Source organism: Tropicimonas sp. TH_r6 (assembly GCF_033101155.1).
Classification (GTDB): Bacteria; Pseudomonadota; Alphaproteobacteria; order Rhodobacterales; family Rhodobacteraceae; genus Tropicimonas.
Genome location: NZ_JAWMPX010000014.1, coordinates 56,608 through 111,574 on the forward strand (window position 1 = coordinate 56,608; position 54,967 = coordinate 111,574).

Annotated in this window: 55 protein-coding genes (2 of these 55 running past the window's edge); 27 read left to right on the forward strand and 28 right to left on the reverse strand. The window is 63.7% G+C overall.

Annotation, left to right across the window (positions count from 1 at the left end; translation table 11 throughout):
• From R3X27_RS14460 to R3X27_RS14470, 3 genes are all read left to right on the forward strand, one after another.
• A protein-coding gene (locus tag R3X27_RS14460; RefSeq protein WP_317709580.1) for a LysR family transcriptional regulator crosses the window boundary here: on the forward strand, window positions 1–243 show its 3' end. It extends 681 nt beyond the left edge of the window; the window shows 243 of its 924 coding nt (coding positions 682–924); its start codon lies off the left edge, out of view; the stop codon is at window positions 241–243.
• 241 nt (window positions 244–484) lie between these two features.
• Window positions 485–1,267, forward strand: a complete 783-nt coding sequence (locus R3X27_RS14465; RefSeq protein ID WP_317709581.1) for an alpha/beta fold hydrolase — start codon at window positions 485–487, stop codon at window positions 1,265–1,267.
• A gap of 354 nt (window positions 1,268–1,621) precedes the next feature.
• Window positions 1,622–2,101, forward strand: a complete 480-nt coding sequence (locus R3X27_RS14470) for a VPLPA-CTERM sorting domain-containing protein (protein WP_317709582.1) — start codon at window positions 1,622–1,624, stop codon at window positions 2,099–2,101.
• A 424-nt stretch (window positions 2,102–2,525) separates the two neighbouring features.
• Here the strand turns inward: R3X27_RS14470 and R3X27_RS14475 are convergent, their stop codons facing one another.
• Window positions 2,526–3,545 (reverse strand): Gfo/Idh/MocA family oxidoreductase, encoded by a 1,020-nt coding sequence (locus tag R3X27_RS14475; protein WP_317709583.1) that lies wholly within the window; start codon window positions 3,543–3,545, stop codon window positions 2,526–2,528.
• A 378-nt stretch (window positions 3,546–3,923) separates the two neighbouring features.
• Here R3X27_RS14475 and R3X27_RS14480 point away from each other — a divergent pair, with 378 nt between their 5' ends.
• From R3X27_RS14480 to R3X27_RS14505, 6 genes are all read left to right on the forward strand, one after another.
• Entirely contained in the window at window positions 3,924–4,394 is a 471-nt protein-coding gene (locus R3X27_RS14480) for an OsmC family protein (RefSeq protein ID WP_317709584.1), read from the forward strand.
• Between the two features lie 58 nt (window positions 4,395–4,452).
• Complete coding sequence (locus tag R3X27_RS14485; RefSeq protein ID WP_317709585.1) at window positions 4,453–5,436, forward strand: AEC family transporter; 984 nt, start codon at window positions 4,453–4,455, stop codon at window positions 5,434–5,436.
• Window positions 5,437–5,605: 169 nt separating this feature from the next.
• Window positions 5,606–6,559: a TRAP transporter substrate-binding protein gene (locus tag R3X27_RS14490; RefSeq protein WP_317709586.1), complete on the forward strand. Its 954-nt coding sequence runs from the start codon at window positions 5,606–5,608 to the stop codon at window positions 6,557–6,559.
• A gap of 83 nt (window positions 6,560–6,642) precedes the next feature.
• Window positions 6,643–7,212: a tripartite tricarboxylate transporter TctB family protein gene (locus tag R3X27_RS14495; RefSeq protein ID WP_317709587.1), complete on the forward strand. Its 570-nt coding sequence runs from the start codon at window positions 6,643–6,645 to the stop codon at window positions 7,210–7,212.
• 46 nt (window positions 7,213–7,258) lie between these two features.
• Entirely contained in the window at window positions 7,259–8,743 is a 1,485-nt protein-coding gene (locus R3X27_RS14500) for a tripartite tricarboxylate transporter permease (RefSeq protein WP_317709588.1), read from the forward strand.
• 63 nt (window positions 8,744–8,806) lie between these two features.
• Window positions 8,807–9,778, forward strand: coding sequence for a tripartite tricarboxylate transporter substrate binding protein (locus tag R3X27_RS14505; protein WP_317709589.1), 972 nt, complete (start codon window positions 8,807–8,809; stop codon window positions 9,776–9,778).
• 87 nt (window positions 9,779–9,865) lie between these two features.
• On the opposite strand, the gene R3X27_RS14510 is transcribed toward R3X27_RS14505, so the two are convergent.
• Complete coding sequence (locus R3X27_RS14510; RefSeq protein WP_317709590.1) at window positions 9,866–10,912, reverse strand: Ldh family oxidoreductase; 1,047 nt, start codon at window positions 10,910–10,912, stop codon at window positions 9,866–9,868.
• Window positions 10,913–10,950: 38 nt separating this feature from the next.
• Between R3X27_RS14510 and R3X27_RS14515 the strand changes: the two genes are divergently transcribed.
• From R3X27_RS14515 to R3X27_RS14530, 4 genes are all read left to right on the forward strand, one after another.
• Complete coding sequence (locus R3X27_RS14515; RefSeq protein WP_317709591.1) at window positions 10,951–11,370, forward strand: cupin domain-containing protein; 420 nt, start codon at window positions 10,951–10,953, stop codon at window positions 11,368–11,370.
• 159 nt (window positions 11,371–11,529) lie between these two features.
• A complete protein-coding gene (locus R3X27_RS14520) occupies window positions 11,530–12,252 on the forward strand; it encodes a FadR/GntR family transcriptional regulator (RefSeq protein ID WP_317709592.1) in 723 nt (240 codons plus the stop codon).
• 81 nt (window positions 12,253–12,333) lie between these two features.
• A complete protein-coding gene (locus R3X27_RS14525; protein ID WP_317709593.1) occupies window positions 12,334–13,419 on the forward strand; it encodes a Gfo/Idh/MocA family oxidoreductase in 1,086 nt (361 codons plus the stop codon).
• Window positions 13,416–14,267, forward strand: coding sequence for an NAD(P)-dependent oxidoreductase (locus R3X27_RS14530; protein ID WP_317709594.1), 852 nt, complete (start codon window positions 13,416–13,418; stop codon window positions 14,265–14,267). Before R3X27_RS14525 ends, R3X27_RS14530 begins: the two co-directional genes overlap by 4 nt.
• Window positions 14,268–14,276: 9 nt before the next feature.
• On the opposite strand, the gene R3X27_RS14535 is transcribed toward R3X27_RS14530, so the two are convergent.
• Together R3X27_RS14535 and R3X27_RS14540 are read right to left on the reverse strand one after the other, a co-directional pair.
• Window positions 14,277–14,744, reverse strand: a complete 468-nt coding sequence (locus tag R3X27_RS14535) for a cupin domain-containing protein (RefSeq protein ID WP_317709595.1) — start codon at window positions 14,742–14,744, stop codon at window positions 14,277–14,279.
• A gap of 74 nt (window positions 14,745–14,818) precedes the next feature.
• A complete protein-coding gene (locus R3X27_RS14540) occupies window positions 14,819–15,988 on the reverse strand; it encodes a zinc-dependent alcohol dehydrogenase (RefSeq protein WP_317709596.1) in 1,170 nt (389 codons plus the stop codon).
• 255 nt (window positions 15,989–16,243) lie between these two features.
• On the opposite strand from R3X27_RS14540, the gene R3X27_RS14545 reads away from it, so the two are divergent.
• Window positions 16,244–16,921 carry a carboxymuconolactone decarboxylase family protein gene (locus R3X27_RS14545; RefSeq protein ID WP_317709597.1) on the forward strand — a complete coding sequence of 226 codons (678 nt, stop codon included), beginning with the start codon at window positions 16,244–16,246 and terminating at the stop codon, window positions 16,919–16,921.
• Between the two features lie 14 nt (window positions 16,922–16,935).
• On the opposite strand, the gene R3X27_RS14550 is transcribed toward R3X27_RS14545, so the two are convergent.
• The 10 genes from R3X27_RS14550 to R3X27_RS14595 all read right to left on the reverse strand — a co-directional run bounded on the left by R3X27_RS14550 (window position 16,936) and on the right by R3X27_RS14595 (window position 28,338).
• Window positions 16,936–17,934 carry an aldose epimerase family protein gene (locus R3X27_RS14550; RefSeq protein WP_317709598.1) on the reverse strand — a complete coding sequence of 333 codons (999 nt, stop codon included), beginning with the start codon at window positions 17,932–17,934 and terminating at the stop codon, window positions 16,936–16,938.
• Complete coding sequence (locus R3X27_RS14555; RefSeq protein ID WP_317709599.1) at window positions 17,931–19,832, reverse strand: beta-galactosidase; 1,902 nt, start codon at window positions 19,830–19,832, stop codon at window positions 17,931–17,933. The genes R3X27_RS14550 and R3X27_RS14555 overlap by 4 nt, the downstream gene beginning before the upstream one ends.
• Window positions 19,829–20,689: an SMP-30/gluconolactonase/LRE family protein gene (locus tag R3X27_RS14560; RefSeq protein ID WP_317709600.1), complete on the reverse strand. Its 861-nt coding sequence runs from the start codon at window positions 20,687–20,689 to the stop codon at window positions 19,829–19,831. Before R3X27_RS14560 ends, R3X27_RS14555 begins: the two co-directional genes overlap by 4 nt.
• Window positions 20,686–21,291: a 2-dehydro-3-deoxy-6-phosphogalactonate aldolase gene (locus R3X27_RS14565; protein WP_317709601.1), complete on the reverse strand. Its 606-nt coding sequence runs from the start codon at window positions 21,289–21,291 to the stop codon at window positions 20,686–20,688. Before R3X27_RS14565 ends, R3X27_RS14560 begins: the two co-directional genes overlap by 4 nt.
• Entirely contained in the window at window positions 21,288–22,193 is a 906-nt protein-coding gene (locus R3X27_RS14570) for a 2-dehydro-3-deoxygalactonokinase (protein WP_317709602.1), read from the reverse strand. Before R3X27_RS14570 ends, R3X27_RS14565 begins: the two co-directional genes overlap by 4 nt.
• Window positions 22,190–22,960 (reverse strand): SDR family oxidoreductase, encoded by a 771-nt coding sequence (locus R3X27_RS14575; protein WP_317709603.1) that lies wholly within the window; start codon window positions 22,958–22,960, stop codon window positions 22,190–22,192. The genes R3X27_RS14570 and R3X27_RS14575 overlap by 4 nt, the downstream gene beginning before the upstream one ends.
• A gap of 159 nt (window positions 22,961–23,119) precedes the next feature.
• A complete protein-coding gene (locus tag R3X27_RS14580) occupies window positions 23,120–25,204 on the reverse strand; it encodes an alpha-galactosidase (RefSeq protein ID WP_317709604.1) in 2,085 nt (694 codons plus the stop codon).
• Window positions 25,201–26,046 carry a carbohydrate ABC transporter permease gene (locus tag R3X27_RS14585; protein WP_317709605.1) on the reverse strand — a complete coding sequence of 282 codons (846 nt, stop codon included), beginning with the start codon at window positions 26,044–26,046 and terminating at the stop codon, window positions 25,201–25,203. Before R3X27_RS14585 ends, R3X27_RS14580 begins: the two co-directional genes overlap by 4 nt.
• A gap of 3 nt (window positions 26,047–26,049) precedes the next feature.
• On the reverse strand, window positions 26,050–26,967 hold the full coding sequence (locus R3X27_RS14590; RefSeq protein ID WP_317709606.1) for a sugar ABC transporter permease: 918 nt from the start codon (window positions 26,965–26,967) through the stop codon (window positions 26,050–26,052).
• A gap of 114 nt (window positions 26,968–27,081) precedes the next feature.
• Entirely contained in the window at window positions 27,082–28,338 is a 1,257-nt protein-coding gene (locus tag R3X27_RS14595; RefSeq protein WP_317709607.1) for an ABC transporter substrate-binding protein, read from the reverse strand.
• Window positions 28,339–28,468: 130 nt separating this feature from the next.
• On the opposite strand from R3X27_RS14595, the gene R3X27_RS14600 reads away from it, so the two are divergent.
• Together R3X27_RS14600 and R3X27_RS14605 are read left to right on the forward strand one after the other, a co-directional pair.
• The gene (locus tag R3X27_RS14600) at window positions 28,469–29,269 is read left to right on the forward strand and encodes an IclR family transcriptional regulator (protein WP_317709608.1); all 801 of its coding nucleotides are present in this window, start codon (window positions 28,469–28,471) and stop codon (window positions 29,267–29,269) included.
• Complete coding sequence (locus R3X27_RS14605) at window positions 29,266–30,324, forward strand: sn-glycerol-3-phosphate ABC transporter ATP-binding protein UgpC (protein ID WP_317709609.1); 1,059 nt, start codon at window positions 29,266–29,268, stop codon at window positions 30,322–30,324. Before R3X27_RS14600 ends, R3X27_RS14605 begins: the two co-directional genes overlap by 4 nt.
• A 510-nt stretch (window positions 30,325–30,834) precedes the next feature.
• Here the strand turns inward: R3X27_RS14605 and R3X27_RS14610 are convergent.
• The 4 genes from R3X27_RS14610 to R3X27_RS14625 are packed head-to-tail and all read right to left on the reverse strand — an operon-like array spanning window position 30,835 to window position 34,209.
• Window positions 30,835–32,244 carry a TRAP transporter large permease gene (locus tag R3X27_RS14610; RefSeq protein WP_317709610.1) on the reverse strand — a complete coding sequence of 470 codons (1,410 nt, stop codon included), beginning with the start codon at window positions 32,242–32,244 and terminating at the stop codon, window positions 30,835–30,837.
• A complete protein-coding gene (locus R3X27_RS14615; RefSeq protein ID WP_317709611.1) occupies window positions 32,244–32,885 on the reverse strand; it encodes a TRAP transporter small permease in 642 nt (213 codons plus the stop codon). The genes R3X27_RS14610 and R3X27_RS14615 overlap by 1 nt, the downstream gene beginning before the upstream one ends.
• Before the next feature lie 54 nt (window positions 32,886–32,939).
• Window positions 32,940–33,944 carry a C4-dicarboxylate TRAP transporter substrate-binding protein gene (locus tag R3X27_RS14620; protein ID WP_317709612.1) on the reverse strand — a complete coding sequence of 335 codons (1,005 nt, stop codon included), beginning with the start codon at window positions 33,942–33,944 and terminating at the stop codon, window positions 32,940–32,942.
• A gap of 10 nt (window positions 33,945–33,954) precedes the next feature.
• Complete coding sequence (locus R3X27_RS14625) at window positions 33,955–34,209, reverse strand: hypothetical protein (protein ID WP_317709613.1); 255 nt, start codon at window positions 34,207–34,209, stop codon at window positions 33,955–33,957.
• 70 nt (window positions 34,210–34,279) lie between these two features.
• On the opposite strand from R3X27_RS14625, the gene R3X27_RS14630 reads away from it, so the two are divergent.
• Window positions 34,280–35,797 carry a malonyl-CoA synthase gene (locus tag R3X27_RS14630; RefSeq protein ID WP_317709614.1) on the forward strand — a complete coding sequence of 506 codons (1,518 nt, stop codon included), beginning with the start codon at window positions 34,280–34,282 and terminating at the stop codon, window positions 35,795–35,797.
• 125 nt (window positions 35,798–35,922) lie between these two features.
• Here the strand turns inward: R3X27_RS14630 and purB are convergent, their stop codons facing one another.
• Window positions 35,923–37,233 carry an adenylosuccinate lyase gene (purB, locus tag R3X27_RS14635; RefSeq protein WP_317709615.1) on the reverse strand — a complete coding sequence of 437 codons (1,311 nt, stop codon included), beginning with the start codon at window positions 37,231–37,233 and terminating at the stop codon, window positions 35,923–35,925.
• A 124-nt stretch (window positions 37,234–37,357) separates the two neighbouring features.
• On the opposite strand from purB, the gene R3X27_RS14640 reads away from it, so the two are divergent.
• The 3 genes from R3X27_RS14640 to R3X27_RS14650 are packed head-to-tail and all read left to right on the forward strand — an operon-like array spanning window position 37,358 to window position 38,455.
• Window positions 37,358–37,891: a GAF domain-containing protein gene (locus R3X27_RS14640; RefSeq protein WP_317709616.1), complete on the forward strand. Its 534-nt coding sequence runs from the start codon at window positions 37,358–37,360 to the stop codon at window positions 37,889–37,891.
• Window positions 37,888–38,037 (forward strand): hypothetical protein, encoded by a 150-nt coding sequence (locus tag R3X27_RS14645; RefSeq protein ID WP_317709617.1) that lies wholly within the window; start codon window positions 37,888–37,890, stop codon window positions 38,035–38,037. The genes R3X27_RS14640 and R3X27_RS14645 overlap by 4 nt, the downstream gene beginning before the upstream one ends.
• Complete coding sequence (locus R3X27_RS14650; RefSeq protein WP_317709618.1) at window positions 38,027–38,455, forward strand: DUF6314 family protein; 429 nt, start codon at window positions 38,027–38,029, stop codon at window positions 38,453–38,455. The genes R3X27_RS14645 and R3X27_RS14650 overlap by 11 nt, the downstream gene beginning before the upstream one ends.
• Before the next feature lie 37 nt (window positions 38,456–38,492).
• Here the strand turns inward: R3X27_RS14650 and R3X27_RS14655 are convergent, their stop codons facing one another.
• Both R3X27_RS14655 and R3X27_RS14660 read right to left on the reverse strand, forming a co-directional pair.
• Window positions 38,493–38,981, reverse strand: coding sequence for a lytic transglycosylase domain-containing protein (locus R3X27_RS14655; protein ID WP_317709619.1), 489 nt, complete (start codon window positions 38,979–38,981; stop codon window positions 38,493–38,495).
• Window positions 38,982–39,183: 202 nt separating this feature from the next.
• A complete protein-coding gene (locus R3X27_RS14660; RefSeq protein WP_317709620.1) occupies window positions 39,184–39,810 on the reverse strand; it encodes a 50S ribosomal protein L25/general stress protein Ctc in 627 nt (208 codons plus the stop codon).
• 252 nt (window positions 39,811–40,062) lie between these two features.
• Between R3X27_RS14660 and R3X27_RS14665 the strand changes: the two genes are divergently transcribed.
• Both R3X27_RS14665 and gap read left to right on the forward strand, forming a co-directional pair.
• Window positions 40,063–40,407, forward strand: a complete 345-nt coding sequence (locus R3X27_RS14665) for a phasin family protein (protein ID WP_317709621.1) — start codon at window positions 40,063–40,065, stop codon at window positions 40,405–40,407.
• Window positions 40,408–41,080: 673 nt separating this feature from the next.
• A complete protein-coding gene (gene gap / locus R3X27_RS14670; RefSeq protein ID WP_317709622.1) occupies window positions 41,081–42,082 on the forward strand; it encodes a type I glyceraldehyde-3-phosphate dehydrogenase in 1,002 nt (333 codons plus the stop codon).
• A gap of 201 nt (window positions 42,083–42,283) precedes the next feature.
• Here the strand turns inward: gap and R3X27_RS14675 are convergent, their stop codons facing one another.
• Together R3X27_RS14675 and R3X27_RS14680 are read right to left on the reverse strand one after the other, a co-directional pair.
• Window positions 42,284–42,796, reverse strand: a complete 513-nt coding sequence (locus tag R3X27_RS14675) for a GNAT family N-acetyltransferase (RefSeq protein ID WP_317709623.1) — start codon at window positions 42,794–42,796, stop codon at window positions 42,284–42,286.
• Between the two features lie 19 nt (window positions 42,797–42,815).
• Window positions 42,816–44,639: a M3 family oligoendopeptidase gene (locus R3X27_RS14680; protein WP_317709624.1), complete on the reverse strand. Its 1,824-nt coding sequence runs from the start codon at window positions 44,637–44,639 to the stop codon at window positions 42,816–42,818.
• Window positions 44,640–44,771: 132 nt separating this feature from the next.
• On the opposite strand from R3X27_RS14680, the gene R3X27_RS14685 reads away from it, so the two are divergent.
• Window positions 44,772–45,542, forward strand: coding sequence for an HpcH/HpaI aldolase family protein (locus tag R3X27_RS14685; RefSeq protein WP_317709625.1), 771 nt, complete (start codon window positions 44,772–44,774; stop codon window positions 45,540–45,542).
• Between the two features lie 161 nt (window positions 45,543–45,703).
• On the opposite strand, the gene R3X27_RS14690 is transcribed toward R3X27_RS14685, so the two are convergent.
• Complete coding sequence (locus R3X27_RS14690) at window positions 45,704–47,557, reverse strand: PHA/PHB synthase family protein (protein ID WP_317709626.1); 1,854 nt, start codon at window positions 47,555–47,557, stop codon at window positions 45,704–45,706.
• A gap of 290 nt (window positions 47,558–47,847) precedes the next feature.
• Between R3X27_RS14690 and R3X27_RS14695 the strand changes: the two genes are divergently transcribed.
• Window positions 47,848–48,816: a Gfo/Idh/MocA family oxidoreductase gene (locus tag R3X27_RS14695; protein WP_317709627.1), complete on the forward strand. Its 969-nt coding sequence runs from the start codon at window positions 47,848–47,850 to the stop codon at window positions 48,814–48,816.
• Window positions 48,817–48,953: 137 nt separating this feature from the next.
• Here the strand turns inward: R3X27_RS14695 and R3X27_RS14700 are convergent, their stop codons facing one another.
• The gene (locus tag R3X27_RS14700) at window positions 48,954–49,967 is read right to left on the reverse strand and encodes a DUF808 domain-containing protein (RefSeq protein WP_317709628.1); all 1,014 of its coding nucleotides are present in this window, start codon (window positions 49,965–49,967) and stop codon (window positions 48,954–48,956) included.
• A gap of 147 nt (window positions 49,968–50,114) precedes the next feature.
• On the opposite strand from R3X27_RS14700, the gene R3X27_RS14705 reads away from it, so the two are divergent.
• A complete protein-coding gene (locus R3X27_RS14705) occupies window positions 50,115–50,255 on the forward strand; it encodes a hypothetical protein (RefSeq protein ID WP_317709629.1) in 141 nt (46 codons plus the stop codon).
• Window positions 50,256–50,268: 13 nt separating this feature from the next.
• On the opposite strand, the gene coaD is transcribed toward R3X27_RS14705, so the two are convergent.
• From coaD to R3X27_RS14720, 3 genes are all read right to left on the reverse strand, one after another.
• On the reverse strand, window positions 50,269–50,775 hold the full coding sequence (gene coaD, locus R3X27_RS14710; RefSeq protein ID WP_317709630.1) for a pantetheine-phosphate adenylyltransferase: 507 nt from the start codon (window positions 50,773–50,775) through the stop codon (window positions 50,269–50,271).
• A 427-nt stretch (window positions 50,776–51,202) separates the two neighbouring features.
• Window positions 51,203–51,637 carry a CBS domain-containing protein gene (locus R3X27_RS14715; protein ID WP_317709631.1) on the reverse strand — a complete coding sequence of 145 codons (435 nt, stop codon included), beginning with the start codon at window positions 51,635–51,637 and terminating at the stop codon, window positions 51,203–51,205.
• A gap of 19 nt (window positions 51,638–51,656) precedes the next feature.
• Entirely contained in the window at window positions 51,657–52,601 is a 945-nt protein-coding gene (locus tag R3X27_RS14720; protein ID WP_317709632.1) for a LysR family transcriptional regulator, read from the reverse strand.
• 103 nt (window positions 52,602–52,704) lie between these two features.
• Here R3X27_RS14720 and R3X27_RS14725 point away from each other — a divergent pair, with 103 nt between their 5' ends.
• On the forward strand, window positions 52,705–54,204 hold the full coding sequence (locus R3X27_RS14725; RefSeq protein WP_317709633.1) for a CoA-acylating methylmalonate-semialdehyde dehydrogenase: 1,500 nt from the start codon (window positions 52,705–52,707) through the stop codon (window positions 54,202–54,204).
• A 246-nt stretch (window positions 54,205–54,450) separates the two neighbouring features.
• Window positions 54,451–54,967, forward strand: the 5' portion of a protein-coding gene (locus R3X27_RS14730; RefSeq protein WP_317709634.1) for an SDR family oxidoreductase. The gene runs 209 nt beyond the window's last position; only the first 517 of its 726 coding nucleotides appear in the window; the start codon lies at window positions 54,451–54,453; its stop codon lies off the right edge, out of view.

Consider the following 54,967-nt stretch of genomic DNA (forward strand, 5'->3'; position numbering starts at 1 on the left):
GGCACGCTGGACATGGTCGCAAACTCGGACTGGGTGACAATCCTTCCGGGCATCATGTGCCTGCCGGATCTGGAGGGTGGCCCGCGGCAGGTGGCGCCGCTGGCCGACCCGCCGCTGATGGTCGATTACATGCGGATCGAGACGCGCAAACGCCCGCTCAGCGCCGCCACCCAGGCCTTTGCCGACATTCTCCAGGAGGAGCTCAACTCCGCCCTGGAAATCGACCCGTTCAGCCCGAGCTGACAGATCGCCGCCGTGGCGCTCCAGCGCCGGGTATGTGTGAGTCAGGGCATCAAAAATCCTGATGCCCTCTGCGATCTATTATTATTTCTTCTGTATGCGCACTTGCCCGTATTTTTGAAGAAGGCGGCGATGTCGCCATGCCGCCGATCTCACTCTCTGCGGGGTCGGCGGCGGGCGAACCACGCCAGTTTCAAACCGGACAGGGCGCCTCAGCGCCTCTAGACCAGAAAGCCGAGACCGCATGACATCCCAGAAACTCCACTCCACCGTTTCCGGCCGCGAGGACGGCCCCGCGTTACTGCTGCTCAACAGCTTTGGCGCCACGAACGCCATGTGGGACGCTCAGATGCCGCTGCTGGAGTCCTGCTACCGGGTGATCCGCTGCGACACGCGCGGCCATGGCCGGAGCCCGACACCGCCAGCCCCGTACAGCTTCGACGATATCGTGGGAGATGTGCTGGCTTTGCTCGACACGCACCGGATTGAGAGCGCGAGCGTGCTGGGGCTGTCCATGGGCGGCATGACCGCACTCGGGCTGGGGCTGACGGCGCCAGACAGGATCAACCGGCTGGTCTGTTGCGCCGCCCGCGCAGACGCGCCGCCACCGTTCATCCAGAACTGGCACAACCGCCTCGCCATGCTCGAAGGCGGCGGCATGGAAGCGGTGTGGAACGGCACGGTCGGCATGTGGCTTGGGGAAGAGACGAGACGCGCGTATCCGGAGCGGGAAGCGGCGCTGCGCGAGAGCTTCTTGCAGACGACCGACGAAGGCTATCGCGGCTGCGCCCACGCGCTGATTGGGCTGGACTACCTGCGTCGGCTGGGCGAGATGCGCGTGCCGACCCTGTTCGTTGCCGGGGCCGAGGACAAGGCGGCCCCGCCCGAGGCAATGCTCACCATGGCACAGGCCTGCCCCGGTTCGGAATACGCCGTTGTTCCCGGCGCCAGCCACATCGTCAATGTCGACCGCCCAAAGGATCTCAACCTCGCGATCCTCGGTTTCCTCGAACTTGAAGCCGAATGAAGCCGGGCGCGGGTCGACCGGCCCAACCCTCCTGACGCCAAGCACCGACGGGGCCACGCCCGTTTGCGGGGCGCCCTCCCGGCAGGTCGCGCTCACCCGTCATCACCGCTGAATATGACGCTATGTCAAATAGCGGCGCTCTCCACATTTCAAGATCGACACTTGACCGACGCCAAAGCAGACTGTACCCGGCCCGTCTAAAAAAAGACACAATTGCAGACAGTTGCTTCGGGGCGTCTTTTCGACTGGCCAGCCCTGATCTGTTAACTTATATGGGTTGCAAGAGGATACTCCGTGTGGCAACGTTGCTATCGGGGGCCGTTTCCTTGAAGAACTCAAAGGACGGAAGTAGAGATGAAGATAAAATTTTTGGCTGCGGCGGTTGCTGGGGCAATTGCATTTGCGGCACCTGCAGCCGCTGCTGTGTGGAACTTCACATACACATACGGTGCTGATGTCATATCTGGATCGTTTTCGGGCGAGCTCGGTGTCGATGGCAATACCGTTTTGGGAACAACACCCATCAGCCTTGCGATGAACGGCGTGACGCATTCCGATGACATCGTGCAGTTCCGTGGCGGTGAGAATTTGTTCACCATTGATGGGCTGGACCAGTTTTTCATAATGGCGAACGCATCAGGCACCGAAGGCTTTGCAATTCAAAGCTCTTCAAGCCTTTACACGTATTACGACATCGACAATGGCACCACGTTCGCCAATAGTGACTATGACCCAAGCAACTGGACTCTTTCGGCTGTGCCGCTTCCGGCGTCCGCATTGCTCCTGATCGGTGGACTGGGTGGTTTGGCTGCATTCCGGCGCCGCACTGCCTGACGCCTGTCAATGGTTCGAGATAAAGGCCGCCTTTAGGGCGGCCTTCTTCATTTCCGTCGAGAGCAATTTTGCAGATAACCGATCTGGCCTTTATTGCAACGGGCTGCATGGTTTCTCAATCCACGCCTGCCTAAAGCCTTTGGAAGGTTCTTTCCGGAAAGGCAGATCGCTGGAAAATGCCTTCTGAAAGCCCGTGTCCGATTCGCGGCTGCGCCCTGGGGAGCGAGGATTCAATCGACGTTCGGGGCCTCTTGTTAACCAACCCTCTCCGCAGAACCTTTTCGAAACAAACTGTTTCCAATTGGCCGAAATGGCCGGTTGCCACCTTTTCGCCCCATTTCCCGACGCCGTCTCTCAAAGGATGGCACTCCGGGCGCTCGAACTCGCACCCGTCTTTTGACCTTGGCCATCCGCGTCCGCCGCATCAGATATCCGACAGTGCAACCGAGTTTCCGGTTTCGGCTGAGAGCGCGATCGCTTCGAGCACCTCAATATTGTGCACCATCTCCTTATTCGTGAACGGGTAGGCAGCGCGCCCCGCTGCCGCATGCGCGAAGGCCTCAAGGTTGTGGGTCACGGCATCTTCCCAGGCATGGACCTGTTGTTCGACAGGCTGGCCACTTTTCGCGGTCAGCACACGCACGATGCCATCGGGCGTGTCCGGATGACTGTCATTGAGCACCTCGACCCATTTCTCTGTCCCGAACACATGCATCCGGATGAAATGTGGTGTGTGCAGGACGGCGCTGAAGGTCGCCGTCATTCCCGCTTCGAACTTGAGCTGCACCGTCACCACGTCACCCGTCTCCCATCCCAGCGAGCGGTTGGCCGTGAACGCATGCAAGGTTTCGACCCGGCCAAAGAAGGAGATCAGCAGGTCGCTGAGATGGATGCCCATCGCGGTCATGCCGGCCGCGGGCGAGATATCCTTCTTCGTGCGCCAGTCATTGGCGGGAACCCCGATCAGCTTGTCATGACTGAAGGCGGCCTCGGCATGCATGACCGTCCCAAGCTCTCCCCCGTCCAGCGCCGCGCGCAAGGCCAGCATGGCCGGTTCGAAACGCCGCTCATGGCCGATGCCCAGCTGGACCCCGGCTTTCTCGCAGGCGGCAACCGAACGGCGCGCGCTGTTCGCCGACAATCCCAGCGGCTTTTCGCAGAAGACATGCTTGCCGGCCGCCGCAACCTCGGCGATCTGCGTCTCGTGCAGCGTGTTGGGAGTTGTCAGGATAACGGCATCGACCTGAGCCAACGCGAGAGGCTCGGCCAGCTCGGTCCATGCCGGCAGGCCCATCTCCAGAATGCCCGCATGGTTCTCCGTCACCGGTTCGACAATCCCCGCGACGCGCAGCCAGGGATGCCCCTGTAGCCGGTTGGCGATATGCTTGCCCCACCAGCCGAAGCCGGCAATGGCTACGGTGAAGGTCGAATTGGCCTCGGTCATGAGATGCTCCCTGTCATGTTGACGTCCTGTGCGACCGGCGGTTGTCCCGCGCATGCCGATCCGGTGCGGGCCGGAAGGCTATCGCGACAGGATAGCGGCAGGAATTCCATCCAAACCAACAATGTAAGCTGATGCTCGCCGTCAGGGAATCCGATGCCCTACGGGGGCGCCATCTATCAACTTTCCTGAAGGCAGCTAGGACAAAACACCATTTCCCATGAAGCCGCATCGACTGCATGATCCTTTCATCAAGGCACGCTCTTGGGGAGGGGACGGGCCATTGGGATGAACATCCGGGCATTTCGCACATGATTGCCTTGCTTTGTCCGCCCAGCGTCCTCTCCGGGAAACAGACAGTGAACAGCTCGGAGATCACGAATGCCGAACGTCAAGGAAAAACCGATCTGGAAGTTCAGCGTAACCGGGCGCCACACATCCAACACCCAGTCCGTCGCCGAGGCGCGCGGAAAGAGCGTTGTCATCGACGAACCGATCCAGCGCGGCGGCACCGATGAGGGACCGATGCCGGTCGAATATGTCTTCATGGGGCTCGCGGGCTGCACGCATGTGATTTCCAACAAGCTCGCCGCGGCCAACGGGATCGCCTTCACGTCGATGGAGATCGACATCAAGGTCACGATGGACAGCCACGGCACACGCCTGATCCACCCGATCGATATACCGTTTCCGTCGGTCACATTGAATATCACCGCGGAGTTTGACGGCCCGCGCGAAGGGGCTATCCGGGTGACTGAAGATCTGCGCGACCACTGCGCCGTCTCCAAGATGCTCCAGGAGTCGGGCACCGAAGTCATCGAGAACTGGACGCTCAACGGCGTCGCGGCCTGAGGCAGCCCCATGCGCCGCCCGCCCCATCCACAGAACCGGCCGGAAAGGACGTATCATCATGCTGACGCAGATGTTCGAGATCCTTGGGCCCATCGTGATCATCACCGCGATTGGGTACCTGTTGGGGCGGTCCTCCGTCGGGCTGGACACACGGGCGCTCAGCAGCATGGTGCTGCTGGTTGCGACGCCGGCGCTGATCTTCCACACGCTGACATCTCTTCATGTCACGCCGGACACCATCCGGACCATGGCCGGCGCCGCCCTGATGTGCATCACCCTGACCGGCGTCATGGGGCTGGCGATCCTGCTCTCGGTCGGCGGTCCGGTGCGGAGCTTCCTGCCGCCGCTGATGCTGCCCAATTCCGGCAATATGGGCTTGCCGCTGGTGTTGCTGGCCTTCGGCACCGAAGGGTTGCAGCTTGGCGTGGCCTATTTCTTCGTGGTGGCGCTGGTCCAGCATTCAGTCGGATTGTCGATCTATGCGGGCTCGTTGCGGCTCTCGGCGATCCTGAAACAGCCGCTGATATATGCGGTCGCCGCCGTTCTGCTGGTCACATGGACCGGCCTGCCCGTGCCAGAGATCGTGCTGGTCACGACCGAGCTGCTGGGCGGCATGATGGTGCCGGCCATGCTGATGTTGCTGGGCGCATCGCTGGCGAGCTTGCAGGTCACGGATCTGCGCCCGGCACTGCTGGTGGCATTTGCCCGCCTGTCGCTGGGGGTGATTTCCGCCCTGACGGTGATCTTCCTTCTGGGCCTGGAGGGCATCACGGCGGGCGTCGTGTTCCTCCTGGCTACCATGCCAACGGCCATCGTGAACTACATCTATGCCGAACGTTTCCAGCACAACCCGCGACAGGTCGCAGGCTCGATCGTCACCTCCACCATCGTAACGTTCGTCTGCCTGCCCATGCTCGTCTGGACGGCGCTGGGGATCTCGGAGAGCGACGATGAATCGGCGCGTCATTCAGTGCTGCCAGTGACGAGTGAACGACAGGGCGTCGCTTTGGAGGCGTCGTGGCAGATCGACAAGGACCGGTGAACATGCGGTCGAAACAGAAGCGGGACGGGAGCGAACCGGACGGTCGTGGCGTCCGGAACATCGCAAGGGAGGACAACATGCGCGACAGGACAAGACGCGATCAAGGGCGCATCGGGCCGGTCCATTCCGGCCTCGGCACCCCCGCCCCTGCGACGGTGAAGCCTGCAAGATGACCGACGGACTCCGCATAGGACTCGGCGGCTACCAAGGCCCGGCATCCGTGCATACGCGCGGCTTGCACATGGTGCGTCAAGCCCTGTCGCGCCTCTCCGATGGCCATATCGTCGTCGAGATCCGTGAGAACATGGCCGAACATGGCCACGGAACGGCCGATCTGCCCGGGCTCGTCGAAGACGGGGCGCTGGACGGCTGCTATATCTCCTCCAGCTACCTCGCCGACCGCGTGCCCGCCCTGTCGCTTTTCGACATGCCATTCGCCGCGCCGGACCGCGCGCAGGCGCTGGCAGCATTGGACGGCAAGCTGGGCGCGTGCCTTGCGCGCGAGATCGAGGCCCGGACCGGGCTGACCCTGCTCGGCGTGTGGGACAATGGCCTGCGCCATGTTTCGACCGCCGACCGACCGCTTCGCTCGCCCGCCGAGACAGGCGGGCTTGTCCTGCGCACACTGCCGAATGCGGAACACCAGAGAGTCTTCCGGGCACTCGGCTTCGAACCACGCGCGGTTGACGCAAAAGAACTTGCAGGTGCCGTCGCCCGGGGCGAGGTCGATGCGCATGAGAACCCACTGACAAATACACTGCAATTCGGCCTGCACGAGACCCTGCCGACCGTCACCCTGACCGGGCACCTGATGGGGATCGCCCTTGTCCTGATCAATCGCAAACGCTTCCAGAGCTGGCCGGAAGAGATCCAGGGGCAGGTCCGGGCGGCGGTCGCGGAGGCCAGCGATGCGCAACGTGCACTCGCCGCGCGCGAAGAGGCGGCCAGCGCACGCGCGCTTTTGGCGGCCGGGGCGCAATTGATCGAACTCACCGAGGCCGAACAGGCGGCGTGGCGCCGTGCTGCCGAACCGCATCTCGCGGAAAGCCGGGCTCGCCTCGCCCCTGATTTGCTGGCTCTCTTCGAGGCCAGCCAGACCGCGGACAGGAGAGCGTCCGCATGATGGAAACCAATATCATCGACCAGCCGAACGTTCAGGCCAGCGCCGTGCCGGACGAAACGTTCCAGTCGAACAGGGAGGTCTAAATGACCCGCAGATTTCCGTTCATCACCTCAGAAATCCTGACGCTCAACGCGCTGATGGTCGCGTCCGTCCTGTCGTTGATCTTCATGAACTCGCTGGTGGCCGCGCCAAAGGTGCTCTTCGGGCGCTCGCTCTCCGCGATCCCGCCGAGCCTGTTTCCGAGCATCGTGCTGGTCCTGCTGGCCGGGATGTGCGCCGCCACGCTGATCATCGTCCGAACCCGGATCACGCACAGCATCCTGGAGGACCGCATGGGGCGCACCGAGTGGCTGCGCGCGGTGATCCTGTTCGGCATCATGACGCTCTATGCGATGACCATGGTGCCTTTCGGCTTCCTGATCTCGACTGCTATCGCCACCGCCCTGATCGCGCTGCAGATGGGCGCGCGCTCGGTGCTCCAGATCGGCCTGGTGTCCTTTCTCGGGCCGGTCCTGCTCTATCTCGCCGCCACGCGGCTGCTGGCCGTCTCGCTGCCGGAACTCAACACAATCGAGCTCTTCTATGCCGATATGCTGTCGCTCTTTGCCTCAGAGGCACCCGCGGTGCCCGCCACGCCGGACGCCTCGCAATGACCGGATCGGCTCTCAGACCAACCAATAGCAAAAACACGAGGCTCGCATGATTGAACAATTCACCGAAGGCTTTGCCATGGCAATGCGCTTCGACACCATGGCCCTTGTGAGCGTCGGTCTTTTCGCGGGTATGCTCGTCGGCTCGCTGCCGGGCTTCACCACGCTGATGGCGATGGCGATCCTGCTGCCGATCTCCTTCTTCCTCGATCCGATCGTCGGCATTCCCTTCCTGCTGGGCATCTACAAAGGCGGCATCTTCGGCGGCTCCGTACCGGCGATCCTGATCTCCATGCCGGGCACCGGCGCGGCTGTGGCCACCTCTCGGGACGGCTACAAGCTGACCCAGAAGGGCGAGTCCCGAAAGGCGCTTGATATGGCGCTCTTCTCCTCGGCCTTCGGCGACACCTGCTCGGACATCTTCACCATCGTGATGATGTTCCCCATCGCCTACCTGGTGATGCAGTTCGGCCCGCCGGAGCTCTTCGCGGTGCTGCTGATGAGCCTCGTGATCATCGCCGCCACCTCCGGCGCCAACCCGCTCAAGAGCCTGATCATGATGATGCTGGGCCTCTGGCTCTCCTTCGTGGGAACCGACCCGCTGGGCGGCGTCGAGCGCTTCACCTTCGGGTTGTTCGACCTGAAATCCGGCATCCCGCTGCTGCCGATGCTGATCGGCGTCTTCGCCCTGCCCGAGGTCGCCTCGGTGATCATCCGCAACGAGAAGAGCCGGCAACTGGCCGCACTGGTCGGTGAGCGCCTGAGTAAAGCCGAGTTCCGCCGCTGCCTGCCGACCATCTGCCGCTCGACCGTGATCGGCACCGGCATCGGCATCGTGCCGGGGCTGGGCCAGATCGTCGCCGCGATGATGGGCTATTCGGCCGCCAAGAACGCCTCCAAGCATCCCGAGACCTTCGGCGAAGGGGAAATCGAGGGCGTTGCTGCCGCCGAGGCCGCCAATAACGCGGTGAACGGCCCGACCATGGTGCCGCTGCTGACCCTCGGCATCCCCGGCGACAACGTCACCGCGATCCTTCTCGGCGCCTTCGTGGCCCAGGGCCTGCGCCCCGGCCCGCAGCTCTTCGAGGAACAGGGCGCGACCGTCTTCGCCATCCTCGTTGCGATGGTAATCGCCAATATTCTCTTCGTCGCCATCGGCTACCTGTCGATCCCCTTCTTCGCGCGGCTGGTGACGATCAAGACATCGGTCCTGATCCCGCTGGTGATCATGTTCGCCTTTGCCGGAACCTACGTGTTCCGCTCGGACGCGACCGACCTGCTGATCCTCGTCGCTTTCGGCATCTTCGGCATCATCGCCAAGGCGGGGCGGTTCGACGTCATGCCGATGGTGATGGGCTTCATCCTCGGACCATCGATGGAATACGCCTTCGGCCAGACCGTCGCCATGTCGAGCGGCAACCCGCTGGGCTTCTTCGCAACGGAACGCCTCGGCGCGCTTGCGGTCCTGCTCGTGACCCCCTTCATCGGCTACGTGCTGTGGAAACGCCTCTACGGCACGCCGGCGAAGATCTGAGACACCAACCGGCGCGGCGTCATCGATGGCGCGCCAATAAAAACCAAACCTTGGGAGGACACCATGATCAAAAACCTTACAAAGAAGGCATTTGCCTCGCTGGCCGTGACCGGCGCGGCGCTGACCGCGTCTTTCGCGCCCGCACAGGCCGAATACCCCGAGAAGCCGATCACGATGGTGATCCCGCTCGGCGCGGGCGGCTCGCATGACCTCAATGCGCGGGTCATCACCTCGATCATCCCCACCTATCTCAACCAGGCGATGATCGTGCGGCTGACGCCGGGCGCGGGCGGGCAGAAAGGCACGCAGGAAGTGGCGAATGCGGCGGCCGATGGCTACACGCTGCTCTTCACCCACAACTATATCGACATGCTTCAGCAGCACGTCGAGAACCTGCCTTACACCCCGGCCGAGGACTTCGTCACCGTGGCGCGGATCAACTATGCGCCCATTGCGGTCGCCGTGCAGGCCGACAGCCCGTACCAGACCTTTGAAGACCTGGTCGCCGCGTCCAAGGAGAATCCGGGCGGCGTCCAGATGGCGCATTCCGGCAACTGGGGCGCGCTTTTCGTGCCGGCAGCGCAGATGATGAAGGCGCTCGACATGCAGTGGAACCTCGTGCCCTATCAGGGTGGCGGCCCCGCCCTGCAGGCGCTGCTCAGCGGCGATGCAGACGTGACCATGGGCTTCCCATCCTCGCTGGCCGCCCATGTGGAAGCAGGCAAGGTCCGCATTCTGGCAACCGCCGGTGCCGAGCGGCTCTATGACGATGTCCCGACCTTCGCCGAAGTGGGCGTTGAAGGCGATGTCGGCTTCATGCACCGTGTCGTGCTGGCCCCGGCCGGTACCCCGGAAGATGTCCTTGCCACGCTGGGCGAGGCCTTCAAAACCCTGGGCGAAGACAAGACCTTCACCCGCATGATGGGTCGTCTGGGCGAGAATATCGACATCATCGGCACCGAGGAATACGACGCGATGCGCATGGAGCAGAGCGAAGCCTACAAGGCGCTGGTCGCCGACCTGACCGGACAGTAGCCCTTGCGGTTTGCTGCCCATGGCAGGACAAAAATGCAAAGCGCCGGGTTTTCCGCCCGGCGCTTTCTTGTCGTCCCGCGCGCCGGTTCAGAGCGGCGCGACGCCGAGCTCTTCCGCCACTGCATCCAGCACTGCGCGCAGCTGCGCGGGGATCGGGATTCCGCCTTCGGTCCGCGCCTGCGTGACCTTGTGCAGCCGCTCTCCGGGCAGCCGGATCTCCTCCACGCCGGGCAGCCTTGCGGAGGCTTTCATCTGCCGCCAGACCGCGTCGATCTCGGCGCGGAACTGATCCGGGTCGGCGAAAGCGGCGATGTCGAGCGCGAGAATCACGTGGCCGGTATTGGTCACGCTGTTGAAATCGGAATTGAAATCAACGACATCCTTGCCGAAGGCCGCGCCGTTCAGCACCCCGGCCAGAATGCCGAATATCAACGACAGCCCGTACCCCTTCGGCCCGCCAATGGGCAGCAGGAACCCCTCCGAAGAGCGCGACGGGTCGGTCAGCGGCCGCCCTTTACGGTCGATCATCCAGCCCTCTGGCATGGTCTCGCCCCGCTGCGCCGCCGTCTTGACCTTGCCATAGGCGGCCACTGTGGTCGCCATGTCGAGCACGATCGGCGGGAAGTCCCGCGAGGGCAGCGCGACCGCGATCGGGTTGGTCGAGAGCAACATATCCGTGCCGCCCCAAGGCGGCATGTGATTGGCGCTGCCGACGGCGAGATAGAGGCCGATCATGTTTTCCCGCGCCGGCATCATCGCATAGAGCGAAGCGGGGCCCGCATGGTTGGAATGGCGCGCGCCAACCCAGGCCACGCCGGTTCCGCGCGCCTTCTCCATCGCCAGCTCGGTCGCGTGGTGCATGACCAGGTGGCCCATCCCGTTGTCACCATCTATCAGGGCGGTGGCCGGACGCTCGGATATCCGGGCAAGGCGCGGCCGCATGTTCATGCCCCCCGCCCGGATGCGGCGCACATACATTGGCAGGCGGAACACGCCATGCCCGTCCTGCCCCATCAGATCGGCCTGCGCCATCAGCCCGGCCACCCGCTCGGCATCCGGCCCGGGCATGTCGCAGACCACAAGGCTGCGCGCTATGAAGGCCCGCAACCGGACAATATCTGTCGTCTCACTCATGGGCCCACTGGCTCCCGTTTCAATGGAAAGGACTGGAAATGAACACGAAGACACCACCGCAGGGGGTCATCCTGCGCCACGGCGAGATCACCCCCTTTGCACGAGGCGATGGCGTCGAAACGCGGCTGATGGTTGGCAAGGCAACCGACCCGACGGCCCCCTTCACCACCGGAACGACGACCTTCCCCGCCGGCTGCGCCGCGCCGCTGCACAGCCATAACTGCGCCGAACAGGTGACCGTGCTGGCGGGCAAGGCCGAAGCCAATCTCGACGGCAAGATCACCCGCCTCGGGCCGATGGACACCAGCTTCGTCCCGCCCGACATGCCGCATTCCTTCCGAAATATCGGGACTGGGCCGCTGACGATCCTCTGGGTCTACGGCGCGCGCGACGTCACCCGAACCTTCGTGGAAACCGGCGAAACGGTCGCTCATATGTCGCCTCGCGATCAGGTGTGACATCGTCTGCGCCGCGGCGATGCGGAAAATTGGTTGACCATTCCGCCGCAACACGATCTCCTGTTCGGGAGATATGCGGAGCGTATCCAGAAGGAAAATGAAACCAAAGCGAAAAATCGGCATCGACCCGAGATTTCAGCCTGGAAGCTTGGTGAACCAATGCAAGACAAGATCCTGATGAGATTGCGCAACTGGATTGCAGGATCCGGCCTGGCGCGCGGAGACCGCCTGCCGGCCGAGCGCGCGCTCTGTGCGCAGCTCGGCATCAGCCGGGCGGATCTGCGCAAGGCCTTGCTGGTGCTCGAAGCCGAGGGCCTCCTGGAACGCTTCGTCGGGCGTGGCACATTCCTGTCGAAGCAGCCCCGCCCGGCGCGGGCGGGCATCGGACTCGAGGGAGTGATCTCCGAGCTGGCGGAAAGCACGAGCCCGGTCGATGCCATGACCGCGCGCACCGCGCTTGAGCCGGAGATCGCCCATCTCGCAGCGCTTCATGCAACGCCAAGACAATTGCGGGAGCTTCGCCAGCTTGCCGATGCCATGCGCGACGCCACGAGTTGGAGCGCCTATGAGGGGCTGGACAGCGATTTCCACGAGACGATCGCGGCGGCCTCGGGGAACTCCCTTCTGCAATCCCTCCACCGGATGTTGAACGGCGTGCGCCAGATCGTGGTCTGGCGGCGGCTCGACACCTCCGAGCTCGGGCCGGATCCCGCATACCATTCCTTTGACGAACATGACGCGATCCTCGCCGCGTTGGAGAGCCGCGATGGTCCGGCTGCCGGCGCAGCGATGCGCGCGCATCTGCACAGCACACTGGACGCGCTGACCGCCCCTGCCCCCGCCCGAGCGCCGTCCACGACTTCAAATCAGAAGATCGCATAGCACGTATCAGCAAAGCTTGTTTGTTCGCTCCCGGCTGGATTTGTAACCTCCTCAAGACCTTGGACAGCTTGGGAAAACGTGATGAGACAGGTAGAAGTCGCCGTGATCGGGACCGGCTGGTGTGGCGGTATGCGGGCGGAAACGTTGGCAAAATCCGCTCTTGTCGACAAGCTCCACATCTGTGAGATCCGCCCTGAGCGGCTGATGGAAGTGAAGGCCTTGACCAGCCCGGCAACGGCAACGTTGGACTACCAGGACATCGTGAAGAACCCCGCGATCGAGGTCGTGTACATCTCCACCACCCCCGAACCGACACATTACCCGATCGCGCGGGATTGCCTGAAGGCGGGCAAGCATGTGCTGCTGGAAAAGCCCATCGCGATGGAGCTGGCGGAAGCCGATGACCTGATCGCGATTGCGCGCAAGAACGGGCTGAAATTCACCATCGGCTATTCGCAGCGCTTCAACCCCAAGATCGCCTACGCCAAGAAGGCCATTTCCGAGGGCAAGCTGGGCAAGGTCGTCAACGTGATGGTCAGTCGCCATCTCTCGCGCAGTCTCGGCTCGCGCATTGCCGGCCGGGTGAAGCTCTCGCCCGCGGCGATGGAATCCACCCATGATCTCGATTTCGTCTACTGGCTGCTCGATGCCAAACCGGTGCGGGTCTATTCGCAGGGCGCCTATGGCTTCATGAAAGATCTCAACGGCTCCTATGACTGCATGTGGAACACGGTGAACATGGACAATGGCGCGCTTGTCGTCATTGGCGGTGGCTGGAACCTTCCGCCGAGCTATCCCAATTACTGCGCGACATGGATCGAGATCACCGGGACCGAAGGGTCGCTGATCCTCGACGACACCTCCCGCGACAACTGGCTCAACACGGTCGAAGGGCATACGCAATTCCCACTCTCGACCATGCCGGGCGAGCATGTGGACCACATGTATGCCGGTCAGATGGGGCCGGAGACGCTGCATTTCCTCGAATCCGTGTTGCTGGACCGCGATCCGCTGGTCTCGGCCGAGCATGCGCGGATGGTGATGGAGAGCTATCTGGCCGCGGACATCTCGGCGGAGACCGGAGAGGTCGTGGACCTGCCGCTCTCCAACCACGCAATGGCGACGCTGGCCGACATGCTCGAAGCCAAGAACCAGGAAGCCAGTTGACCCGGATCGGGATCTTCGGGCTCGGGCTGATCGGCTCCGCGCTGGCCGAGCGGCTGGGCGCGGCGGGCTATGCGCTTTGCGGCCATGACCCCGATCCCGAGAAGGCCGCCGGGCTTGATGCGCTTGGCGGGCAAGTCTGCGCCGCGCCCCAGGTCTGGCAGGCCGAGACGGTCTTCTCCTGCGTCTTCGACACGGAGCAGCTGGCGGAATTGATCGAAGGCGCGCCGGACAGCCGGGCCACGCTCGTCTCTCTGAGCACCTGCGACCCGGAGCGCATGGAAGCCCTGGCTGAGCGGGCCGCAACCAAGGGCATCACGTTGATCGAAGCGCCGATTTCCGGCACCAGCCGCGCGCTGGCAAAGGGCGATGTGCTGCTGCTTGTGGCGGGCGACGCGGCGGCGGCCTGGCGGCTAGCGCCGGTCTTCGAGGCGATCTCTCGTCAGCATCTCCATGTGGGCCCGATCGGCAATGGCAACCGCGCCAAGCTTGCGATCAATCTCGTGCTGGGGCTGAACCGCGCTGCTCTGGCCGAGGGGATGGTCTTTGCCGAGGCGCTCGGGCTGGCGTCGGAGGACTTTCTCGAGATGGCACGCGCCTCCGCGGCCCATTCAGCGGTGATGGACTCCAAAGGCCAGCTGATGGCGCTCCGCGACTTTGCCCCGCAAGGGCGTATTCGGCAATCGGCCAAGGATTTCCGCCTGATCCGCGACGGTGCGGCTGCGGCAGGGCAAGGGCTGCCCTTCGCCGAGACCTATCTCTCCATGATGCGCGACGCGCTGGAGCATGACGAGGGCGAGCTCGACAATGCCGCCATCCTCCTGCCCATCGCGCGCGCCAAACCGGACTGACCCGAGCCGTCAGGCGATGGCCGGCGGCGCCAGCCGCACCTCGTCGGGCACCGCCAGCGGTGTATTTGCCCCGTCGATGAATTCCACCGTGGTGAAGATCAGCTCAGTGTCGCCGATATTCTCCACCGCGTGCAGCATGTGGTCCCCGGCCCCGTAGTCGAAATGCTTCGTCTCGCCCTGATAATGGATCACGTTCCGGATCTCCCCGGAGGAGAAATACCCGCGCGCCTTGCCCGGAACCAGTGCGGTCCAGAAGTAGCGGTTCACATGCCGATGAAAGCGACAGCGTTTGCCGGGCGGCAGGCGCAAGTGCCAGATGCGCATCGTCTCGGTCTCCGAGACCAACACCGATCCCACGCACCCATTCTCGGCATCGCGCAGCATTTCCGCATGCAACCCGTCCGGCCAATGCGCGAAAGCAGCGGGATCCGGGTTGATCTCGACATGGTCGGGACCGTGCTCCTCGATGCGTGTCATGGTTATCCTCTCTCTGTTTGCTTGATCCGAAATTGCCGTTGGGGCCGCCCTGTCTGTGAGCGGCCCTCGGCCCGTCATCCTGCCTTTGCGCCGCCCGGAACGCCCGGACGGGTCGAAACAACCACCTTGATCGCATCATCGATCCGCTCGCGGGCGTATCGGAGCGCTGTCGGCAGGTCGTCCAGCGGGAATGTGTGGGTATGGATGAGGCTCGCGTCGAAACGCCCCGCCTCCATGAAGGCCATCGCGCGATGGGTAGCGGACCGTCCCTCGCCGCGAATGCCGTAGAGATAGATATTGTTCACCGCCAGCGCGCCGAGGTTGAACGAGACGGCGTTCTTGGGGAAGGCCGCGAGGCAGATCTTTCCGCCTCGATTGGTCATCGCAACCGCCTGGTTGACGGTGGCTTCCGATCCCGCGCAATCGACGACATAGTCCGCCCCCTTGCCCGTCAACTCCTTGACCCGCGCGACGACATCCTCATTGCGCGCATCGATCACATGATCCGCGCCCAACTCGCGCCCGATGGCGTTGCGGCTCTCGCGCGTGCCGACAAGGATCACCGGAGCGGCCCCAAGCGCCTTGGCCACCGCAACGGCCAACAACCCGATCGGACCCGGCCCGATCACCACGACGCTTTCGCCGGCGACCAGCCCACCCAGCTCCGTCAGCCCATACATCGAGGTCCCGGCGGTCACGACCAGCGTCGCTTCCTCGTCCGACATGGCGTCGGGCACCCGGATCAACGTATTGATATTGTTGACCGCATATTCCGCGAAACCGCCATCCGTGGTGAAACCGTTTGCCCGGTGTCCCTTGTCCTGCGCGCCGTAGTTCAGCCCGTAATTGTGACAGGAGGTATACATCCCCATGCGGCAGCGCTTGCACTGCCCACAGCCGGCATGGATCTCCACGGTGACACGATCACCAACGGCAAACTCGTCCACGCCCGGCCCAAGGGCTGCGACCGTGCCCATATATTCATGACCCGGCGTATAATTCTTGTTGAAGGGCGGGCCGCCCTCGATCATCGCCGGGGTGCCATAAGTCAGGATCTCAAGATCCGTCGCGCAGATAGCCACCGCATCGATCCGCACAAGCACCTCCGCCCGACCGGGCACAGGCACCGGCTTGTCAACCAGCGTCAGCTCCTCAGGATCTCCCAGGACCCAAGCGCGCATCTTGTCCGGTACGGCTGCCCCGATCCCATGCAGATCCTTTTTACCTGATACGTCCCCGGTCATGTCGCCCCTCCAAACATTGGTCAACCATTATTTCCATGATCGCCTTCTTGCCCCCATATGAAGTACAAAGCTTGCCATTTTCAACATTTTTCATAATAGAATTGAAAATTCCAGCTCCTTCACTACCTCGAATTGGTCAACCTTTAAGCATTGGCGGGAGCTATCAACGAACCTGATGCCGACCATCTGGAACATTGCTTTCAAGCCTGGCGCCGCACCCATTAGGCTTCCCGGGTGAATGCATGGGAGGATGATTTGACACAGAGATTGACAGGCTTGAGCCATGAAGAGGCAACGGGCACCGCGAAGCTCGTCTTCGAAGCGTCAGACCGGTTCCTGGGCCGGACCGCCAATCTGCAACGGATACTGGCAACGCACAGCCCCTACCTCGCCCGCTGGTTTGGTGGGCTCGTCGCGGCCGTCCGACAGCCGGATCTGGGCGCAACGACCGATCCCCGGCTCCGCGGGCTTGCTTGCATCAAGACCTCGATGGCCAATGCCTGCACCTATTGCACCGCGCATACCTCCGTCTTCGGCCAAGGCCTTGGCATCACGGAAGAAGAACTCGAAGCGATGCTGGATGACAGCTACGAGACGAGCCCCCTGTTCGACGAACGGGACCGCGCCGCGATTGCCTGGTCCACCGCCATGACCAGCAACACCGCGCAACGGGACAAGGCAACCTGGGAGCGCATGAAAGCAAGCTTCAAAGACACGGAAATAGTAGAAATTTCAATGGCTTGCGCACTTTTCAACATGATCAACCGTCTCAATGACAGCTTCTGGACCGATCTCGAATCCGAAGAACACAATCAGAAGCAATGGAACGCGGTAAGTGGACTGTCGATCGAGGAGATCGAGGCCTACGCGGCCGGTTTTCAGACCGTCGGCGCGGCCGAGCGCACAACACAGGATGACCCTGTGAGCGCCTGAGCGCGTCCTCCGCTTCAGCTCCGGGAGAAGCTGAAGCGGGTCACCTGTTCCCAATCCTCACCGGGCTCCATGCGGATCGGCGGAAAACCGGGCTTGTTGGGGGCGTCGGGCCAGAACTGCGCTTCGATGGCGACACCAGCGCGAGGCCGATAGATACGGCCGTCGAGGCCGAGTGTTCCTTCGGGTGAGATGTGGCGGGTGTCGTAGATCTGCAAGCCCGGCTCGGTCGTCTCCACGGTCAGGCAGATGCCGTCCGGGCGCGCCAGGCTGCCGGCCGCGCTGAGCGGACGCCGCGTGTCGGAGAGGCAGAAATTGTTGTCGATGGCATCCTCCGCCGTCAGCGCGCGCGGGGCCCGGAAATCCATCGCCGTGCCATCGACCGGGACGACCTCCCCGGTGGCAATATCCGTGTCGTCACAGGGCAGAAAGTGCTCGGCATCAATCTGCAACACATGGCCGTGGAAATCCTCAGCCGCGCCGAGGTTCCAATAGGAATGGTTGGCGAGATTCACGAGCGTCGGCGCGTCGGTCTCGGCGCGCAGCTTAAGCGTCAGCGCCGCGCCTTCGAGCAGAAACTCCGCCTCGAAGCGCCGGTTGCCGGGGAAGCCGCCCTCGCCATCCGTGGCCTCGCAGCTGAGCAGGAGGCGGGTTTCGGTCGCGTCCTCGACGGTCCAGAGCTTGTGATGCAACCCCGCCGCGCCGCCATGCAACACATGACCGCCCAGCCCGTTGGCGTCAAACTCCAGCGTCTTGCCGTCAAACTCGCAGCGCGCGTGGTAGATACGGTTCGCGACCGGGCCGACAATAGCGCCGAAATAATGCAAGCCGCCCTCAGGTTCGTAATCGGCAACGGTCTCGCTGCCCAGGGTCAGCGAGCGTTCGAGTCCGGCCAGACGAAGATCCTGCAGCGTGGCGCCGAGCGTAAGGATCGAGGCGCTGAGTTGGTCGTTCGACAGGGTGATGCGCTCGACGGGGCGGCCATCCTTGAGGCTGCCGAATGGGGCTCGGATCATGGCAGGTCCTTCCAGGTAACGCCGGCCGTGGCGATGGTCACCCCATCGAAATCTATCGGCTCGGGCGCATAATTGACATAGAATCGGTGGCTCTCGGTGTCGCGGCAGCGCAGCCCTTCGGGCATCTCGGTCACCGCGAGTCCAAGCTCGGCGCAGGCGCGCGTGAGAATCCGCGCGAACGCGGTTTCATCGGGCCAGCCGGCGAGATAGTGCAGCCCACCGGAACGCGTGAGAACCGGCTGACCGGACTGTGTTTCCTCGACAACCTCGGCCGTGCCCTCAAGCCGTTCCAGCCAATGCAGCACGGCCCCCCCCTGCGCCAGCGGCTCCGGCGCGGATGGCGGCAGGCTTTCGGTAAGCGCGATGGTGGAGTCGAGCCCGGGCAGCGCCGGGGGAAGCGGCACGGGGATCTCGAATTCCGGGCTGCGGGTGCCGGAACGGGGGCCGAGAATGGTGATGCCGTCCCGCGCGGCGAGCGATGCCTTCAGGCTTTCCGGTAGGGTGAAGAGCCCCGGTGCGAGGATGAGATGGTGGTCACTGACATTGGCATCGAGCGGCAGGAAATCGACAGAGAGGCCAAGCTTGCGCAGCCCGCGATAGGTGTCGAGAACCAGCTCGAAATAGTCGAAATCGGCGCCTTGCGGTTGGGTTTCCCAGGCCCAGGCAGAGGCGTAGTCGAAGAGGATCGCAACCGGCGCCTGCGCGGGGCGGATCTCCGGCAAGCTCGCGATTTCTTCGGCCACTTGCGCGGCTTCTGCCAGCGCTGGTGCAGGCGCGCTGTCCGGGCGCAACAGCGCGGCATGCATCTGCTCCTGAGCGAAGGGCGCCTGCCGCCAGCGGAAATAGCAGACCGCCTCGGCGCCATGGGCGATGGCTTCCCAGGCCCAGAGCCGCGCCATGCCGGGCAGCGGTGCCGGGTTGAAGGGCGCCCAGTTTACCGGGCCGGGTTGCTGCTCCATCACCCACCAGCGGCCCTTTCCAACAGCGCGATAAAGGTCGTGATGCAGCGCCTGCATGTCCGGATCGCCCTGGCGCAGGTAGCGGCGCTTATGCTCGGGAGAGTCGGTCAACCGGTCGGAAAGAAAGCCGATCGGGTAGCTGTCCCAGGAGGCGATATCGAGATCATTGCCGACGTCGAAATGGTCGAATTCGAGGACGCGCCCCATGTAATTGTGGATCAGCGGCTTGTCGGTCAGCGGGCGCAGCGCGGTCACCTGCGCGGCGTTGTAAGCGACGACGGCATCCGAGGAATAGCGACGCCAGGCCATGACATGAGCCGGGTTGGGCTCGGTCACGGTCAGGTTCGGCGCGTCGATTTCGCTGAAATCGCTGTACTCCATCGACCAGAAGATATTGCCCCAGGCCCGGTTCAGAGCCTCGGGCGACTGGTAACGCTGCGCCAGCCAGTCGCGGAATCCTTCCACGGCGGCGCGGGAATAGCTCAGGGTCGTCTCGTGGCAGGCATATTCATTGTCGATCTGCCAGGCTTGCACATGCGGGTTCTTGCCGTAGCGCTCGCCGAGCAGGCGCGCGATGCGGGCGCTCTCTTCCCGATACCCCTTGTGCGAGAAGCAGTAATGCCGGCGCGAGCCGAATTTGCGCGGGTTGCCAGCTTCATCGACCGCCAGCATGTCGGGATGTTTCTCGATCATCCAGCGCGGCGGCGTCGCGGTCGGTGTGCCGAGGACGACCTTCAGCCCGGCGGCCCCCAGCGTCTCGATGGCGCGGTCCAACCAGCCGAAGCTGAGCTTGCCGGGCTCGGCCTCCATGAGCGACCAGGCGAACTCGCCGATGCGGACCCAGGACAGCCCCGTCGCACGCATCCGCGCCGCATCCTCGGCCCATTGGGCTTCGGGCCAGTGTTCGGGGTAGTAGCAGATTCCAAGTTCGGATTTCACAGCAGCACCTTGTGTTCCTTTTGCCCTCGCGCCTGGGTTTCGGCGACAAAGGTCATGCCATTCTCGTGGCAGGCATCGATTTCCTCGGATGGCAGATCCGTGGCCGCCGAGGTGACAAACAGTTCGGACAGATCGGCGCCGCCAAATGCCGGACAGGAGGTCTGCCGGGCGGCGAAGCGGATCTCGCGCAGGAACTCGCCCTTTCGGTTATAGGCGGCGACGCGGCTGGCGCCCCACTGGGCGTTCCAGAGATTGCCATCCGCATCGATGACGCCGCCATCCGGGCCCCAATCATCCTTGCGCATGTCGATGAAGATCTCGGACTCGCCGACGGGCCAGCCATCCTTCTGGTCCAGCGCGATTTTGCGGATCACATGCTCGCGCGTGTCGCAATAGAGCGCGAAGAGGCCCTCCGGGTCGAAACAGATGGCGTTGGGGATCGACACGGCGGGGAAGAGCTGGCGCAGCTCGCCCTTGTAGTAGCGATAGATGGCGCCGGCGTCCTGTTCGGCATTGTACCCCATCGTACCGATCCAGAAGCCGCCGAACGGGTCCGCGCGGCCATCATTGGAGCGGGTCACGGGGTTCTCGGCTTCCAGCGGCAGAACGTGCTCCCGCGCGCCGGTCTCGATATTGAAGGAGAACAGCTCGCTGGCCGAAGCGATGAGCAGGGTCGCCGCATCCACCCAACCCGCCGCAGAGACGCAATGCTCGAACTGCCAGGCGCGGCTGAAGGCGCCGCGCCGGGTCAGGAGCTTGCGGCCAAGGATGTCGAACCAGAAGAGTTGGCCGCGTTCGGGATGCCAGAGCGGACCTTCGCCCAGGTCGCAAACCGTGGTGTCGAAGACGCGGGTCATGACACGGCCACGTCATAGGCTGCGACGATCTCTGCCGCGCGGGCGGAAATATCGGCGATGGACATGCCCGGCGTGTAGAGCGCCGAACCGATGCCGAAGCCATTGGCGCCTGCGGCGATCCAGTCGCCGAAATTCTCCGGCCCGGCGCCGCCAACCGCATAGACCTCGCAAGACTTCGGCAGCACGGCCCGGAGCGCTTTCAGCCCGCCCGTGCCGGCCATGTTGCCGGGGAAGAGCTTGAGGCCATTGGCGCCCGCGTCGAGCGCCGCAAAGCACTCGGTGGGAGTGAAAACGCCCGGCCAGCTTTGCATGCCGGCGGCGCGCGTCGCGCGGATCACCGCCGGAACGCAATTGGGCGAGACGACGAGTTTGCCGCCGGCCTGCGCCACGGCGTCGACCTGCTCCAGGTTCAGAACGGTGCCCGCGCCGATCAGCGCATCCGCGCCAAAGGCATCGGCCATGGCACGGATAGAGGCACAGGGCTCCGGAGAGTTGAGCGGGACCTCGATCCGGTCGATCCCGGCCCCGATCAGGGCTTCGGCGGCGGGGACCGCCTCGGTGGGGGTGATACCACGCAGGATGGCGATGATGGTCCGGCTCATATGTCTTCTCCGTCGAGCGCGCGGGCGGCGGCCAGCCCCTTGAGGACCATGGCGCCGCCAGCGGCGAGGGTTGCTGTGACACCGAGGCTTTTCAGCGCCTCGGCATAGAGTTTCGAGACGCCGCCGGCGCCGATGATGGCGACCTCCTGGCCGAGCCAGTAGGGACGCGTGGCGGCCAGTTCGGCGCCGATCAGAAGACCGGAAAGGCGGGCTTTCGCAGACCCTGCTTCAAGCCCCGCGAGCAGGCCCTCTGCGCGCAGGGAAAACAAGCGGGCCGCGAGCTTCTCGGGGCGGGAGACGGCATCATCCACGGCAGCGAGGAAGGCAACGTCATCCCAGTCCTCCGTCTGCACCGAGTGGCGCAGGACGGTATGGCCGGAGATGGCGGCGAAGAGGTCGCCGGTCATGCAAGTCTGGAAGGAGACCACCTCGCCGGCGCTGACATGGACCCATTTCGTATGGGTACCCGGCAGCGCGATCACGCCGTCGAATTTCGGGTTCAGCGCCTGGAAGCCGGCAATCTGTGTCTCCTCGCCGCGGATCACGTCGGCGGGTTTCGCCTGGCTCAACCCGCCAATGATCCGGAAGCGAAGGCGCGGATCCGCAACCGGGGCTTCGGTCATGTCGGGGTCGAGCGGCTGGCAGGGCACGGCGCGATAGCCTGCTTCCGTCCAGCCCTGCTTCGCGCCGACCATGCCGCAGGCGATTGCCTCGACACGGTCCAGCCCGGCGATATGAGCTCCGACGAGGTCGAGGAAAACCGGCTCGAATTCGGACGGGGCGAGCCCGCCCATGCCCTTGTCCGAGCTTTCCTCCCACAAGATCGCGCCGCTCACGTCGATCCCCCAGGCACGCAAGCTCGACGTACCCCAATCCACGGCAATCCAGTCCAGCATGCTCATCCTGTCGTCACCACCCCTGCGTCCAGTACCAGTGCCTGCGCGGTCATCGCCGCCGAGGCGCCGGAGGCGAGAAACAGCGCGCCGCCCACCATGTCTTCCGGCGTGAGCGTCCGCTTCAGGCATTGTCGTTCAATGTGTTCGGCCATGCCTTCGGGCGTCAGCCATTTGTCGAGTTGTTTCTGCGTGACCACCATGCCCGGCATGATCGAGTTCACCCGGATACCGTCCGGGCCGAACTCGCGCGCCAGCGTCCGCGTGAGACCGGTAATGGCGGCATTCGAGGCGATATAAGGCGCGTAGCCGTAGGTCGCCATCATGTAGCTGATCGAGGACATGTTGATGATGGAGCCGCGCCCCTCGGCCTGCATGGCCGGGATGACATGCTGGGCGGCAAAGAAATAGGGCTTGAGATTGATCGCCATCGAGGCGTCCCAGAACGCTTCGTCCAGCTCCAGAGTGTCCTGCCGCAGGTCATTGGCGGCATTGTTGAGAAGCACCCCGATCGGGCCATGCGCCTCTGTCGCTGCATCGAGCGCGGCGCGCAGGGCGTCGAGATCGCTGATGTCACAGGCGATGTAGAGCGGTCGCGTGCCGGTCTTCGACTCCATCTCGTCGCAGAATTCGCTGGCGTCAGACCGTTGCACGAAGGCGACCCTGGCGCCCTGCTGCAAGAAGCCTTCGGTCAGGGCGGCACCGATGCCAGAGCCGCCGCCGGTGATGAAGACCGAGGCGCCGGCGAGGTCTGGAAAGATCGGATGGTCGCTCATGGCAGATTCCTTTCGGCTCGTTCAGGTCCGCGCAGTCGGTGCCACTCGACGCCCGCGCCGGGCGGATGTCGAGGCGGCGAGTCGAAGCAGGGTCAGGGGCAGCCGGCCGGGCAAGACCCACCCGCCGATCCGCCCTGAGGGGATGCGGCCGCGCGTGTCTTACAACCTCTCGCCCTCGACCACCCACATCCCGCAGGGGAAGGACCAGGGCAGCGCGATGCCCATCGTCATCAGGTAGCGCCCCGAGGCTTCGATGGGGCCATCCTTCAGCGCGATGGTGCCGCGGGAAAGTGCGACAAGATCCTCGCGGTTGAGGATGTCGACACGGTAGCGCGCCGCCGGGTCCAGCCCGGTCAGGCGCAGCGGGCGCGGGGCGATCTGGGTCGAGCTATCCGCCTTACCGGCGAAGACCACGAAACGCGTTCCATCCTCAGCCATCTGCTGCTCGGCGATCACCGCCGGGTCCGCGCTGTCGAGCCGCAGGATGTCGGCGCGAGTCATCCAGAGGCGGTTGGTCTTCCACCAGGTCGTGACCTGCTGGAGCACGCGGACCTCCTCTATGCTGAGTTCGCGCGGGTCCATCTCGAAGCCCATATGCCGCTGGGCCGCGACCCAGGCGCGGAAGCGGATATCGAGCACCCGGCCGGAAGTGTGGCACTCGCGCGGGCCGACATGGGAGCCGGTGATCGCCATCGGCAGGAAGAGCGCCGCGTTGTGCTGGATGCGCAACCGCTCCAGCGCGTCATTGCTGTCGGAGAGCCAGACCCGTTGCGTGCGTTGAAGGATGCCGAAATCGATCCGCCCGCCGCCGGAGGCACAGCTCTCGATCTCCACTTTCGGGAAGTCCCGGCGCAGACGGTCGAGCAGCAGGTAGGTGCCGCGCGGCTGGGCCGCGTCGGGCATCGGCAGGACTCGGTTGTGGTCCCACTTGATGTAATCGATGTCGTTCTTGCCCAGCAGGTCCGCGAATTGCTCATAGAGATACTCGCGCACAGACGGGTTCGACATGTCGAGACACATCTGCTGGCGGCCGAGGATCTGGTCGTCGAGCCCGAGCGCCCAGTCGGGATGGGCGCGGTAGGTCTCCGAATCCGGGTTGATCATCTCCGGTTCAAGCCAGATGCCGAAGGCCATGCCCTCAGACTGGACATGCTCGATCAGGGGCCCGAGCCCGTCGGGATATTTGCGCGGATCGACCTGCCAGTCCGCGAGCGCGCGGGTGTCGTCGTCGCGCAGCCCGAACCAGCCATCATCCAGCACGAAACGCTCGGCGCCGAGGCTGGCGGCCTTGGTCGCGATCTCCTTCAGAACCGGCAGCTTGTGATCGAAATAGACCGCTTCCCAGCAATTGTAATGCACTGGGCGCGGGCGATCCGGATCCGGCCACTTGACGATCCGGTCGCGCAGGTGGCGCTGGAAGGACACGGCGCAGCCATTGAGGCCAGCATCGGAATAGGTCGCATAGAGAGTCGCGGTCTCGAAGCGGGTGCCCGGCGCTGTCTCGGTGCCATTGGCATGGCCGAACTGAACCTGACGCCGCCCGTCGGGCAGCTCCTCGGCCACCATGCGGTGCCCGCCGGACCAGCCGTAATGGAAGGCATAGGCTTCGCCGGCGGTATTGGTGGCGCCGCGGCAGGGCAGGATCAGGCCGGGGAAGGCCTCATGCCCGGTCCGGCCCGTGCGGTTGTTGCGGTAGCGCCCGCCGGCGGTCCAGGGTGTCTTCGCGATCTGGAACTCGCCGCACCAGCGACCGGTGAAGTCCCACATCTCGTCGCAGTAATGCGGCGCGGGCAGGACCGGCGCGGACAGCCAGTGCAGGCGCACCGGCCGGTTGGCCTCCAGCACCGCCTTGGATTCCAGGATATGGGTCTCGGGGTCGATGAGGAAATGGGCGGTATAGACCAGCCCCAGCCCCTCGTCGGAATAGGTCAGCGAGATGTGGTTCTCGCCCTTCACCTCGCTCTCGTAGAAAAAGCGCGAGTAGAGCGCGCTGCCATCGCCATCGGCCAGCACAAGCCCCGGCTGGCCGGGGAAGGTGCGCGAGCTTTCGGGACAGATGGTCAGCTCCGGGTTGGCATCGAGACTGCCGCCGGTCACGTCGATCTTGTGGGCGTCGTAGATGACGTCCATGTCCTCGTCATCCGGCAACCGGGGCCCCCAGTAGATCACCCGCGGGAGGCGATCGTTCCGGGAGCCCAGGGCCAGCGTCTGACGGGGACCGTCAAGCCGCCAGGTTCGGATCATTTAACGGCTCCGAGTGTCAGGCCGGCAATGAAGTGCTTCTGCATCAGGAAGAACATGGCAACCGGCGGGAGGGCGGCGATGATGGCGCCGGCCGAGACGAGTTGCCACTGGGCGATCCACTGACCGTTCAGCGAGTAGAGACCGGCGGTCACGGGCTGTGTCTCCTTGGAGGTGGTCAGCACGGTGGCCCAGAAATAGTCGTTCCAGATGAAGGTGAAGATCAGCACCGCGAGCGCGGCGATGGCCGGTTTCATCAGCGGCAGCACGACATACCAGAAGATCCGGATCTCGCTGACGCCCTCGACGCGCGCGGCCTCGATCAACTCGCGCGGCAGGGCGCGGATGAAGTTGCGCATGAAGAGCGTGCAGAAGCCGGTCTGGAAAGCGACGTGGAAGAGCACGAGGCCGGTCGTGGTGTTGTAGAGCCCGAGATTCACGGTCATGTCGCGGACCGGGACCATGAGGATCTGGAACGGCACGAAGTTGCCGGCAACGAACATGAAGAAAATCCAGACGTTGCTTCTGAACTTGTAGATGCCGAGCGCGAAACCGGTCAGGCAGCTGAGGGTCAGCGTACCGATCACGGTCGGGATCGTCACCTTGAAGGAGTTCCAGATATACTGGCCGATGGGCGAGTTGGTGAAGACATCGCCGTAGTTGGAGATCGCAAACGAGCTCGGCATGCCGAAATAGTTGCCCGCAGCGAGATCCGAGGCCGGTTTCACCGAGGTGATGGCCACACCGATCAGCGGCAGCAGCCACAGGAACAGCGCGACCGGGACCAGCACACGGTAGCTGATCTGGATGGCGCTGGATTGATGTTCAATAGGACGGGGGAACATATGTCAGAGCCCTTTCCGTTCGTCGCCAACCATCTTCCAGATGAAACCGGAGATGAAGACCATCATGATGAGGAAGAGGACAACCGCGACAGAGGCACCATAGCCCATGCGGTAGCCATATTCCGAGAGCGCCTGCTCATACATGTAGAAGGAGAGCACGCGGGTGGAACCGTAGGGGCCGCCATCGGTCATGATCGAGACGAGGTCGAAGGAGCGCAGCGCGCCGATGACGGTCACAACCATCGCCAGGAAAGTGGCGGGTCGGAGCTGCGGCAGGATGATGTACCAGAGCATCTTGAAGCTCTTGGCGCCGTCGAGCCGGGCGGCTTCGATCTGCTCGGGATCCACGGCGTTCAGGCCGGTGAGATAGAGGATCATGCAATAGGCGATCTGCGGCCAGAGGCCGGCGACGATGATGCCGTAGGTGGCGAAGCGTTCATCGGCGAGGATGGCGATCTCGGAGCCGGTGAGCTTCTCGATGATCATGTAGAAGAGACCAAATCCCGGCGCGTAGAACCAGGCGAAGATCAGGCCGACCACGACCTGGCTGATCACGAAGGGGAAGAAGAAGAGCGACTTGTAGGCGCGCATCCCCGGGATCTTCTGGTTGAGGAAGATCGCGATGCCAAGTCCGGCGGGGATGGCGAGAAGGTAGAGCACCAGCCAGATAACGTTGTTCTTCAGCGAGGTGTAGAAGGCCTCGTCATCGAAGAGTTCGGCATAGTTCGACATGCCGATGAATTCTTTTTCGCCAAGCCCGTCCCAGGAATAGGCCGAAAGCCAGAAGCTCTCGAAAATCGGGATGATGACGTAGACGAGAAAGAAGATCACGCCCGGGATCAGGAAGATGTAGGGAGTCAGCTTCTGCTGGTTCTCTCGCCACCAGGACCGGGAGTGGGTTTCCGTGCTTGCGAGGCTCATGCGCGCAACCCTTCCGCTTTTGTGTTGAGGGTGGACCCGTCAGCAGCCCGGATGGCGTGTCAGGTCAGAAATGAAGGTCGTGGGGCCAGGCGAACCCGGCCCCACGAGGGAGGATTACTTGTAGACGCGGCCGCGGGCCTTCTCGAGACGCTCGAGGATCTGCTCGAGGCGCTCAGGCTTGACCATGAACTCCTGGAAGCCTTCCATGCCGATCTTGGCCATCTCGGCCGGTGCGTCGCGGTCGAAGAACTGCGCGATGCCGCCCGGGGTGGTGGACAGAAGCTCGAAGCCGGCGACGATGAACGGATCGTCCTCGTTGACGGAGGCGTTCTTGTTGATCGGCAGCTGGCCCATCGCCGCATTCATCTTGGTCTGCGCTTCAGCGCCAGCCATGTAGGCGAGGAACTTCTTGGCGTCTTCCACATTGGTGGCGCCCGACGGGATGTGGATCGTGTCGGTCGGCGCTTCTTCGGCGCGCGGCACATCCGGGTTGATCGTCGGGAACGGCATGAAGCCGAGGGTCTCGTCGGTCAGCCCGCCTTCCTTGAACACGGCGACGGCGAAGTTGCCCATGACGTAGTTGGCGGCCTTGCCCTGCACGAGAAGGGCTGCGGCATCCTGCCAGTCAAGCGCTGCGTGGTTCTGGGTGATGTAGCCCGGCTCCACGATCTTGGCCCAGTTGGCGAAGGTGGCTTTCACCTCGTCGGAGGTCCAGGCGGCTTCGCCATTGGCGAGCGCCATGTGGAACTCGTAGCCATTGGTGCGCATGTTCATGTAATCGAAGATGCCAGCCCCCGGCCACAGCGCCTTGGTGCCGGTGGTCAGGCAGTCGATGCCGGCTTCCTTGAAGACAGCGCAATTCTCGACGAACTGGTCCCAGGTCTCGGGCACTTCAACGCCAGCGTCGGCATAGACCGATTTGTTATAGTAGATGCCCCACTGGTAGTAGGTATAGGGGACGCCCCACTGCTTGCCATCGATGGTCATGGAGGGCAGCGCGGAGGCGAGATCTTCCTTCAGGCCGTTCTCTTCCCAGACATCGGAGACATCCATGAACTGGCCCGAGTTGACGAAGGGGGCCATGCGGTTGCCAGCATACCAGTTCGCAAGGTCCGGCGCGTCGGCACTCAGGAAGTTGCGGATCGAGGTCTTGTATCCCTCGTGGTCGAAGTTCTGGAAGTCGATCTTGATGTCGGGATTCGCAGCCTCGAAATCGGCGATGATCTCCTGCATGGCGGCCAGCGGGGCCGGATCATAGTCGGCATAATATTTCACGGTGCCGGCGAAAGAAGCAGAAGCGGCGACCACGGCAATGGCCGAGATCGACACGGAGAGCATGGAACGCATGGTTTCCTCCCGTTTGCGTTTCATTCTGATGTCTCAAATAATGAAACATCGTTTTGAATATTGAAACTCTAACCGCGAATCGCCTATGGTTGTCAACAGTCGAGCCGGCGAATCCCCCGAAACAGGACGCCGCACCGACTGGGAGGAATTTGGTATGTCGGCAGCCGGTGACGGCACAGTAGGCAAGGCTTTGGACGTCCTGGACCTTGTTGCGGCCCAGGAAAAGCCGGTGCGATTCGCGGACTTGCAGCGCATGTCCGTCCTGCCGAAGGCGACGTTATACAGATTAGCGCAAACATTAGTAAATCAGGGCATGCTGGTTCATAATCCGGAGAACGGCACCTACTCGCTGGGTGTCCGGCTGGTCCGGTTGGCCCATGCGGCCTGGCGCCAGGCATCGCTGGCCCCGATCGCGCGACGGCATCTCGACGCGCTCTCGCTGGAGACCGGCCTGACGGTTCATCTCGCGCAGATGGATTACGGGCACGTGCTCTATGTCGACAAGCGCAACGCGCTGGAGCAGGCGGCGATGTTCTCTGATGCGGGCAAGGTCGGGCCGGCCTATTGCACCGGCGTCGGCAAGGCGATGCTGGCCTATCTGGACGAGGACCAGCTCGACCAGATCCTGCGCATGCAGAGTTTTCACCGCTTCACCCCGACGACGCTGGCCTCCGAGGCCGTGCTGCGCCAGTCGCTGGAACGGACGCGGCAGCGTGGCTATGCCACCGACCGCGAAGAGCATGAGGCCGGCGTGATCTGCGTGGCCATGCCGATCCTCACGGAGGAGCAGCGTGCGATAGGCGCGGTGAGCCTGACGGGCTCGACGCTGCGCACCGATATCAAGACGCTCGAGACGCATATACCGCGGCTCCGGCATTGTGTGGAGGCGATCGCCGTCGAGGCATCGCATTGGGCCTTCCCCGTGGAAGGCGAAACTGAAGGGAGACAAGGATGACAGGCGTCGTTCTGAACAATGTGGTAAAACGTTTCGGCGACGTCCAGGTGATCCATGGGGTCGACCTGGAGATCGAGGATGGCGAGTTCTGTGTCTTCGTCGGCCCCTCGGGCTGCGGCAAGTCGACCCTGCTGCGCATGGTGGCCGGGCTCGAGGAGACCACCGAGGGCAAGATCCATATCGGCGATCGTGACGTGACCGACATGGACCCCTCCGAACGCGGTGTCGCAATGGTCTTCCAGACCTACGCGCTCTACCCGCACATGACCGTGGCGCAGAATATGGGCTTCGGCCTGAAGATGACCGGACACCCCAAGGAGGTGATCGACGAGAAGGTCGCCGGGGCCTCCGCGATCCTCAAGCTCGACCCCTATCTCGACCGTCGGCCGAAGGCGCTCTCGGGCGGCCAGCGCCAACGCGTCGCCATCGGTCGCGCCATCGTTCGCGGCCCGGAGGTCTTCCTCTTCGACGAACCGCTCTCCAACCTCGATGCCGAGCTTCGCGTCGAGATGCGGGTCGAGATCGCGCGGCTGCACAAGGAAATCGGCGCCACGATGATCTACGTGACGCATGACCAGACCGAGGCCATGACGCTGGCCAACAAGATCGTCGTCCTGCGGGACGGCAAGATCGAGCAGGTCGGCAAGCCGATGGATCTCTATCGCGACCCGGACAACAAGTTTGTCGGCGGCTTTATCGGCTCGCCCTCGATGAATTTCGTCGATGCGACGGTGTCGGCTGGCAAGGTCGTGTCGCCCGGTCTTGGCAAGGAGCTGGAGCTGCCGGTCAATGTGCCGGAAGACGGCCGCAAGGTGCAAGTCGGCGTACGCCCCGAGCACCTGGAGATGAACCCGAGTGGTGACACCCATACCGTTGAACTGACCGAAGCGCTCGGCGGCGTCTCCTTTGCCTATCTGACCTCGGAGACCGGCGAACGGATCGTCGTTGAGGAACGCGGCGACTATCGCACCGAAGCCGGCGCGACGGTCGGCCTGACCTTCCCGATCGACAAGACCTATCTCTTCGACGCCCAGACAGAACTGCGGATTCGCTGAACCGCAGCCCGACGAAATGCGATCATCCCGCCCGGCGCGCCTGCGTGCCGGGCGGTTTCCGTTTCGGGTCCTGAAACCATGGACGCCTCAGGTCGAGCGCAACCGCCCTCCCCTTCTCAAGGGGACCACGCGAGCGTCGCTCCGCTGCTCGCGCAACGCTGCATCGCAGCGTTAGCCCTCACGTGCAGCGAAGATACACCCACAAGTTTATCCACAGGTCGCCTGGATTCTGTTAATATCTGTCGCGCGAGCAAAAGTTCGATGCCGTTGCAAATACCGCGACACGCACCGTTCGCCAAGTTTACCTTTCGTTAATAAATCAGGGAATTACGGCCATTTCGCAGCGCATACATTAACCACTGTCCCGGAAACTCTCGCGCCCGAATGACCCTGGGTCAGCACGACGTCTGCATCTCGCCGGCCTCGACGAAATTTATCCACAGGACAAATTATGCAGATGCCGCATGCTTTCCCCCGGTCACGCTGCCGCAACCGGGGGATGCGGGCGCTTCAGAGCCCCAGGAGCAAGCCCGGCAGGTAGAGCACGATGCCAGGCCACATGACCAGACCGGCGATGGTCAGCGCATCGGCGATGAAGAAAGGAGACGTGCCCCGGAACACGTCCTGCACCGAGAGGTCCGGACGGACGCCGGCCACCACGAAACAGTTCAACCCGATGGGCGGCGTGATCAGGCAGAGCTCCGCCATTTTCACAACGATAATCCCGAACCAGATCGCACAGCCCGTGGCGGACATGCCGAAGGCGCTGTCGGCCGCCGTGACCGCTTCGCCGCCATTCAGCGCGATCACCGCCGGGTAGACGATGGGCAGGGTCAGGAGCAGCATGCCGATGGCATCCATGAACATCCCCAGCACGGCATAGGCCAGCAGGATGAAGAGCAGCGTCATCATCGGCGGCTGCTGCAGCGAGGTGATCCAGTCGGAGAACGCCCCGGGCAGGTCCGCGAAGCCAAGGAAGCGGACATAGATCAGCACGCCCCAGATGATGGTGAAGATCATCACAGAAAGCTTCGCCGTCTCCAGCAGCGCGTCCTTGAGCTGGCCCCAGCGCATGCCACGCCAGATCGCGATGCAGAACACCACGAAGGCGCCCAGCGCCCCGCCCTCGGTCGGCGTGCCCCAGGCGTCGCCGCCGAAGGGGTTGTAGACGAAGAACAGGATGATGATGACCACGGCGAGGATCGGAGCGGCGGCAGGCAGCGACTCGAAACGCTCGCGCCAGGTGAAACCGGTGACCGGCGGTCCGAGCTTCTTCCAGATCAGCGCCATGCCGACAACCAACCCGCCATAGATCAGCGCCGAGAAAGCGCCGGGGATGAACCCTGCGAGCAGCAACGCGCCCACGTCCTGCTCGACGATGATCGCGTAGATGACGAGGATCGCCGAGGGCGGGATCAACGAGGCCAGCGTGCCCGCTGCCGCCACGACGCCCGCCGCGAAGCGCTTGTCATAGCCAACCTCCAGCATCTCGGGGATGGCGATGCGGGCAAACACCGCAGAGGTCGCCACGGAGGCGCCGGAGACGGCCGCGAAGCCAGCCGTGGCAAAGACCGTGGCCACGCCGAGACCGCCCGGCAACCAGCCGACCCAACGTTTGGCGGCGGTGAAGAGCGCCTTGGTGAGCCCGGCATAATAGGCGAGATAGCCGATCAGGATGAAGGTCGGGATGAGCGAGAGCGCCTGGCTCGTGACCTTGGAATGCGGCACCTGCCCGGCCGTCTTGGCGGCAACGGTCAGCGCCCACATGAACTGTTCCGGATCGTAGCCCTTCTTGGCCCAGAAAATCCAGACAAGTCCCGTGACCCCGGCAATCGCGGCGGCAAAGGCCACGCGGGTTCCGATCAGGACGAGGACCAGCAGCAGCCCGGTGACGACGAGGCCGATATCGATGGGTTCCATCAGCGTGTCTCCTCATCGAGACCGGACACGGCCTCTGCCTCATGCGCGGCCTGCGTGGCCGCATCCTCGATCAGCGGCACCCCGACTGGGCGTGGATCGTTTCGCAGGAAAGCGCGGGTGAACCCCCAGAGTTGAAGCACCAGCCGCACGGAGAGCACCCCGAAGGCCACTGGCACAACCAGCTTGGCCGGCCAGAGCGGCAAACCGATATCGATGGTACTGTCGCGGCTCCACATCGGTGCTGCGAAATCGAAGCTGCGCTGGAAATGCGCCCAGCTGCCCCAGAGCAGCAGCAGCGTCACCGCCAGCATGCAAAATGTGGACACGGCCTCGAAGAGCCAGAGCGCCCGGCCTCCGAGTTGGCCGACGACGATATCCATCCGGATATGCCCCCCCAGTCGCATCACATAGGCCACGCCCAGCATGGTGATCACCGGCATGAACTGTTCGATCCAGTCCACGTAACCCGCCAGGGGCCGGTTGAACCCGTTGCGGCCGGTCACGTTCACCACCGCCAGCAGCATCAGCCCGAAGATGGCGATGCCGCCGATCAGGGCGAGGAAGGTCTCAAGTCGGAAAAGCGCACGGTCCGCGCGCGAAAGAATGGAGTCGTCACTCAGGACGGAGGAGGCCCCAGCCATGTCGTCTCTTTCTGCAAAGGAGTGGGGCGCCCGCTACAGGGCGCCCCGGAAAGGTCATTCGGCGAGGGTGGATTTCACGAGGTCCAGCAATTCCTGCGCCGGAAGCCCACGCTTGTTGTTCTCCTCAACCCAGGCTTCGGCGGTCGGACCGGCCACGGCCTCGCGGAAAGCGGCGAGCGTTTCCTCGTCAAAGGTCACCTGCTCGATGCCCTTTTCCTCCAGCAGCGGACCCCATTTCGCCATGGTGTTGTTGTTGTAGAAATCAACGTAATAGGCCAACGCCTCGTCGACCGAGCCCAGCAGCGCCTCACGCTCGGCATCCGACAGGGAAGCCAGCGCGTCCGTGTTGACCACCACCGGGCAGTTCACGGCGCCGGGGTTGAGATTGGTGGTCCACCAGGTCGCGTTCTCGACCGTGCCGAAGGACATATGCGCGTGCGGCGCGAAGGCGGCGGCCTTGATGACGCCGGAATCCATCGCCTGGCGCACTTCGGAGGCGGACATCGAGGTCGGCACCGCGCCGACCGTCTCCAGCGCCCGGCCGATACCGCCGGTGGCGCGCACGGAGAGGCCCGCGAAATCGTCCAGCGTATGCGGCGCGTCGCCCTTGCCGATCACGTTATATTGCGGCAGCGGGGAGGGCATCAGCAGCGTGGCGTTCCAGCGGCCGAGATCCTTGACTGTGGCCGGGTGCTGATACACCGCCATCGCGACCTCGATTTCCTTTTCCAGCGAATCCACGCCGAGGAAGGGCAGTTCGAGCACCGTGATCGACGGGTTCTTGTCCGGATGATAGCCAGCGCAGAACTGGGCCATCTCGAAGGCGCCGATTTCGATCCCGTCGAGGTTTTCGCGGTTCTTCGACAGCCCGCCATAGGAGATGTTCAGCGTGAACTCGCCGCCAGTCTTCTCGGACACCAGTTCCGCGAGCTTCTCCACGTTCTCCGTGAAAGCCCGGCGTTTACCCCAGAGCGAAACGTTCCATTCGGTCGCCAGCGCCTCCCCGGCGAAAGCGATCCCGAGCGCCGCGATCAGACCGGTCTTCATGGCTTTTTGCATCTTTGTCTCCCTAGTTTTTCTGTTTTTTCTTCCGTCGCCTGGCACCGGCGACCGGGTGTGCAAACCCTGCGTTGCAGACCGTCTTGATGCAAGGCGACACCTGCTCAAATTCCGGGCAGTTTTGAAAAGCCGCAATTGAAAAGAGGCCTTTTTTGTTACCGCGTATCCCCGATTGCTCCGCCCGCCCCGCGAGCCGGGTGGGCAAGGCGAACAGCGCCCCTGCCCCGGCTTTCTCACCAAATCGGCCCACGCGGCGAAGCGACATGCCGGCAATGTCTTGCCCTCCCGACCGCCCCGGAGGTAGGTGGGGGGAGCAGACAGTCAGAGGCCCTCCCATGCCCAACCCGCTTTTTGACGCCCTTTTCGCCCCGCATCTGGACCGCGAAACCCCGTTCCTGATCATGGACGGCACCGATGACCTGACCCACGGCGCCTTCCTGCGCGAGGCATCGCGTTATGCCCATACGCTGGTCGCGATGGGGTTGGCGCCCGGCGATCGGCTGGCAGCCCAGGTCGACAAATCGCCCGAAGCGCTGGCGGTCTACGCGGCCTGCATCATGGCCGGGGTTGTCTTCCTGCCGCTGAACACCGGCTACACCCATCTCGAGGTCGACTATTTCATCGAGAATTCCGGCGCCAGGCTGGTGCTTGGCCGCGCCGATGCGCTCGACGAACTGCACCGAGACTGCAATCGCATGGGCGTGCGCTTCGAGACCCTGGAAGCCGACGGCTCTGGCAGCTTTCCCGAGGCTGCGACCTTCCAACCCACCCATTTCGACCCGGTCGACCGCGACGCAGAGGATGTCGCCGCCCTGCTCTACACCTCCGGGACGACCGGCCTGTCGAAAGGCGCGATGCTGTCCCATCGCAACCTGCTCTCAAACACCGAGGTGCTGACGGAGTACTGGCGCTTCAGCAGCGACGACGTGCTGATCCACGCCCTGCCGATCTTCCACACCCACGGGCTCTTCGTGGCATCCAATATCGCGCTGCTCTCGGGCGCGGCGATGATCTTCCTGCCGCGTTTCAACCTCGATCACGTGCTTGCCGCATTGCCACGCGCGACCACGATGATGGGCGTGCCGACTTTCTACACAAGACTGCTCGACCACCCGGATTTTACAAAAGACCTCTGCGCCACCATGCGGCTCTTCATCTCCGGTTCCGCGCCGCTCCTGAGCGAGACCCACCGTGCCTTCGAAGAACGGACCGGGCATCGCATCCTCGAGCGCTACGGCATGACCGAGACCAACATGAACAGCTCCAACCCCTATGAGGGCGAGCGCCGCCCCGGCACGGTGGGTTTCCCGCTGCCGGAGGTGGAGCTCAAGGTGACCGACCCCGACACCGGTGAGACCTTGCCCACCGGCGAAGTCGGCATGATCGAGGTGCGCGGCCCGAATGTCTTCAAGGGCTATTGGCAGATGCCAGAGAAGACAGCCGAGGAGCTGCGCGCGGACGGGTTCTTCATCACCGGGGATCTCGGCACGATCTCCGAGGACGGCTATGTCACCATCGTCGGACGCAGCAAGGATCTGGTGATTTCCGGCGGGTTCAACATCTATCCCAAGGATGTCGAACAGGTGCTGGACGACCTGCCCGGCGTGTTGGAGAGCGCCGTGATCGGCGCGCCGCATCCGGATTTCGGCGAAAGCGTCGTCGCCGCACTCGTCCCCGAACAGGGCGCGGTTCTGGACATATCGGACATCGAGGCCGGCATCAGCGCCCATCTGGCCCGCTTCAAGCAGCCGCGCCACTACGAAATTCTCGACGAGTTGCCACGGAACACGATGGGCAAGGTGCAAAAGAAAAAGCTGCGCAAGACCTACAAGGACGTCTTCAAGGGCAGCTAAGGTAAAGCGCGGTCGGACAGACCCGGCAGCGGGCACCTGTCGCCGCGCAGGATCTCAAGCGGGGGGGCGCTCAGCAATGGCTGAACGCCGCTCCGCCGCGAGGCGGCGGAGCCCAGCGCCCGGTCTCAGCCCTCCTCGCCGAATACCCGTGCGAAGATCGTGTCCACATGCTTGGTGTGGTACCCGAGGTCGAATTTCTCCTCGATCTCTTCCGCGGACAGCGCGGCCAGCACATCGGCATCGGCGAGCAGTTCCGTCTTGAAATCCTTGCCTTCTTCCCAGACCTTCATCGCGTTGCGCTGCACGAGGCGATAGCTGTCCTCCCGGCTCACCCCGGCCTGGGTCAGCGCCAGAAGCACCCGCTGGGACATGATCAGCCCACGGAACTTGTTCATGTTGGCGATCATGTTGTCGGGATAGATGACCAGCTTGTCGATCACCATGGTCAGACGCGCCAGGGCGAAATCGAGCGTGATCGTCGCGTCCGGACCAATATTGCGCTCCACCGAGCTGTGCGAAATGTCGCGCTCATGCCAGAGGGTGACATTTTCCATCGCCGGCACGACGGCCATACGCACGACACGGGCCAGCCCGGTCAGGTTCTCGGTCAGCACCGGGTTGCGCTTGTGCGGCATCGCCGAGCTGCCCTTCTGGCCCTTGGAAAAGAACTCCTCGGCCTCCAGAACCTCGGTGCGCTGCATGTGGCGAATCTCGGTGGAGACATTCTCGATCGAGCTGGCAACGACGCCCAGCGTGGCAAAGAAGGCGGCGTGGCGGTCGCGCGGGATGACTTGCGTCGAGATCGGCTCGGGGACGAGGCCGAGCTGGGCGCAGACATGCTCTTCGACCGAGGGGTCGATATTGGCGAAAGTGCCGACAGCGCCGGAGACCGCGCCGGTGGCGATCTCGGCACGGGCGTCGCGCAGGCGGGAGAGGTTGCGATCCATCTCGGCATAGAAGCGCGCGAAGGTCAGGCCCATCGTGGTCGGCTCGGCATGGATGCCGTGGCTGCGACCGATCCGGACCGTGTCCTTGTGCTCGATGGCGCGGCGCTTGAGGGCGGCAAGCAGCTTTTCGACATCGGCGATCAGGATATCGGCGGCGCGGACGAGCTGGACGTTGAAACAGGTGTCGAGCACGTCGGAAGAGGTCATACCCTGGTGGACGAAGCGGGCTTCGTCATTGCCGATGATCTCGGCGAGATGGGTCAGGAAGGCGATGACGTCATGCTTGGTGACAGCTTCGATCTCGTCGATCCGGGCCACGTCGAATTCCACATCCTTCGCCTTCCAGACGGCCTCGGCATTCTCCTTCGGGATCACGCCAAGCGCGGCCTGGGCATCGCAGGCATGGGCCTCGATCTCGTACCAGATGCGGAACTTGGTCTCCGGCGACCAGATGGCGACCATTTCGGGGCGGGAATAGCGAGGGATCATGCGGGCAGCCTTGCGTTTGAGAACCTGTCGGAAACGCGGGTGTCATACCGGGCGCGGCGCGGCTCGGCAAGTCGGCGCCGAGAGGCGACCTGCCCATTTGCGAGTCTTGCCGGCAAGGGCGCGCATGCGCTACCCGAATAGTATTGAACGTTTAATTATGATGTGTGTTGAAATGCTTCTGGACGGCGTGAATTCGGATACGGGCAGGCTCACGGTAGAACCGGCCGAGAAGGATGCGCTGCTTGCGATCCTCGATCCTCTCCTGCGCAGCGTTCGCGCCGATATCTCCATGATCAGCTACCTCACCTCCGAACACCACCATATCGTGGTCAGTCGCGGCTTGGAATTGTCACCGGAGGCGTCGCGCAGGGCCGATCTGTCCTATTCGATCTGCCAGCATTGCGTGGCGATGGATTTCCCGCTCGTGGTGGACGACGCGCTGTCGCACCCTCTCTTGCAGGGCAATCTCACTGTGGAGCATTTCGGCGTGGCGGCCTATCTCGGGTCACCGATTCATTTCCCCGGGCGCGGCGCGGTCGGCACGGTCTGCGTGTTTCAACGACGCCCGCGACGCTGGCAGACTGACGATATCGAACGGGTCATCCAGGCCGGAGAGGCCATCGACGCGCGTCTGCTGAAGTGGAGCGCGTCCGCATGAGCGAGGGTGTTTCCGAAGATCCACATCCGCATCCGCTCTCGAGCGCGGAAAGCCGCGCGGTGGCGGGCCCCGTACGGGAGCGGGTCCTGCGGGCTGAAGCCTGTCTCATGCCAACCCGCGCTCCGGAGCCGGATGATGACCGGTGAAACACCGACCGGACTGACCGACTTCGAAGGCAGCTGGCAGATGGAGCGCGAAATCGATGATCGGCGCGCGGGCGAAACCCTGCGGCTGACCGGCCGGGCGGTGCTTGTCAGGGCGCGCGGCGGCCTGGACTATACCGAACACGGTCGGTTGACGCTTGGCGACGGGCAGGTGGTCGAGGCGGAACGCCGCTACCATTGGCGCGCGGAAGACGGCGGCGTCGCTGTCGATTTCCCCGATGGGCGGTTCTTTCACGCCTTTGCGCTGGCGGGCGCCCCGCCACTCGCGCATCACTTCTGCGACCCCGACAGCTATGATGTCCGCTACAATTTTGTCGACTGGCCGCTCTGGCGCGCGCGTTGGCGCGTGACCGGTCCGCGCAAGGACTACCTGATGGAGACCCGCTACCGGCGCGAATGAGCCCGGCCCCGGGCAGCCCGGCTCAGCGCAGCCCGGCTCAGCGCAGCCCGGTCTCCTCCAGCATTCCGCGCCGCTTGGCCTCGTAGTAATAGCCGCGGGAATACCAGTAGACGGCGCGGTCGAAGCTGCCATCGGAGAGCAACCAGGCGCCACGCAAATACTTCACCGCGTATTTCAGGTTGACCTCGGCGATCAGCAATTCGCTGGGCGGACCGCGATGTCCCATCGTGCGGGCTGTCTGGGGCAGGATCTGCATCAGCCCGTAATAGGGCCCGTTGCGGGCGGCCGGGGTATGCGTGCTCTCGCGGATCACCACCCGGTGCACCAGCGCGGGCGGAACCTCATAGAGCGCGGCATAACGGTTGATCAGCAGCCGGAGTTCGGGGGTCTCGTTCGGGTGCAGAGGGACATCATAGGAGGCATAAGCAGCACGATCCGCGCCGGAGGGCGCGTTCGACCCCGTGCCGCAAGCGGTCAGCAGGCCGAGCGCGAGGAAGAGAACGACGTTCACTGGCAAGACAGACATGGCACCTCCGGGATTGCGATCAGCCTGACGCGAAGCGGCCGGAGGCGCAATTCCTAACTCGGCGGGTCGGCGCAAAGGCGCTTCATTCCCCCCGGGGCTCCCTGTGATCGACCGAGCAGCCATGTCGCCACCCACCGACCCATGGAAAAAGGGCGCGCCGACCGGCACGCCCTTTCGAATGACATCGTCAGATGAGGAAGGATTACTCCTCGACGCCCTCTTCTTCGTCCTCTTCGTCTTCGGCACCACCGGCACTCAGACCCGACGGGGCCGAGATGGAGGCAATGTTGAAGTCGCGATCGATGGTGGGCTTGGCGCCTTCCGGCAGCTTGACCATGGAGATCGAGATGTGATCGTTCAGGTCGAGCCCGTCCAGCGAAATCTCCACCTTCTCGGGGATATCGCCAGCGGTCACCACCAGCTCGATTTCCGGACGCACGACCGTCAGAACGCCGCCCTTCTTGATGCCGGGGCTGTCCTTCTCGTCGACGAACTCGACGGGAATGAAGAGCTTGACCTTCGAGGTCCGGCGCAGACGCATGAAATCGACATGGGTCGGCAGGTCCTTCACGACATCGCGCTGCACGCCACGGCAGATGACGCGAACGTCTTCCTGACCTTCGACCTGCAGGTTGAAGAGCGTCGACAGGAAGCGGCCCGCCTTGAGGCGCTTCATCAGCTCGTTGAAGGGAAGGTTGACCGCAACGGGGTCTGCACCACCGCCATAGACCACACCCGGTACAAGCCCGTCACGACGAGCTTGGCGAGCGGCCCCCTTGCCTGTCCCCGCGCGAACCGTGGCATTAAGATTCGGAATCTCACCAGCCATTGGTATCTCCTGATATGTGGGCATCCTCCAAGGGTGTATGCCCGGTTGAATTGAAGCTGGCGCTATAGGCCGGTTTTGCTCGCTTGAAAAGGGAAAACCGTGCCTTTGCGACCGCAATCGCCGCAGGCACCCCCGCTCACCCGGCATCTGTCCACGCCGGTCGGTTTGATCAAGGTCAACGACAGCTCGATGACCCAGGGTAATGCTGCCTGTGCCGATCCAACGAATCGGTCGCAAGGGGGGAGACTTGCCATGAATGACGCCGGACAGGCCGCAGAGGCGGCACGCGAGCGTATGACCTCACTGTTCGAAGACTGGCAGGCCGCCGGGCTGGGTGCCTGGTCTTGGGCCAACCCGGTCTGGTTCCGACAGATCGCGACGATCAACGCGGAAGTCACGCGGTTCGTCACCGATCGTCTGCGCCAGGATGTCGAGTTCCAAACCGAACTGATGCAATGCCGCGACCCGGCCGAGATGCAGGAAGTGCAGGGCCGGTTTCTCAAGAATGCCTTCGACCAGTACAGCGCCGAAACGGGCAAACTCGTCCAGATGAACCGCGACGCATATGATGCGGTCACCGGACGCACCGGCAGCTGACAGGATCGCAAGGTAGGCGCGAATAGTCGGGGAGGACCCGCCAGGGGCGGCTTTCGCGTGGGGCCGGGGATTTCCGGCCCGACCGCCGCTTCGCCTGCATGGCGGAGCGGCGGATTGTTTTCTCCAGCCCCCTTGATCGCCAGCAACGCGCCTTCACGCTTTGCCGCAGGCGTTGCGCGGCATTTCGAAGAACCAGGGGGGGCGTGGCAGATTGACGCCAGTGATACCGCTACCCTAGGCGAAAACACCCCGCGCCGCCGGCTTTTCGGGCAGTTTTTCCGCATTCACGGGACAAAAGCCAAAAGCGCCGCCTTGCACCGCATTGCAGCAAGCGGACGACCGCGACACCCCCAAAGCCCTTTAAAACATGGATATTTGGAAGAAGTGACGTGTTCTGCAAACGCAAAAAAAATTGGGGAAGACGCCGCTCCTTGCGGACATGCCAGCGGGCAGCCGCCGTCCCATCACGCCCGTCAAAACACGCCCGCTGAGGTCGATATGCATTCTCGTCCGACCCGTTAGCGGTATTTGAATGGTGACAATCACGCCTATCTGAGTATGACAACGCCCAAGGGCCCGAACCTTTTGACAGGGACCTTGGACCATAACATTTCGGCGCACCGGTCTGCCCGTGGGCGCCGTGATGAATCTGCTCAGACATGAGGAAATGACCATGACAGTGAAAGTTGCCATCAACGGTTTCGGCCGCATCGGACGGAACGTGCTCCGCGCCATCGTGGAGAATGGCCGCGACGATATCGAAGTCGTTGCAATCAACGATCTGGGTCCGGTCGAGACCAATGCCCACCTCATCCGCTTCGACTCCGTGCATGGCCGCTTCCCCGGCACCGTGACGACGACCGAAGACACCATTGATGTCGGCACCGGCCCCATCAAGGTAACCGCGCTCCGCGACCCCAAGGAACTGCCCTGGGAAGGCGTCGATATCGCGCTGGAATGTACCGGCATCTTCACCGCCCGTGAAAAAGCCGCGATGCACCTTGAGAACGGCTCCAAGCGCGTTCTGATCTCCGCTCCCGGCGCTGGCGCCGACAAGACCATCGTCTACGGTGTGAACGACGACGTTCTGACCGCCGAAGACACCGTCGTGTCCAACGCGTCCTGCACCACGAACTGCCTGTCCCCGTTTGCCAAGGCGATCGACGACGCCATCGGCATCGAAAAAGGCATGATGACCACGATCCACTCCTATACCGGCGACCAGCCGACGCTGGACACGCTGCATAGCGATCTGTATCGCGGCCGCGCTGCTGCGCTGTCGATGATCCCGACCTCGACCGGTGCTGCCAAGGCCGTTGGCCTGGTGCTGCCCGACCTGGCCGGCAAGCTCGACGGCTTCGCCATCCGCGTGCCGACGCCGAATGTCTCGGTTGTGGACCTCAAGTTCATCGCCAAACGCGGTACTTCGGTTGAAGAGATCAACGCTGCCGTCAAGGCCGCTGCCGATGGCCCGATGAAGGGTGTTCTGGGCTACACAACGGTCAAGAACGTCTCCATCGACTTCAACCATGACAGCCATTCGTCGATCTTCCACATGGATCAGACCAAGGTCATGGACGGCACCCTGTGCTCGGTCCTGTCCTGGTACGACAACGAGTGGGGCTTCTCCTGCCGTATGGCCGACACGGCCGTCAAGATGGGCTCGATGATCTGATTTCCCTCGCGGTCGGGCGCCCTGCCCGACCGCACTCAAGCAAGAGGTCCGGACACGGGGTCACCCTGCCCGGACAGAAAAGGCCCGCCTTTCGGCGGGCCTTTTTCGTTGAACCCGGCGTGACAAGGGCCCCTCTCGCTGGTGCTGACGCAGGCAGGCCAGGCCCGCCCGGACCCCGCCCCGCTGCGCACGCACCCGCGATCAGAGGGCGACTGGCGTCTCCCGGCCTTGGCCCCGCTCGCCCGCGAGGGGATAGCGCAGTATGAACTGGGGCCCAGCACGTCCGCCGAGATAGAGCTCTTCAGAAAGCCGGAACCCCGCCTTCTCGTAAGTTTTTTGCGCGGCCGGGTTATTGCAATTGACCGTCAGGACAAGCCCGGATGCCTCCGGGTAGCGCGCCGCCGCATAAGCCGGAATCGCCGCCATCGCGGCCGCGCCGATCCCCTGTCCCTGGCACTTCCGATCGATCAGCACGCCGCGAATGCCAAGCTCCGACGCGTCCGCAAAAGGGTAGCTATCCGGGTAACCGCGATCGAGCTTGAAAAAGCCGACGACCACGCCGTCCCGCAGAACGATGTGAAAATCCTCCCTCGGGTCATCCCATGTCGCCATATCCGCGATCTGGCCAACGAATTCGAGCTGGTCGGCGCCCAGTTCGAGATGCATCACCCGCGCAATCTCCGCCTTGTCCAACGGTTCCAGCGTGATCTTCATGCGCATTCGCGGCAGGGGATCAGCCCTCCATCGCCTCCAGCTGGTCGATGAATCCGGAGATCATGCTGAGGCCCTTGTCCCAGAATTTCGGGTCGCTCGCGTCTAGGCCGAAGGGCGCCAGCAGCTCCTTGTGGTGCTTGGACCCGCCCGCCCGGAGCATGTCGAAATACTTCTCCTGGAAGCCCGGATCGCCCTCCTCATAGACGGCGTAGAGCGCGTTCACGAGGCCGTCACCGAAGGCATAGGCATAGACATAGAAGGGCGAATGCACGAAATGCGGGATATAGGACCAGAAGGTCTCGTAGCCTTCCATGAAGTTGAAGGCCGGGCCGAGGCTCTCGCCCTGCACCGACATCCAGAGCGCGTTGATATCCTCCGATGTCAGTTCGCCATGCCGGCGCGCCTCGTGCAGCTTGCATTCGAAATCGTAGAAGGCGATCTGGCGGACGACCGTGTTGATCATGTCCTCGACCTTGCCCGCCAGCAGCACCTTGCGCTGCGCGTCATCCTTGGTGTCGTCGAGCAGCTTGCGGAAGGTCAGCATCTCGCCGAACACACTCGCCGTCTCCGCCAGGGTGAGCGGCGTCGCCGAGAGCAGCTCGCCCTGTCCGGCCGCCAGCACCTGGTGCACGCCATGGCCAAGCTCATGCGCGAGCGTCATCACGTCACGCGGTTTGCCGAGATAGTTCAGCATGACATAGGGGTGCACATCGACCACCGTCGGATGGGCGAAAGCGCCGGGCGCCTTGCCGGGCTTCACGCCCGCATCGATCCAGCCCTTGGTGAAGAAAGGCTCGGCGATCTCGGCCATGCGCGGCGAGAAGCCGGAATAGGCGCCGAGCACCGTGTCTTTCGCCTCGTCCCATGAGACAGTCCGCTTATCCTCCATCGGCAGTGGCGCGTTGCGATCCCAGACCTCGAGAATGTCCAGCCCGAGCCATTTGCGCTTCAGGTCGTAATAACGATGGCTGAGCCGCGGATAGGCGTTGACCACGGCATTGCGCAGCGCCTCGACCACTTCCGGTTCGACATGGTTGGCAAGGTGGCGACCCGTTTGCGGGGTCGGCATGCCGCGCCAACGGTCCTCGATCTCCTTCTCCTTGGCCAGCGTGTTGTGGACGCGGGCGAAGAGCTTGACGTTCTGGCCGAAGACATTCGCCAGCTCGCGGGCGGCGCCCTCGCGCTTTGCGCGCTCTTGCTCGGTCAGGAAATTCAGAGTCGACTCGAGGTTGTGGGTTTCGCCCTCGACCTCGAATTCGAGCCCGGCCATTGTCTCGTCGAAGAGCCGGTTCCAGGCGGCCGCGCCAACGGTCGACTGGTCGTGGAGGAACTTTTCCAGCTCATCGGAGAGCTGGAAAGGCTTCATCGCGCGCAGGCGGTCAAAGACCGGCTTGAAGCGGAAGAGGTCGTCGTTCTCGTTCATCAGCCGGTCGAGATGATCATCGTCCAGCCGGTTCAGCTCCAGCGTGTAGAAGACCAGCGGCGTGGTGAAATTGGTGATCCTCTCCTGGCAATTGCCAAGGAATTGCGCCCGCTCGCCATCGGTCGTGTTCTGATAGTAGCGCAGCCCGGCAAAGGACATGACGCGGCCGGAGATGGTGTCGATCTTCTCGTAGCGCAGCACGCAATCGAGCAGTCCCTTTGCGTCCAGATCGGCCAGCTTGCCCTCGTAATCCTCGGCAAAGGAGAGGCAGGCGGCTTCGAGCCAATCCATGTCGCGCTTGAGTTCGGGCGCATCGGGGGCGGTGTAGAGATCGGTCAGGTCCCAGTCTGGCAGCTCTCCGAAATCACCTGCGGCGGAGAGGTCGGCGTCAAAGACGGGGGCGGGAAAGCTCTTATGCATCGGATCCTCATGGGGCGGCTGTCCGGTGAATAAAGGGGGGAACGCTTCCGGGTTCAACCGAAATCTCCATTGCGCCCACAGGCCATTGCGCCCGCCGCAAGATAGGGGCAGGCTGCGCGCAAAGGAGGCGCCATGTCCGTTTCATCTTTGCGCCAGCGCGTGCTAGCCGGGGAAATCCTGGCCGGGACATTCCTGAAGACCCCTGCCTACGAGTTGATCGAAGTGCTGGCCCGGTCGGGGCTGGACTTCATTTGCCTCGACGCGGAGCATGCCCCCTTCGACCGGGCGCGGATGGATTGCTGCCTCGCGATGGGCCGTGCCCTCGGCTTTCCGCTGCTGGTGCGGGTGCCCTCGGGGCGGCCGGATGTGATGCTCGCAGCGCTGGATTCAGGCGCGGTCGGGCTTGTCGTGCCGCATGTGGACAGCGTGGAGAAGGCCCGGGAGGTTTCTCGGGCCGCGCGGTTCGGACAGGGCGGGCGTGGCTATGCCGGCTCGACCCGCTGGGGTGGCTACGCGTCACGGCCGATGCGGGATCTGCTGGAGAAATCGGCACAGGAGACGCTTCTGATCGCGCAGATCGAGGAGCCCTCGGGGGTCGAGGCCGTTGCCGAGATCGCGGCCGTCGAGGGCGTGGATGCGCTATTTGTCGGTCCGGCGGATCTGAGCGTTGCCTATGGCCATGACACGCTCGACAATCCGGATCTTGCGGAAGGCTATGCCCGCGTCGGCGCGGCCTGTCGCAATGCCGGCAAGGGATATGCGACCTGGATTCCTTCGGCGGAGCACGGCGCGGCGCGGCGTGGCGACGGGGTGCATATCTTCTTCACCGGTTCGGAGCATGGCTGGATGCTGGCCGGAGCGCGGGCGGCGGGGGAAACCCTGCACGCATTGCGCGACGATTGATGGTGCGATGACCCTGTACCGGCACGCGCACCGTCCGCGATAGCCTCAAGCTGCCTCCCGGCAGAACAACGCGTGCGTCCCGAAAATGCCAGCCCGCCGGAGCGGGCTGGCATTGGACCGGCGAATTCACCCTGGTGCCGCGCCGTTTCGAACCAGCCGGGTCACTGTTGTTGAATGTAGATCCCGGGCGCGGCGCAGAGAGGACGGTAGCCTTTTTCGGGCGCACCCATCCGAGGCGGATCGACCATCTCGCCAGAGCTCTTGTCGGACAGGAAACTGGCCCATTCCTCCCACCAGGATCCCTGGGTGATCTCGTGATTGGCGAGCCAGGAATCGGGGTCCATATAATGGTAATCGGCATCACGATGGCCGATCCGGTAGTGGCGACGGGGATGGCCCGGCTGGCTGAGAATGCCGGAATTATGCCCGCCGGAGGTCAGCACGAAGACCTGCTCGGTCTCGTTGAACAGCCCGATCTTGTAGACCGATTTCCACGGCGCAATGTGGTCCTTCTCGGTGCCGACGACGAAGAAGGGCGCCTCGATGTCGCGCAGGGCGATCACCTTGCCATCCACCGCGTAGCGCCCGCCCGAAAGCCGGTTTTCGAGGAAGAGCGCGCGCAGGTATTCCGAGTGCATCTTGTACGGCATACGCGTCGAATCCGCGTTCCAGGCGGAGATGTCGAAGGGCTTCTCCTGCTCGCCGAGCAGGTAGCGCTTGATCGCGCGGGCCCAGATCAGGTCTTCGGCCCGAAGCGCCTGGAACGCGCCGGCCATCTGGTCCTGGTCGAGATAGCCCTGATCCCACATCATGTCCTCGAGATAGGCGATCTGGCTCTCGTCGAGGAACATCATCACCTCGCCGGCTTCGGTGAAATCCGTCTGCGCGGCCAGCAGGGTCACGGAGGCAAGGCGCTCGTCATCCGCACCGGCCATGGTCGCGGCGGCGATGGAGAGGATCGTGCCGCCGAGGCAATAGCCGCAGGCATGCACCTTCTGGTCCGGCACAACGCTCGTCACCGCCTCCAGCGCGGCCATCACGCCGTCCTTGCGGTAATCATCCAGGCCGACATTGGCGTAGGAGGCATCCGGGTTGACCCAGGAAATGCAGAACACCGTGTAGCCCTGCGAGACCAGGTAACGGATCAGCGAGTTCTTCTGGGAGAGATCGAGGATGTAATATTTCATGATCCATGCCGGCACGATCAGGATCGGCTCGGCATGCACCTTCTCGGTCGTGGGCGTGTACTGGATCAGCTCGATCAGGTGGTTGCGATAGATCACCTCGCCCGGCGTGCAGGCAATGTTCTCACCGACCTGGAACGCTTCCGGCATCGGTTCCTTCTCGCCGGAGATTTCCCGCACCGCATCTTCAAAGAAGCTGCGCGTCCCGGCGGCAATGTTCTCGCCCCCGGTTTCCAGCGTCTTCGACATCACTTCCGGGTTGGTCAGCGGAAAATTGGACGGCGCCATCGCGTCCAGCATCTGCTGGGTCTGGAAAGCGACGCGCTCGCAGGACTTGTGGCGCATCCCACGCACCTCGGAGGTTGCGGTGTTCCACCAGTCCTCCATCGCCAGATAGCCCTGTTTCCACATGTTGTAGGGCGGCGTGTTCCAGCCCTCATGGGTAAACCGGTGATCGCCCTTGCGCGGAGCGAACCCGTCCGAGAGCCCCATCGAACCGAGCCAGAATTTGCGCGCGTTCTCCACCGCTTTCTCGGTCAGCTCCTGCTGGCGGCCGGGCGCCTGGGAGATATGCTTGGCCCAATCCATCCACGCGGCATGGGAGGCGTTGACGGAAACGCCATTTGTCATCTGCGCGTTCTTGGCGCGGATCGACCGGTCGATATTCTTGAAGCGGCGCTTGGCGGCCTGCGGCGCGGCCATGGCCGGGGCCGTCGGTTTCGCTGCCGGAACCGGCGCGGCTGGGGCCGGCGTCGGTGCCGATACGGGTGCCGGTGAAGCGGCTGCGGGTTTGGCGGCACTGCGGGTCTTGGCGGTGGAACTGCTCGTCATGGGTACCTCGTGGCGTTCTGGCCGGATGCTGCGCTGCAATGGCGTTCAGCGCTGCAATGCGGCATCCGTTATATCGCTTCATATCGCGGGAAAGTAACTGCGACCATCCTTCACCGTTAGCGCAACACCGCATATCGGCATCGTGGCGACGAGATCATGATTTGGTTAACAAAGCCCTGATGCCGCATTGCGGCATCGCCCTGCGCTTTGACAAGGACGGGAAGGAAGCAGACAGTGCCGGCGTCGACGCCGCGCAGCGTGGACGTTTCGGGACGCAAAGGAGGGACGGCATGAAGATTATCCGGTGGGGCATCCTGGGGGCGTCGAAATTCGCCCGCGAGCATATGGGGCCGGCGATCCATTCGGCGCGCGGTGCGCAGCTGGCCGCGCTGGCAACTGGCTCGGCAGAAAAGGCGGCGGAGTTCCAGGCGCTGTTTCCCGGGTTGCGCATCCATACCGATTACGACGCATTGCTGGTAGATCCGGAAATCGATGCGGTCTATATCCCGCTGCCCAATCACCTTCATGTCGAGTGGACGCTGAAGGCGCTCGCCGCAGGCAAGCCGGTGCTGTGCGAGAAGCCCATCACCCTGACTGAGCCGGAATTCGACACGCTGATCGCGGCGCGCGACGCGGCGGGCCTGCTGGCCGCGGAAGCCTATATGGTCGTCCATCACCCGCAATGGCAGCGCACGCGGACCCTGCTGCAAGAGGGTGCGATCGGGGATCTGAAGCAGGTCTATGGAGCCTTTTCCTTCAACAATCGCGACGTGAACAACATCCGCAATCAAGCCGCGACCGGCGGCGGAGCGCTGCGCGATATCGGGGTCTACACCTTGGGCACGGCCCGGTTTGCCACCGGAGAGGAGCCGATCTCGGTCGAGGCGGACATCACCTGGCAGGACGGGTTCGACACGCTGTCGCGCAGCTATCTGCGCTTCCCCACCTTCAACATGAACATGCTGGTTTCGACCCGTTTGGCACCGCATCAGGAGATGCTGTTTCACGGGGAAGAGGGGCTGATCCGACTCTGCTACCCGTTCAATGCCAATGTCCACGGCGAAGCGCGGCTGGAGATCGAACGCGCGGGAGTGGAAACGGTGATCGAACGCTGGCCGGGCCTCAATCACTACGTGCTGCAAGTGCAGGCCTTCGGCGACAGCCTGCGCAGCGGCGCGCCCTATCCCTGCCCGCTGGAGTTCAGCCGGGGGACACAGGCGGCGATGGACATGATCTTCGCGGCCGATCCGGCGCCCTGACGGAAGAGGCGCACGCGAGACAGGGACGCCTCCCGACCGCGGATGACGGGCAGGAGGCGTTGTGTTTCGGAAGAACCGGCAGGTCATGGTGGCGCTCGGCGCTCGTAGTGCCGGTACATACGCCCTCCGAAGGTCGCCTAGTGCTGGGCTTTCTGGCCCGTGAACAAGCCAATCACCGGCGCGATTACCTTCGTTGCGATCGGAACGAGTACGATCCCCAGCACCAGGCCGAGGATGCCGTCCAGCAGGGCCGTGACCGTCCAAGCGACGAAACCCGTCCAGTTTTCGGGGACTGAATGGGCCACAGCGTGGGCGATATCATGGATTCCGTGGCCGAGCGCACCGAAGCCCAACACTTCAAGCCCGTGCACGATGATGGACCCGCCGACCCAGAGCATCGCCCCCGTCCCGACAATTGTCAGCAGCTTCATGAAGCCCGGCATGCCGCGCACGATGCCACGCCCGATGGAGCGCGTCAGGCCGAGCCGGCCCTTCTCGGCCATGGCCAGCCCGATATCATCCGCCTTCACGATCAGCGCCACCGAGCCATAGACCAGCGCCGTGATCCCGACCGCGACCAGCGCCAGCGTCATCGCCTCGGTCCAGAACCCCGAATCCGGGATCGCCGAAAGGGCAATGGTCATGATCTCCGCCGAGAGGATGAAATCGGTCTTGATCGCCCCGGCGACACGGCTTTCCTCAAGATGCGCCGGATCCTTCGGCTCGCCTTTGGGGCCATGCGCCTCGTCATGCGGCACAAGCCAGTGCAGGATCTTCTCCGCGCCCTCGAAACAGAGATAGCCGCCGCCCAGCATCAGCAGCGGCGCAATCGCCCAGGGCGCGAAGGTGCTCAGCAGCAGGGCTGCCGGGAGCAGGATGAGCATCTTGTTGCGGATCGATCCCCAGGCGATGCGCCCGACAATCGGCAGTTCGCGCTCGGCCGAGAAACCCATCGTGTATTTTGGCGTCACCGCCGCGTCGTCGATCACCGCGCCCGCCGCCTTGGTCCCGGCCTTGAGCGCGTCGTCGATCACGCCGCCCGCGACCTTCGCCGTCGTCTTCGCGGCCTGCCCCGCAATGTCATCCACCGATGCCGCTGCAACCTTCGCAAGGGCAGCCACATCGTCCAGCAGGGCCAGCAATCCACTCATCTTGTTCTCATCCCGGAAATACAATTCGCGATCAGCCTAGAGCCCCTGCGCCATAACGCCAAGCCATCACGCACCAACACGCTCATTTGCGCTCGCCCCAAGTGCCCGCTAAAGCTCCATCAACCCTTTGCTGTCACAAGTGCGTTCATGAGCAACCGAAGCTGGTCCATCCTGGCCATCATCATCGCGGCGTTGATCGCACTGGATCTTGTGATGGGCTGGGAGGCGCACATGTTCCTTGCGCGCAAATTCGTCGACCTGATCCACTGGATCGCCTTCTGGCGCTGAGGCGCGGCCTCGGTCAGCAGTCGGTGCCAAGCGTGTCCTGAAGGGCAATGCGGACATCGGGCGTGACGAATTTCGAAACATTGCCACCCAGCCGCGCGATCTCCTTGACCAGCTTGGAGGCAATCGCCTGATGCTGCGCCTCCGCCATGAGGAAGACCGTCTCGATGGAGGCGTCCAGGCGGCGGTTCATCCCGACCATCTGGAACTCGTATTCGAAATCAGCCACCGCGCGCAAACCGCGAACGATCATGCCGGCGCCGACATCGCGGGCGCAGTCGATAAGCAGGTTCTCGAAAGGATGCACGAGTATCTCGCAGCCCGTTTCCGCGGAGATCTTGGCGCATTCGGCCTCGATCATCGCCACCCGCTCCTCGAGGCTGAAAAGCGGCCCCTTGTCCCGGTTGATCGCCACGCCGATCACCAGCCGGTCGACCAGCACCGTGGCGCGACGGATGATGTCGAGATGGCCCAGCGTGACCGGATCGAAAGTTCCCGGATAAAGCCCGACGCGTGTCGCCATGATACCTGATCTCCTCCGCCCCGCGTCCTGCCGCTCCCCCGGGCTGGATATGGGCTTTCCGACTCTGTTTCGCCGCCTTAGCATGCCGCATTGCAGCAATCCATATTATTCTTGGGGATAAGACCGCGACCTTCTGTGCCGGAGCCTCGCCCCGGGCAGAGGCGCTCGGCCATGGAGCGGGCCAGCTTGCCAATTTGCCAGAGCGTCCTGTCTCGGCGTTTTTGAGCCATTGGCTGCCGATTGCGTTGCGCTCCATGGAACGGAAAACTCCGCCGGGCGGGCGTCTGCCCCTCCCGGCGGACTGGTACTCTGTCGAGATCAGCGAGACGCCCGGACCTTCATCGGACATGGACAAGAAAAACCGCAGCGATCAGGCGTCGGTGCGCCATGCTCCCGGAATCCGGACAGCCGGCCGCCCCGCGCCACCTCAATGCCCCATGATCATCCCTTCAAGCGCGTCTTTTTCCATGGCCAGCTCGCTCAACCGCGCCTTGACCACGTCGCCCAGGGTGATGATCCCGATCATCGTGCCCTCCGAAATCACCGGCATATGCCGGAAACGGCCTTCCGTCATCCGCTCCAGAACAGCCTCGGCATCATCGCTCTGAGTGCAGGTTTCGATCACTTTCGTCATCATGTCGTCGACCGTATCGGCCATGCAGCCCGGACCGCGTTTGCCCAGCTCGCGCACGATATCGCGCTCTGACAGGATACCCGCACAATCCGATCCATCGCTCGAAATAACGACCGAGCCGATCCGCTTCTCGGACAGAACCGCCGCGGCCGCCTCGACACTGGTTCCAAGAGCCACGGTAATCACGCCCTCGGTCCCCTTCGACTTCAAAATCTGCTGAACAATCATTACGCGGTGTCCTCCCCGGTCATACCTTTTGGTTCCTTGATCCAGCGTCCCCCGAGCCGACGCCTTCTGTCAATGCCTCTCGGACAGACGCCATCTGTCGCCGCATCCCCGCGACCAGCAATTCGGCGAAGCCCGAGAGCCGCCGGACCCGCGCGTCATCCGCGTGCCGGATCAGGTAGAAACTGCGCGTCAGCGCGAACTCCCCCGACAGGACCCGCTCCATCTCCGCATCGCCCGGCAGTGCGAAATCATGCGCCACGGCCACCCCCGCCCCCTGCCGCGCCATGTTGTATTGCACCGCCACCGAATTGCTCGCCAGCGCCGGCCGCTCGACCCCGAGATCGCCGAGATAATCCAGCTCCTTGTCGAAAATCATCTCCGGAATATAGCCGATCATCGGATGCCCGCGCAGATCCGCGAGGGACCGGATCGACGGCACCTTGGCGAGGTAGCGGCGCGACGCTGCCAGCACGAGCTGGTAGTCCACGATCTTCTGAACCGTCAGTCGCCCCGCCTCCGGCGCCGAAACGCCGATGGCCATATCCGCCTCCCGCCGGTTGAGATTGAAGACCCTCGGCAGCGCCACGAGCTGCACTTCCAGCCCCGGATGCGCCGACACGATCCCGGCCAGAACCTGTGGCAGCAGGTAATTGGCGCAGCCATCCGGTGCCCCGAGCCGCACCACGCCCGAAAGCCGGTCCCCCTGCCCGCGCACAGCGTCCTCGCCATGGGTCATTGCCTGTTCGGCAGCTTCCGCGTGCGGCATCAGCCGCTCTCCGGCCCCGGTCAGCGCATAACCCTGCGGAGACTTGAGAAAGAGCGCCGTCCCGAGCGCCTCCTCCAGCCGCGCCACACGGCGGCCCGCCGTTGCCGGATCCAGCTTCAGCGCCGCGCCCGCCGCCGAGAGGCTGCCCTGCCGCGCCACCGCGAGAAATACTTTCAGATCGTCCCAGCTCGGTCCCATCCGGCCACCCTTTGCAAAAATGCAAAACCTTTTTGGCAATCTGCCGCTTCTCCCGGCATCTCTGCAAGGCTATTGTGCCGAAAAATGTTCAGTGGAGGAACGCATGGAACACCTTGGTCACTATGTCGACGGCGCGCGCGTTGCCGGCTCTTCCGGCCGCACGGCCGATGTCTTCAACCCCGCCACCGGCGAAGTGCAAGCCAAGCTCGCCCTGGCCTCCAAGGCCGAGGTCGATGACATTGTCGCTCGCGCCGCCGCTGCCCAGCCCAAATGGGGCGCGACCAACCCGCAGCGCCGCGCCCGCGTGATGATGAAGGTCGTGGAACTTCTCAACCGCGACATGGACAAGCTCGCCGAAGCCCTGTCCCGCGAGCATGGCAAGACCTTCCCGGACGCCAAGGGCGACGTACAGCGCGGCCTCGAGGTCATCGAGTTCTGCATCGGCGCGCCGCATTTGCTCAAGGGCGATTACACGGACGGCGCCGGCCCCGGCATCGACATGTATTCCATGCGCCAGCCGCTTGGCGTCGTTTGCGGCATCACGCCGTTCAACTTCCCGGCCATGATCCCGCTGTGGAAAGCTGGCCCGGCGCTGGCCTCGGGCAACGCCTTCATCCTCAAGCCCTCCGAGCGCGCCCCCTCCGTTCCGCTGATGCTGGCCGAGATCTTCAAGGAAGCCGGCCTGCCGGATGGCTGTTTCCAGGTCATCAATGGCGACAAGGAAGCGGTGGACGCGATCCTCGACAACGAGACCGTCCAGGCGGTCGGCTTTGTCGGCTCGACGCCGATCGCGGCCTATATCTACGAGCGCGGCTGTGCCAACGGCAAGCGCGTGCAGTGTTTCGGCGGCGCCAAGAACCACATGATCATCATGCCGGATGCCGATATGGAACAGGCCGCCGATGCGCTGGTCGGCGCAGGCTACGGCGCTGCGGGCGAACGCTGCATGGCGATCTCCGTGGCCGTTCCGGTCGGCGAGGAGACCGCTGACCGCCTGATCGCCGCGCTCAAGCCGCGCGTTGAAGCGCTCAAGGTCGGCCCCTACACCGCCGGCGACGATGTCGATTACGGCCCGCTGGTCACCGCCGCCGCCAAGGCAAACGTGGAGCGTCTCGTGCAGACTGGCATCGACCAGGGCGCCGAGCTGGTCATCGACGGCCGTGATTTCTCGCTTCAGGGCTACGAGGAGGGCTTCTTCGTCGGTCCGCATCTCTTCGACCGCGTGACCAAGGACATGGATATCTACACCACCGAAATTTTCGGCCCGGTCCTGTCCACCGTCCGCGCCGACACCTATGAAGAGGCCATCGGCCTTGCCATGGATCACGAGTATGGCAACGGCACCGCGATCTTCACCCGCGACGGCGACACGGCCCGCGATTTCGCGTCCCGGATCAATATCGGCATGGTCGGCATCAACGTCCCGATCCCGGTGCCGCTGGCCTATCACACCTTCGGCGGCTGGAAGAAATCCGGCTTCGGCGACCTTAACCAGCATGGCACGGACGGGTTCAAGTTCTACACCCGTACCAAGACCGTCACGGCGCGCTGGCCCTCTGGCATCAAGGAAGGGGCAGCCCTGAACTTCCAGGCGATGGACTGATCGCGCAGGACATGGATCGAGAGACGGGCGCCCATTTGGGCGCCCGTTTCCGTTCTCGGGACCCCCACTCGCATTCGGGTCCCGCCAGTATAGGCCCTGTCTTCCAGCGTTCAGCGGCAACCTCCGCGACTGCCTGTCCCACTTGTGACTCCCTCCCGAAGCGGCAAGGTTTGCCGCAGCACGGGATCAAACCCGGTTGCGATGCGCGACAGGCCGCATCGCCAGATTGCACGGGAGGAACAACGCATGCGGTTCAGCGGCAAGAGGATCATCATTACCGGGGCTGGCAAGGGGATCGGGCGCGAGCTTGCCATTCGGCTCGCTAGCGAGGGCGCGGAGATCGCTGGCATCGCCCGCACGGCGGCGGATCTCGACAGCCTGCGCTCGGAGATTGGCGGCAGCTCGCATGTGGCCGACCTCTCCGATGCCGGGGCCGCGCGGGAAGCGACCCGCGCCGCCCTGCCCGCCGATCTGCTGGTCAATTGCGCCGGCACCAGCATCCTGGGCAGCGTTCTGGACGCCCGCCCCGAGGATTTCGACGCGCTCATGGCGATCAACGCCCGCGCGGCCCTGATCGTGACCCAGGAATACGCGAAGGCTCGGATCGCGGCGGGCGGCGGCGGATCGGTGGTCAATGTCTCCTCGATGTCGGCCTTCTTCGGCTGGGCCGACCATGTCGCCTATTGCGCGTCCAAGGGCGCGCTGGACGCAATGACACGCGTGATGGCCAACGAGCTGGGACAGCACGGAATCCGCGTGAACA

What these genes read in the sequence shown, in the direction of transcription:
- R3X27_RS14675 (WP_317709623.1), bottom strand. Translation starts at nt 42,796, where the DNA reads ATGAAGATCACGCTGGAACCGTTGGACAAGGCGGAGATTGCGCGGGTG.
- R3X27_RS14580 (WP_317709604.1), bottom strand. Translation starts at nt 25,204, where the DNA reads ATGATCCGAACCTGGCGGCTTGACGGTCCCCGTCAGACGCTGGCCCTG.
- R3X27_RS14585 (WP_317709605.1), bottom strand. Translation starts at nt 26,046, where the DNA reads ATGTTCCCCCGTCCTATTGAACATCAATCCAGCGCCATCCAGATCAGC.
- R3X27_RS14615 (WP_317709611.1), bottom strand. Translation starts at nt 32,885, where the DNA reads ATGGCTGGGGCCTCCTCCGTCCTGAGTGACGACTCCATTCTTTCGCGC.
- R3X27_RS14655 (WP_317709619.1), bottom strand. Translation starts at nt 38,981, where the DNA reads ATGTCTGTCTTGCCAGTGAACGTCGTTCTCTTCCTCGCGCTCGGCCTG.
- R3X27_RS14690 (WP_317709626.1), bottom strand. Translation starts at nt 47,557, where the DNA reads ATGACGAGCAGTTCCACCGCCAAGACCCGCAGTGCCGCCAAACCCGCA.
- R3X27_RS14525 (WP_317709593.1), top strand. Translation starts at nt 12,334, where the DNA reads ATGAGACAGGTAGAAGTCGCCGTGATCGGGACCGGCTGGTGTGGCGGT.
- R3X27_RS14490 (WP_317709586.1), top strand. Translation starts at nt 5,606, where the DNA reads ATGACCGACGGACTCCGCATAGGACTCGGCGGCTACCAAGGCCCGGCA.
- R3X27_RS14605 (WP_317709609.1), top strand. Translation starts at nt 29,266, where the DNA reads ATGACAGGCGTCGTTCTGAACAATGTGGTAAAACGTTTCGGCGACGTC.
- R3X27_RS14610 (WP_317709610.1), bottom strand. Translation starts at nt 32,244, where the DNA reads ATGGAACCCATCGATATCGGCCTCGTCGTCACCGGGCTGCTGCTGGTC.
- R3X27_RS14590 (WP_317709606.1), bottom strand. Translation starts at nt 26,967, where the DNA reads ATGAGCCTCGCAAGCACGGAAACCCACTCCCGGTCCTGGTGGCGAGAG.
- R3X27_RS14640 (WP_317709616.1), top strand. Translation starts at nt 37,358, where the DNA reads ATGCGCTACCCGAATAGTATTGAACGTTTAATTATGATGTGTGTTGAA.
- R3X27_RS14575 (WP_317709603.1), bottom strand. Translation starts at nt 22,960, where the DNA reads ATGAGCGACCATCCGATCTTTCCAGACCTCGCCGGCGCCTCGGTCTTC.
- R3X27_RS14700 (WP_317709628.1), bottom strand. Translation starts at nt 49,967, where the DNA reads ATGAGTGGATTGCTGGCCCTGCTGGACGATGTGGCTGCCCTTGCGAAG.
- R3X27_RS14560 (WP_317709600.1), bottom strand. Translation starts at nt 20,689, where the DNA reads ATGACCCGCGTCTTCGACACCACGGTTTGCGACCTGGGCGAAGGTCCG.
- purB (WP_317709615.1), bottom strand. Translation starts at nt 37,233, where the DNA reads ATGATCCCTCGCTATTCCCGCCCCGAAATGGTCGCCATCTGGTCGCCG.
- R3X27_RS14540 (WP_317709596.1), bottom strand. Translation starts at nt 15,988, where the DNA reads ATGACCGGGGACGTATCAGGTAAAAAGGATCTGCATGGGATCGGGGCA.
- R3X27_RS14510 (WP_317709590.1), bottom strand. Translation starts at nt 10,912, where the DNA reads ATGAGTGAGACGACAGATATTGTCCGGTTGCGGGCCTTCATAGCGCGC.
- R3X27_RS14480 (WP_317709584.1), top strand. Translation starts at nt 3,924, where the DNA reads ATGCCGAACGTCAAGGAAAAACCGATCTGGAAGTTCAGCGTAACCGGG.
- gap (WP_317709622.1), top strand. Translation starts at nt 41,081, where the DNA reads ATGACAGTGAAAGTTGCCATCAACGGTTTCGGCCGCATCGGACGGAAC.
- R3X27_RS14485 (WP_317709585.1), top strand. Translation starts at nt 4,453, where the DNA reads ATGCTGACGCAGATGTTCGAGATCCTTGGGCCCATCGTGATCATCACC.
- R3X27_RS14550 (WP_317709598.1), bottom strand. Translation starts at nt 17,934, where the DNA reads ATGATCCGAGCCCCATTCGGCAGCCTCAAGGATGGCCGCCCCGTCGAG.
- R3X27_RS14505 (WP_317709589.1), top strand. Translation starts at nt 8,807, where the DNA reads ATGATCAAAAACCTTACAAAGAAGGCATTTGCCTCGCTGGCCGTGACC.
- R3X27_RS14660 (WP_317709620.1), bottom strand. Translation starts at nt 39,810, where the DNA reads ATGGCTGGTGAGATTCCGAATCTTAATGCCACGGTTCGCGCGGGGACA.
- R3X27_RS14565 (WP_317709601.1), bottom strand. Translation starts at nt 21,291, where the DNA reads ATGAGCCGGACCATCATCGCCATCCTGCGTGGTATCACCCCCACCGAG.
- R3X27_RS14465 (WP_317709581.1), top strand. Translation starts at nt 485, where the DNA reads ATGACATCCCAGAAACTCCACTCCACCGTTTCCGGCCGCGAGGACGGC.
- R3X27_RS14685 (WP_317709625.1), top strand. Translation starts at nt 44,772, where the DNA reads ATGTCCGTTTCATCTTTGCGCCAGCGCGTGCTAGCCGGGGAAATCCTG.
- R3X27_RS14650 (WP_317709618.1), top strand. Translation starts at nt 38,027, where the DNA reads ATGACCGGTGAAACACCGACCGGACTGACCGACTTCGAAGGCAGCTGG.
- R3X27_RS14620 (WP_317709612.1), bottom strand. Translation starts at nt 33,944, where the DNA reads ATGCAAAAAGCCATGAAGACCGGTCTGATCGCGGCGCTCGGGATCGCT.
- R3X27_RS14630 (WP_317709614.1), top strand. Translation starts at nt 34,280, where the DNA reads ATGCCCAACCCGCTTTTTGACGCCCTTTTCGCCCCGCATCTGGACCGC.
- R3X27_RS14470 (WP_317709582.1), top strand. Translation starts at nt 1,622, where the DNA reads ATGAAGATAAAATTTTTGGCTGCGGCGGTTGCTGGGGCAATTGCATTT.
- R3X27_RS14720 (WP_317709632.1), bottom strand. Translation starts at nt 52,601, where the DNA reads ATGGGACCGAGCTGGGACGATCTGAAAGTATTTCTCGCGGTGGCGCGG.
- R3X27_RS14725 (WP_317709633.1), top strand. Translation starts at nt 52,705, where the DNA reads ATGGAACACCTTGGTCACTATGTCGACGGCGCGCGCGTTGCCGGCTCT.
- R3X27_RS14715 (WP_317709631.1), bottom strand. Translation starts at nt 51,637, where the DNA reads ATGATTGTTCAGCAGATTTTGAAGTCGAAGGGGACCGAGGGCGTGATT.
- R3X27_RS14520 (WP_317709592.1), top strand. Translation starts at nt 11,530, where the DNA reads ATGCAAGACAAGATCCTGATGAGATTGCGCAACTGGATTGCAGGATCC.
- R3X27_RS14665 (WP_317709621.1), top strand. Translation starts at nt 40,063, where the DNA reads ATGAATGACGCCGGACAGGCCGCAGAGGCGGCACGCGAGCGTATGACC.
- R3X27_RS14495 (WP_317709587.1), top strand. Translation starts at nt 6,643, where the DNA reads ATGACCCGCAGATTTCCGTTCATCACCTCAGAAATCCTGACGCTCAAC.
- R3X27_RS14515 (WP_317709591.1), top strand. Translation starts at nt 10,951, where the DNA reads ATGAACACGAAGACACCACCGCAGGGGGTCATCCTGCGCCACGGCGAG.
- R3X27_RS14705 (WP_317709629.1), top strand. Translation starts at nt 50,115, where the DNA reads ATGAGCAACCGAAGCTGGTCCATCCTGGCCATCATCATCGCGGCGTTG.
- R3X27_RS14600 (WP_317709608.1), top strand. Translation starts at nt 28,469, where the DNA reads ATGTCGGCAGCCGGTGACGGCACAGTAGGCAAGGCTTTGGACGTCCTG.
- R3X27_RS14625 (WP_317709613.1), bottom strand. Translation starts at nt 34,209, where the DNA reads ATGTCGCTTCGCCGCGTGGGCCGATTTGGTGAGAAAGCCGGGGCAGGG.
- R3X27_RS14500 (WP_317709588.1), top strand. Translation starts at nt 7,259, where the DNA reads ATGATTGAACAATTCACCGAAGGCTTTGCCATGGCAATGCGCTTCGAC.
- R3X27_RS14680 (WP_317709624.1), bottom strand. Translation starts at nt 44,639, where the DNA reads ATGCATAAGAGCTTTCCCGCCCCCGTCTTTGACGCCGACCTCTCCGCC.
- R3X27_RS14475 (WP_317709583.1), bottom strand. Translation starts at nt 3,545, where the DNA reads ATGACCGAGGCCAATTCGACCTTCACCGTAGCCATTGCCGGCTTCGGC.
- coaD (WP_317709630.1), bottom strand. Translation starts at nt 50,775, where the DNA reads ATGGCGACACGCGTCGGGCTTTATCCGGGAACTTTCGATCCGGTCACG.
- R3X27_RS14570 (WP_317709602.1), bottom strand. Translation starts at nt 22,193, where the DNA reads ATGAGCATGCTGGACTGGATTGCCGTGGATTGGGGTACGTCGAGCTTG.
- R3X27_RS14645 (WP_317709617.1), top strand. Translation starts at nt 37,888, where the DNA reads ATGAGCGAGGGTGTTTCCGAAGATCCACATCCGCATCCGCTCTCGAGC.
- R3X27_RS14695 (WP_317709627.1), top strand. Translation starts at nt 47,848, where the DNA reads ATGAAGATTATCCGGTGGGGCATCCTGGGGGCGTCGAAATTCGCCCGC.
- R3X27_RS14535 (WP_317709595.1), bottom strand. Translation starts at nt 14,744, where the DNA reads ATGACACGCATCGAGGAGCACGGTCCCGACCATGTCGAGATCAACCCG.
- R3X27_RS14595 (WP_317709607.1), bottom strand. Translation starts at nt 28,338, where the DNA reads ATGAAACGCAAACGGGAGGAAACCATGCGTTCCATGCTCTCCGTGTCG.